The organism is Pseudomonas sp. MDT1-17 (assembly GCF_054898105.1).
This window is the reverse complement of the sequence record NZ_JBUBVM010000001.1, coordinates 1832561-1887353: the sequence shown is the minus strand read 5'-3', so window position 1 is coordinate 1887353 and position 54793 is coordinate 1832561. Positions and strand designations below refer to the sequence as shown.

Annotated in this window: 61 protein-coding genes and 4 pseudogenes (2 of these 65 cut by a window edge); 16 read left to right on the top strand and 49 right to left on the bottom strand. The window is 58.9% G+C overall.

The window, feature by feature from the left end; translation table 11 throughout:
* From ACYZTX_RS08615 to ACYZTX_RS08595, 5 genes and pseudogenes are all read left to right on the top strand, one after another.
* On the top strand, positions 1-604 hold the 3' portion of the coding sequence (locus ACYZTX_RS08615) for a hypothetical protein (protein ID WP_462033706.1). The gene continues 101 nt to the left of window position 1, outside the view; the window shows 604 of its 705 coding nt (coding positions 102-705); its start codon lies off the left edge, out of view; the stop codon is at positions 602-604.
* Entirely contained in the window at positions 605-1288 is a 684-nt protein-coding gene (locus ACYZTX_RS08610; RefSeq protein WP_462033705.1) for a protein phosphatase 2C domain-containing protein, read from the top strand.
* 75 nt (positions 1289-1363) lie between these two features.
* A pseudogene (locus ACYZTX_RS08605) lies at positions 1364-2890 on the top strand (class I SAM-dependent DNA methyltransferase); the annotation flags it as partial.
* Complete coding sequence (locus ACYZTX_RS08600) at positions 2883-4223, top strand: restriction endonuclease subunit S (protein ID WP_462033704.1); 1341 nt, start codon at positions 2883-2885, stop codon at positions 4221-4223. The pseudogene ACYZTX_RS08605 and the gene ACYZTX_RS08600, both read left to right, overlap by 8 nt.
* Positions 4220-5203, top strand: a complete 984-nt coding sequence (locus tag ACYZTX_RS08595; protein ID WP_462033703.1) for a hypothetical protein — start codon at positions 4220-4222, stop codon at positions 5201-5203. The genes ACYZTX_RS08600 and ACYZTX_RS08595 overlap by 4 nt, the downstream gene beginning before the upstream one ends.
* 417 nt (positions 5204-5620) lie before the next feature.
* Here the strand turns inward: ACYZTX_RS08595 and tnpC are convergent.
* Positions 5621-7161 (bottom strand): annotated as a pseudogene (gene tnpC / locus ACYZTX_RS08590) (IS66 family transposase).
* Between the two features lie 17 nt (positions 7162-7178).
* Positions 7179-7538 carry an IS66 family insertion sequence element accessory protein TnpB gene (gene tnpB, locus ACYZTX_RS08585; protein ID WP_225924317.1) on the bottom strand — a complete coding sequence of 120 codons (360 nt, stop codon included), beginning with the start codon at positions 7536-7538 and terminating at the stop codon, positions 7179-7181.
* A 95-nt stretch (positions 7539-7633) separates the two neighbouring features.
* On the opposite strand from tnpB, the gene ACYZTX_RS08580 reads away from it, so the two are divergent.
* Complete coding sequence (locus ACYZTX_RS08580) at positions 7634-7939, top strand: DUF3077 domain-containing protein (protein WP_462033702.1); 306 nt, start codon at positions 7634-7636, stop codon at positions 7937-7939.
* Positions 7940-8148: 209 nt separating this feature from the next.
* On the opposite strand, the gene ACYZTX_RS08575 is transcribed toward ACYZTX_RS08580, so the two are convergent.
* Complete coding sequence (locus tag ACYZTX_RS08575; protein WP_462033701.1) at positions 8149-10050, bottom strand: potassium transporter Kup; 1902 nt, start codon at positions 10048-10050, stop codon at positions 8149-8151.
* Between the two features lie 288 nt (positions 10051-10338).
* On the opposite strand from ACYZTX_RS08575, the gene rimO reads away from it, so the two are divergent.
* The 6 genes from rimO to tsaA all read left to right on the top strand — a co-directional run bounded on the left by rimO (position 10339) and on the right by tsaA (position 15374).
* Positions 10339-11676, top strand: coding sequence for a 30S ribosomal protein S12 methylthiotransferase RimO (gene rimO, locus ACYZTX_RS08570; RefSeq protein ID WP_461965687.1), 1338 nt, complete (start codon positions 10339-10341; stop codon positions 11674-11676).
* 124 nt (positions 11677-11800) lie between these two features.
* Positions 11801-12274: a GNAT family N-acetyltransferase gene (locus ACYZTX_RS08565; protein ID WP_462033700.1), complete on the top strand. Its 474-nt coding sequence runs from the start codon at positions 11801-11803 to the stop codon at positions 12272-12274.
* Positions 12275-12458: 184 nt separating this feature from the next.
* Entirely contained in the window at positions 12459-13169 is a 711-nt protein-coding gene (locus ACYZTX_RS08560; protein ID WP_401118818.1) for an rRNA pseudouridine synthase, read from the top strand.
* A gap of 75 nt (positions 13170-13244) precedes the next feature.
* Positions 13245-13715 (top strand): YehS family protein, encoded by a 471-nt coding sequence (locus ACYZTX_RS08555; protein ID WP_056739223.1) that lies wholly within the window; start codon positions 13245-13247, stop codon positions 13713-13715.
* A 136-nt stretch (positions 13716-13851) separates the two neighbouring features.
* On the top strand, positions 13852-14622 hold the full coding sequence (locus ACYZTX_RS08550) for an SDR family oxidoreductase (RefSeq protein WP_462033699.1): 771 nt from the start codon (positions 13852-13854) through the stop codon (positions 14620-14622).
* A 50-nt stretch (positions 14623-14672) separates the two neighbouring features.
* Positions 14673-15374 carry a tRNA (N6-threonylcarbamoyladenosine(37)-N6)-methyltransferase TrmO gene (tsaA, locus tag ACYZTX_RS08545; protein ID WP_462037009.1) on the top strand — a complete coding sequence of 234 codons (702 nt, stop codon included), beginning with the start codon at positions 14673-14675 and terminating at the stop codon, positions 15372-15374.
* Between the two features lie 168 nt (positions 15375-15542).
* On the opposite strand, the gene fpr is transcribed toward tsaA, so the two are convergent.
* The gene (fpr, locus tag ACYZTX_RS08540; RefSeq protein ID WP_007947184.1) at positions 15543-16322 is read right to left on the bottom strand and encodes a ferredoxin-NADP reductase; all 780 of its coding nucleotides are present in this window, start codon (positions 16320-16322) and stop codon (positions 15543-15545) included.
* A 156-nt stretch (positions 16323-16478) separates the two neighbouring features.
* Between fpr and ACYZTX_RS08535 the strand changes: the two genes are divergently transcribed.
* Positions 16479-17405 carry a LysR family transcriptional regulator gene (locus tag ACYZTX_RS08535; RefSeq protein ID WP_008153977.1) on the top strand — a complete coding sequence of 309 codons (927 nt, stop codon included), beginning with the start codon at positions 16479-16481 and terminating at the stop codon, positions 17403-17405.
* Here the strand turns inward: ACYZTX_RS08535 and ACYZTX_RS08530 are convergent.
* The 3 genes from ACYZTX_RS08530 to ACYZTX_RS08520 form a co-directional block, all read right to left on the bottom strand.
* Positions 17402-17764, bottom strand: a complete 363-nt coding sequence (locus ACYZTX_RS08530; protein ID WP_282376914.1) for a diacylglycerol kinase — start codon at positions 17762-17764, stop codon at positions 17402-17404. The two genes, ACYZTX_RS08535 and ACYZTX_RS08530, sit on opposite strands and share 4 nt — an antisense overlap.
* Positions 17765-17839: 75 nt before the next feature.
* Entirely contained in the window at positions 17840-18490 is a 651-nt protein-coding gene (erdR, locus tag ACYZTX_RS08525; RefSeq protein ID WP_045057556.1) for a response regulator transcription factor ErdR, read from the bottom strand.
* Between the two features lie 209 nt (positions 18491-18699).
* Positions 18700-19458 carry a tRNA-uridine aminocarboxypropyltransferase gene (locus tag ACYZTX_RS08520; protein ID WP_462033698.1) on the bottom strand — a complete coding sequence of 253 codons (759 nt, stop codon included), beginning with the start codon at positions 19456-19458 and terminating at the stop codon, positions 18700-18702.
* Between the two features lie 190 nt (positions 19459-19648).
* On the opposite strand from ACYZTX_RS08520, the gene ACYZTX_RS08515 reads away from it, so the two are divergent.
* Positions 19649-20074 (top strand): PA3611 family quorum-sensing-regulated virulence factor, encoded by a 426-nt coding sequence (locus ACYZTX_RS08515; RefSeq protein WP_462033697.1) that lies wholly within the window; start codon positions 19649-19651, stop codon positions 20072-20074.
* Here ACYZTX_RS08515 and ACYZTX_RS08510 read toward each other — a convergent pair whose 3' ends face one another.
* Entirely contained in the window at positions 20075-20269 is a 195-nt protein-coding gene (locus ACYZTX_RS08510) for a hypothetical protein (RefSeq protein ID WP_462033696.1), read from the bottom strand.
* 366 nt (positions 20270-20635) lie between these two features.
* Between ACYZTX_RS08510 and ACYZTX_RS08505 the strand changes: the two genes are divergently transcribed.
* Complete coding sequence (locus ACYZTX_RS08505; protein ID WP_462033695.1) at positions 20636-21754, top strand: LOG family protein; 1119 nt, start codon at positions 20636-20638, stop codon at positions 21752-21754.
* Between the two features lie 43 nt (positions 21755-21797).
* Here ACYZTX_RS08505 and recX read toward each other — a convergent pair whose 3' ends face one another.
* The 27 genes and pseudogenes from recX to ACYZTX_RS08370 form a co-directional block, all read right to left on the bottom strand.
* Positions 21798-22265, bottom strand: coding sequence for a recombination regulator RecX (gene recX / locus ACYZTX_RS08500; RefSeq protein ID WP_462033694.1), 468 nt, complete (start codon positions 22263-22265; stop codon positions 21798-21800).
* 8 nt (positions 22266-22273) lie between these two features.
* On the bottom strand, positions 22274-23326 hold the full coding sequence (gene recA, locus ACYZTX_RS08495) for a recombinase RecA (protein WP_150709927.1): 1053 nt from the start codon (positions 23324-23326) through the stop codon (positions 22274-22276).
* Between the two features lie 83 nt (positions 23327-23409).
* Complete coding sequence (locus ACYZTX_RS08490) at positions 23410-23910, bottom strand: CinA family protein (RefSeq protein WP_462033693.1); 501 nt, start codon at positions 23908-23910, stop codon at positions 23410-23412.
* A gap of 80 nt (positions 23911-23990) precedes the next feature.
* A pseudogene (locus ACYZTX_RS08485) lies at positions 23991-24284 on the bottom strand (lysis protein); the annotation flags it as partial.
* Between the two features lie 39 nt (positions 24285-24323).
* Positions 24324-25876, bottom strand: a protein-coding gene (locus tag ACYZTX_RS08480) for an IS3 family transposase (RefSeq protein ID WP_462033692.1) whose coding sequence is annotated in 2 segments (ribosomal slippage) — positions 24324-25414 and positions 25414-25876 — 1554 coding nt in all. Because the reading frame shifts where the segments join, the coding sequence is not laid out codon by codon here.
* A gap of 75 nt (positions 25877-25951) precedes the next feature.
* Positions 25952-26197, bottom strand: a pseudogene (locus ACYZTX_RS08475) (lysis protein); the annotation flags it as partial.
* Entirely contained in the window at positions 26179-26742 is a 564-nt protein-coding gene (locus ACYZTX_RS08470) for a glycoside hydrolase family 19 protein (protein WP_462033691.1), read from the bottom strand. The gene ACYZTX_RS08470 and the pseudogene ACYZTX_RS08475, both read right to left, overlap by 19 nt.
* Before the next feature lie 3 nt (positions 26743-26745).
* On the bottom strand, positions 26746-27150 hold the full coding sequence (locus tag ACYZTX_RS08465; protein ID WP_462033690.1) for a phage tail assembly chaperone: 405 nt from the start codon (positions 27148-27150) through the stop codon (positions 26746-26748).
* A 13-nt stretch (positions 27151-27163) separates the two neighbouring features.
* On the bottom strand, positions 27164-28375 hold the full coding sequence (locus ACYZTX_RS08460) for a carbohydrate-binding protein CenC (RefSeq protein ID WP_462033689.1): 1212 nt from the start codon (positions 28373-28375) through the stop codon (positions 27164-27166).
* 42 nt (positions 28376-28417) lie between these two features.
* The gene (locus tag ACYZTX_RS08455) at positions 28418-28978 is read right to left on the bottom strand and encodes a tail fiber assembly protein (RefSeq protein WP_462033688.1); all 561 of its coding nucleotides are present in this window, start codon (positions 28976-28978) and stop codon (positions 28418-28420) included.
* A gap of 7 nt (positions 28979-28985) precedes the next feature.
* The gene (locus tag ACYZTX_RS08450) at positions 28986-30080 is read right to left on the bottom strand and encodes a phage tail protein (protein ID WP_462033687.1); all 1095 of its coding nucleotides are present in this window, start codon (positions 30078-30080) and stop codon (positions 28986-28988) included.
* 80 nt (positions 30081-30160) lie between these two features.
* On the bottom strand, positions 30161-30586 hold the full coding sequence (locus ACYZTX_RS08445) for a tail fiber assembly protein (RefSeq protein WP_462033686.1): 426 nt from the start codon (positions 30584-30586) through the stop codon (positions 30161-30163).
* A gap of 1 nt (position 30587) precedes the next feature.
* Positions 30588-31319, bottom strand: a complete 732-nt coding sequence (locus tag ACYZTX_RS08440) for a gp53-like domain-containing protein (RefSeq protein ID WP_462033685.1) — start codon at positions 31317-31319, stop codon at positions 30588-30590.
* A gap of 11 nt (positions 31320-31330) precedes the next feature.
* Entirely contained in the window at positions 31331-31930 is a 600-nt protein-coding gene (locus ACYZTX_RS08435) for a YmfQ family protein (RefSeq protein ID WP_462033684.1), read from the bottom strand.
* Complete coding sequence (locus ACYZTX_RS08430; RefSeq protein ID WP_462033683.1) at positions 31921-32961, bottom strand: baseplate J/gp47 family protein; 1041 nt, start codon at positions 32959-32961, stop codon at positions 31921-31923. The genes ACYZTX_RS08435 and ACYZTX_RS08430 overlap by 10 nt, the downstream gene beginning before the upstream one ends.
* Complete coding sequence (locus ACYZTX_RS08425; protein ID WP_038979177.1) at positions 32951-33349, bottom strand: phage GP46 family protein; 399 nt, start codon at positions 33347-33349, stop codon at positions 32951-32953. Before ACYZTX_RS08425 ends, ACYZTX_RS08430 begins: the two co-directional genes overlap by 11 nt.
* Positions 33349-33858, bottom strand: a complete 510-nt coding sequence (locus ACYZTX_RS08420; RefSeq protein WP_282376937.1) for a phage baseplate assembly protein V — start codon at positions 33856-33858, stop codon at positions 33349-33351. Before ACYZTX_RS08420 ends, ACYZTX_RS08425 begins: the two co-directional genes overlap by 1 nt.
* A gap of 36 nt (positions 33859-33894) precedes the next feature.
* Positions 33895-34935 carry a phage baseplate assembly protein gene (locus ACYZTX_RS08415; protein WP_462033682.1) on the bottom strand — a complete coding sequence of 347 codons (1041 nt, stop codon included), beginning with the start codon at positions 34933-34935 and terminating at the stop codon, positions 33895-33897.
* Between the two features lie 3 nt (positions 34936-34938).
* On the bottom strand, positions 34939-36177 hold the full coding sequence (locus tag ACYZTX_RS08410; protein WP_462033681.1) for a DNA circularization protein: 1239 nt from the start codon (positions 36175-36177) through the stop codon (positions 34939-34941).
* Positions 36164-37726 (bottom strand): phage tail protein, encoded by a 1563-nt coding sequence (locus ACYZTX_RS08405; protein ID WP_462033680.1) that lies wholly within the window; start codon positions 37724-37726, stop codon positions 36164-36166. Before ACYZTX_RS08405 ends, ACYZTX_RS08410 begins: the two co-directional genes overlap by 14 nt.
* Positions 37727-37856: 130 nt before the next feature.
* Positions 37857-38153 (bottom strand): phage tail assembly protein, encoded by a 297-nt coding sequence (locus ACYZTX_RS08400; protein ID WP_123719832.1) that lies wholly within the window; start codon positions 38151-38153, stop codon positions 37857-37859.
* On the bottom strand, positions 38150-38497 hold the full coding sequence (locus tag ACYZTX_RS08395; RefSeq protein WP_282376942.1) for a phage tail tube protein: 348 nt from the start codon (positions 38495-38497) through the stop codon (positions 38150-38152). The genes ACYZTX_RS08400 and ACYZTX_RS08395 overlap by 4 nt, the downstream gene beginning before the upstream one ends.
* Positions 38498-38574: 77 nt before the next feature.
* A complete protein-coding gene (locus ACYZTX_RS08390) occupies positions 38575-40071 on the bottom strand; it encodes a phage tail sheath subtilisin-like domain-containing protein (RefSeq protein WP_462033679.1) in 1497 nt (498 codons plus the stop codon).
* Complete coding sequence (locus ACYZTX_RS08385) at positions 40071-40253, bottom strand: DUF2635 domain-containing protein (protein ID WP_003198311.1); 183 nt, start codon at positions 40251-40253, stop codon at positions 40071-40073. Before ACYZTX_RS08385 ends, ACYZTX_RS08390 begins: the two co-directional genes overlap by 1 nt.
* Positions 40250-40834, bottom strand: coding sequence for a phage tail terminator protein (locus ACYZTX_RS08380; protein WP_462033678.1), 585 nt, complete (start codon positions 40832-40834; stop codon positions 40250-40252). Before ACYZTX_RS08380 ends, ACYZTX_RS08385 begins: the two co-directional genes overlap by 4 nt.
* Positions 40835-40968: 134 nt before the next feature.
* The gene (locus ACYZTX_RS08375; RefSeq protein ID WP_282376945.1) at positions 40969-41316 is read right to left on the bottom strand and encodes a phage holin family protein; all 348 of its coding nucleotides are present in this window, start codon (positions 41314-41316) and stop codon (positions 40969-40971) included.
* A 517-nt stretch (positions 41317-41833) separates the two neighbouring features.
* Positions 41834-42568 (bottom strand): LexA family transcriptional regulator, encoded by a 735-nt coding sequence (locus ACYZTX_RS08370; RefSeq protein WP_462037008.1) that lies wholly within the window; start codon positions 42566-42568, stop codon positions 41834-41836.
* 770 nt (positions 42569-43338) lie between these two features.
* On the opposite strand from ACYZTX_RS08370, the gene ACYZTX_RS08365 reads away from it, so the two are divergent.
* Positions 43339-43668, top strand: coding sequence for a hypothetical protein (locus tag ACYZTX_RS08365; protein ID WP_462033677.1), 330 nt, complete (start codon positions 43339-43341; stop codon positions 43666-43668).
* On the opposite strand, the gene ACYZTX_RS08360 is transcribed toward ACYZTX_RS08365, so the two are convergent.
* The 14 genes from ACYZTX_RS08360 to ACYZTX_RS08295 form a co-directional block, all read right to left on the bottom strand.
* Positions 43660-44181, bottom strand: coding sequence for a lysis protein (locus ACYZTX_RS08360; protein WP_462033676.1), 522 nt, complete (start codon positions 44179-44181; stop codon positions 43660-43662). The two genes, ACYZTX_RS08365 and ACYZTX_RS08360, sit on opposite strands and share 9 nt — an antisense overlap.
* Positions 44178-44603, bottom strand: coding sequence for a cell wall hydrolase (locus ACYZTX_RS08355; RefSeq protein WP_462033675.1), 426 nt, complete (start codon positions 44601-44603; stop codon positions 44178-44180). Before ACYZTX_RS08355 ends, ACYZTX_RS08360 begins: the two co-directional genes overlap by 4 nt.
* A gap of 87 nt (positions 44604-44690) precedes the next feature.
* Positions 44691-45305, bottom strand: coding sequence for a phage tail assembly chaperone (locus ACYZTX_RS08350; protein WP_462033674.1), 615 nt, complete (start codon positions 45303-45305; stop codon positions 44691-44693).
* A gap of 113 nt (positions 45306-45418) precedes the next feature.
* Entirely contained in the window at positions 45419-46297 is an 879-nt protein-coding gene (locus ACYZTX_RS08345; RefSeq protein ID WP_462033673.1) for a gp53-like domain-containing protein, read from the bottom strand.
* 11 nt (positions 46298-46308) lie between these two features.
* Positions 46309-46908, bottom strand: coding sequence for a YmfQ family protein (locus ACYZTX_RS08340; RefSeq protein ID WP_462033672.1), 600 nt, complete (start codon positions 46906-46908; stop codon positions 46309-46311).
* On the bottom strand, positions 46899-47936 hold the full coding sequence (locus tag ACYZTX_RS08335) for a baseplate J/gp47 family protein (RefSeq protein WP_462033671.1): 1038 nt from the start codon (positions 47934-47936) through the stop codon (positions 46899-46901). Before ACYZTX_RS08335 ends, ACYZTX_RS08340 begins: the two co-directional genes overlap by 10 nt.
* Positions 47926-48321 (bottom strand): phage GP46 family protein, encoded by a 396-nt coding sequence (locus tag ACYZTX_RS08330; protein WP_462033670.1) that lies wholly within the window; start codon positions 48319-48321, stop codon positions 47926-47928. The genes ACYZTX_RS08335 and ACYZTX_RS08330 overlap by 11 nt, the downstream gene beginning before the upstream one ends.
* The gene (locus ACYZTX_RS08325; RefSeq protein WP_462033669.1) at positions 48318-48827 is read right to left on the bottom strand and encodes a phage baseplate assembly protein V; all 510 of its coding nucleotides are present in this window, start codon (positions 48825-48827) and stop codon (positions 48318-48320) included. Before ACYZTX_RS08325 ends, ACYZTX_RS08330 begins: the two co-directional genes overlap by 4 nt.
* Positions 48824-49939 (bottom strand): phage baseplate assembly protein, encoded by a 1116-nt coding sequence (locus ACYZTX_RS08320; RefSeq protein WP_462033668.1) that lies wholly within the window; start codon positions 49937-49939, stop codon positions 48824-48826. Before ACYZTX_RS08320 ends, ACYZTX_RS08325 begins: the two co-directional genes overlap by 4 nt.
* 3 nt (positions 49940-49942) lie before the next feature.
* A complete protein-coding gene (locus tag ACYZTX_RS08315; RefSeq protein ID WP_462033667.1) occupies positions 49943-51226 on the bottom strand; it encodes a DNA circularization protein in 1284 nt (427 codons plus the stop codon).
* Positions 51227-53287, bottom strand: a complete 2061-nt coding sequence (locus tag ACYZTX_RS08310; protein ID WP_462033666.1) for a phage tail tape measure protein — start codon at positions 53285-53287, stop codon at positions 51227-51229.
* A gap of 130 nt (positions 53288-53417) precedes the next feature.
* Complete coding sequence (locus ACYZTX_RS08305) at positions 53418-53714, bottom strand: phage tail assembly protein (RefSeq protein ID WP_154912983.1); 297 nt, start codon at positions 53712-53714, stop codon at positions 53418-53420.
* Positions 53711-54058 (bottom strand): phage tail tube protein, encoded by a 348-nt coding sequence (locus tag ACYZTX_RS08300; RefSeq protein ID WP_462033665.1) that lies wholly within the window; start codon positions 54056-54058, stop codon positions 53711-53713. The genes ACYZTX_RS08305 and ACYZTX_RS08300 overlap by 4 nt, the downstream gene beginning before the upstream one ends.
* A gap of 60 nt (positions 54059-54118) precedes the next feature.
* A protein-coding gene (locus tag ACYZTX_RS08295; RefSeq protein WP_462033664.1) for a phage tail sheath subtilisin-like domain-containing protein crosses the window boundary here: on the bottom strand, positions 54119-54793 show its end. 822 nt of this gene lie beyond the right edge of the window; 675 of the gene's 1497 nt are visible here — the last part of the coding sequence; its start codon lies off the right edge, out of view; it ends in the stop codon at positions 54119-54121.

The window sequence follows — 54793 nt, the reverse complement described above, 5'->3', positions numbered from 1 at the left end:
CTTGATGCTGACCGATGAATTCAGCCTGGAAGAGGTGCGCTATACCGACGATGTCGATCTGGTCGTGCACCTGACCGGCTATGCCCAGTGGCAAAAGTTGGTGGAACAGCTCAAGCAAAAAGGTTTCAAGCAATCGCAGCAGGATGAAGTCATCTGCCGCATGCGTCTCGGCGAGCTGAAAGTCGACTTCATGCCCGCAGACGCCGAAACTGCAAACCTGCTGGGCTGCAACAACCGCTGGTTTAAAGATGGCTTGGCCAGCGCGCAATGGCACGAATTACCCAGTGGTCGTCGCATTCGCCTGTTCAGCCCGCCCTACTTCCTGGGCAGCAAACTTGAAGCCTACGCTGGCCGTGGCGCCCAGAACCCACTGGGCAGCCAAGACCTGGAGGACATACTCAATCTGGTTAACGGTCGCGAAGAACTACCGAATGAAGTCGCGTCTACCGCCCCTGAGCTGCGTTCCTATCTGTCTCAAACACTGGCAGAACTGCTGGGGAATAACGATTTTGGCTACTTGGTACAGGATGCCGCTCACGGCGATAGCGAACGTGAACAGATCATCTGGGAGCGTTTGCACCAAATCGTCCAGGTCTCCGCCTGAATGGTCGCAACGATTAGATGGCTCACCCAGTCAGGCACCCACACGGAGGATAACCGTGATGTCTTCGCCCATGCGACTCAGACTTGTGCCGGTGTCTACCTGATTGCCGACGGCAGCAGCAGTCACCCTCGCAGCGGGGAGCAGGCCCAAGCTCTGCTCAATGAGCTAACCATCGGTTTTAGCCAGCTCCCAATGGCTGAACTGAACGCCGAGCAATTGGCCGACGCGCTGTTGCGCCTCATTGCCCGCAGCCATCAAATGCTACGTGATGATTTTCCCCTCGCAGCCTGCAGCTATCTGGTGCTTTGCCTGCTTCCCGATGTTGCATTCACTGTTCATGAAGGTGACTGCTGCCTCGGCGTCATTGAACAAGACGGTGAAATCAATTGGCTGAGTGCTGTACATTGCGCCCCCAACTGGCAAGGCGACCTCACTCATGCGCAGATTGCGCGGGCATCATCGCGTCATACATTGACACGCTGCTTCAGCGCCAGGCGAACGAGTAGGCCTGAAATCAATTACTGGCCTGCCCAACCAAACCAACAGTGGTTGCTGGCAAGTGATGGCTTTTGGGCCGGTTTATGCGCCCAGGAGCAACAAACATTTTTGCGTGACGGCCACCTGCCCGCCCCGCCCACCGATGATGACATCAGTTGCCTGAGCGTCATCACGCGAACGACTTGATGAGCCGAACCATTCACCTTTTTCGACTCATATTCAGATCCTTTTTAGAGTACCTCCCATGAACAACAGCGACATCGGAAGCTCTGGAACCTTTGCGACGTCCTCCGCGACGACGGCATCAACTACAGCGACTACGTCACCGAACTGGTGCTGCTGCTGTTTATCAAGATGGAATTCGAACAGGTTCAGAACAACGACAACTTCAGCCACAAGCTTCCCGAAGGTGCGCGCTGGCCGGACTTGTCCGGTAAATCAGGGCTTAACCTGCTCGACCACTACCGGCAGATGCTGCTCGATCTGGGCAAAAACACCGATCCGTTGATCGCCGCCATCTACGCCGATGCCCAGACCCGTCTGAAAGAGCCGCGTCACCTGGAACAACTGATCAAAAGCCTTGACGGTATTGACTGGTTCAGCGCCCGGCGCGATGGCCTCGGCGATCTCTATGAAGGCCTGTTGGAAAAGAACGCCAGCGAAACCAAATCCGGCGCCGGCCAGTACTTCACCCCACGCCCGCTGATCGACAGCATCATCAACTGCATCAAGCCTCAGCCCGGTGAAACCATTCAGGATCCGGCTGCTGGTACCGCTGGCTTCTTGATTGCTGCGGATGCCTATATCAAAGGTAAAACCGACGATCACTACGACCTCGATGAGAAAGCTCGAAGCTTCCAGCGCAATCGAGCCTTTGTCGGTGTTGAACTGGTACCTGGCACCCGTCGACTGGCACTGATGAACACCCTACTGCACGGTATGGAAGGTGATGAAGAAGGCGTGGTGCACTTGGGCAATGCCCTAGGCCAAACCGGGGTCAACCTCCCGAAAGTGGATGTAATTCTTTCCAACCCTCCGTTCGGTACTGCCAAGGGCGGCGGTAACCCAACCCGCGACGACCTCACTTACAAGACCAGCAACAAGCAGTTGTCCTTTCTTCAGCACATCTACCGCGGCCTCAAACCCGGTGGCCGCGCCGCAGTGGTGCTGCCGGACAACGTGCTGTTCGAAGCGGGCGTCGGCACCGACATACGGCGTGATCTGATGGACAAGTGCAACCTGCACACCATCCTGCGTCTGCCCACCGGCATTTTCTATGCGCAAGGCGTAAAGACGAACGTGCTGTTTTTCCAGAAGGGCGCCACCGACAACCCTCGTCAGGATCAAAACTGCACTCAACGCGTATGGGTGTATGACTTGCGCAGCAACATGCCTAGCTTCGGCAAACGCACCCCGTTCGGCGCAGCCCACCTCAAGCCTTTCGAAGATGCCTACGGTGAGGACGCTAATGGCAACAGCCCGCGCGCGGAGAATGTCGAAGGCATCAGCGAACTCAGCCGTTTCCGCGTATTTACCCGTGAGCAGATCGCGGAGCGCAGTGATTCGCTGGATATCAGCTGGCTGAAAGATGCAGAGAGTATGGATGCCAATGACTTGCGGGCTCCAGAAGTACTAGCAGGCGAGGCTATGGCCGAGCTGACCGAGGCTCTGCATGAGTTAGAAGAGCTTATGAGGGCGCTGGGGGCTAACGACGAAGTAGTTGCGCAGAAGCAACTGATGGCGGAGGTAATGGGATTGGCGGTGGCTCAGGAGAATGGGAATGAGTGAATTACCGAAGGGATGGGTAACCGCTTGTATTAGCGATGTTGCTGACCTGAATCCTAAGCAGAACTTCGACGATGACCTGGCAGCTGGCTTTGTGCCCATGTCCCACGCCCCGACCAATTTCAGGAACAAGCTGCGATTTGATGACCGCAACTGGGGCGACATCAAGAAGGCCTATACAAATTTCAAAGATGGCGATGTTATTTTTGCCAAGGTGACGCCCTGCTTTGAAAATGGCAAAGCAGCCTTTGTTGAAGGTCTACCCAACGGTATCGGTGCGGGAAGCAGTGAATTTTTTGTATTGCGTCCATGTAATGAAGAGATATCAGCCAAATATCTGCTGGCCTTAGTTAAAAGCCGTGGATTCATGCGTGAAGGCGCATTGAACATGACCGGAGCCGTGGGCCTACGCCGTGTACCAAAACATTTTGTTGAGAGCTACCCAATGCTGGTTCCACCAGCAGTTGAACAAGTACGCATATCCCAAAAACTTGATGAAGTCCTTGACCAAGTCGACACCCTCAAGGCCCGCATCGGCGTCATCCACGCCTTGCTCAAACGCTTTCGCCAATCTGTCCTTGTAGCAGCTGTTTCCGGGCGGCTGACCGAAGAGTGGCGAAGGACATTCTGCGAATTTGAAGAAGGTCCAGTCAGTTTAAAGTTGTCGGACGTAGCCTTAGAAATCGTTGACTGCCCTCACTCCACGCCGAAATGGCAATCCCATGGCAAAAAGTGTGTTCGGACAACTGAGTTTAGTCCTGGCTTCTTAGATGTAGATGCAGCCGGCTTTGTTTCTGAAGAAACTTTTGCTGAACGAACCAAAAGAACAAAACCTACGGAGGGCGATATTCTGTATGCGCGCGAGGGCACCGTCGGTATTGCATGCTCTATTCCCCCTAATGTTGAAATTTGCATGGGCCAACGCATGGTTCTGATTAGAGCCGGGACTCGAGTCCACCCAACATATTTACTACACACATTAAACTCAGAAATCACTCTATCCAAAGTCCGTTCACTCATCATGGGAAGCACAGCCCCTAGGGTAAATGTAAAAGACCTCAAGAACTTCGAGATACTAGTTCCATCTCTCGAGGAGCAAACCGAAATCATCCGCCGAGTAGAACAACTCTTCGCCGTCGCCGACCAACTGGAAGGCAAAGTCGTCTCGGCCAAAAGTCGTATCGATCACCTGACCCAAAGCATCCTGGCCAAAGCCTTTCGTGGGGAGCTAGTCCCTCAAGACCCGAACGATGAACCTGCCAGCGTATTGCTTGAACGTATCAAGGCCCAACGCGCCGTCGCTCCCAAAGCCAAACGTGGGCGAAAAATTGCATGAAGCGTGTGTTCATTGCCAACTTCGGACGGGAAAACTACGAATGGCCTAACTGCCTTCGTCGCTCGACGGTGGCAACCATGAACGCCGTTGAAACTCATGATCTTTGGCTGGCCAGCAACCGCGAGGAATTCATCCAGACGTCCATGAAGGTCGGGCAAACGGCGCGAGGTACGGCTCCAACACGCGGCGTCGCTTCTCGTTGGTTCAACCTGATGACGATTATCGCCGAGACTTCTGGCGACATCTGGATTCATCGAGAAAAGAACGAGCTCTGGTGGACCGAATCACTGCCGGATGCCCCCACCTTTGAACTCAGCGAAGACCCCACCGGGGAAAAACCGAAACCAGTCTATGTTTGCCATAAACCTTGCAAGCCTTGGTCCAACAAAAGCCTGAGAGGCAGCCGTTTGGAGTGGAACGGCCTTCACCCCAAGGCGCGTGACTTCCTGTCCACTGAGGCCACGCTTCAGCAGTTGTCCGCCGACTATGCCGAATACGTTTTGGCGCTGGTGCAAGGTAATGAGCTGAGTCCTTGGCACGAGCGCCAAGTGTGGAAGGACAAGCCGAGCCTATGCAAAGCGGGCCCGGTGAATACCTTTGGCGACCTCCAAAGGTCAGCGTTCAACATGGCGCGGACTGCCTGGCAGACGACGTTAGCCGCTAACGGGCAAGAAGAAACGCGCACGGTCAAAATCAAAAACTTTGGCTTCCGTGATGAAGATGAACTGCGCGCGTATCTGGAACAGCTCTTCAAAATGCAGGAAGGCATTTGCGAACTGACAGGTCTACCGCTGCAACACCTGGGCTCGGAGGACGACAAGGAATTGGTTTGCTCACTGGATCGCATAGACAGCAATGGCCACTACGAACCGGGAAACCTACAGATCGTCTGTCGTTTTGCCAATCGCTGGAAAGGTGACAGTGACAACGCCGGTTTCATCCGTTTGGTTCAACTGCTCAAGCACTCCAGCGATATGTAAAATCGGTCGCAGCGTTTAGTTTCGTTTACTTAAGGTGTCGCAATATCGGATGACGCCCGCGGACCTTGTAGGCAAACTCCGAATCGTTCTTTTTGGCACTTTGATGCCTTGTTGCGCTTTTCTTCGTCGGGATACTCTCCGGACGTCGCTGACCATTCAGCGATCGGGTGTGGTAACCCGACGAAACCAGCGCAACAGCGCCTTCATCCCGAACACAGGCATTTTTATGTCTGCGATCTCGAGTTATGGCGGCTGTGCGTGGGACGCCCTCGGGCGTGCCGGTTTCCTTGGTTCCCGGTTTACCACCCTGCGTACAGCTGCCTCCCTTTCGTGTGGTAATGAAAATGGCAGCTCCTCGAACCTAGGAGTAAAGTAAGCGATCCACGAACTACACCTACCTCCAGATGAGGCAGTCGTTTACCGTGGCATCTCTGGCGAGCAGTTCCATGGCAGCAAGGCTTCGTAGTCCCCAACCGATTGTGCCTGCGGTAGTCTTTCCAGTACGTGGCGCAGCCACGTATAAGGCTCCTGGCCGTTGACCTTGGCGGTCTCGACCAAACTGTAGATCTGCGCACTGGCGGTGGCACCCTTGGGCGTGTCGCTGAACAGCCATGCCTTGCGCCCGATTACAAACGGCTTTATCGCGCGCTCCGCCGCGTTGTTGTCGATCGGTAAAAAACCGGCCTCCACGTATCGCTCCAGACGGCTCCAGTTGTTGGCCAAATAATTCACGGCTTTACCCAACACACTTTGCGGCGTCACTTGGGGCTGTGTTTTATCCAACCAGCTTTTCAACTGCCCCAGGATCGGGAGGCTCTTCTCCTGACGACCGATAAAACGCTGTTCATCGCTAACGTCCTTGAGTTCACGCTCGATGCCGTACAGCTTATTGATCATTGTCAGCGCGATATCGGCACGCCCGGTTTTGCCCTTGGGCTGCACTTTCTGCGCGTCGACAAACTTACGACGCGCATGAGCCATGCACGCCAATCGCTCAACACCGGGCTGCAACGCCAACGCGTTGTAACCCGCGTAATCGTCGGTCATCACGTAGCCGCGATAACTTTCCAGCAGGCGTAGAGGCACTTCCTGCGCACGGCTGGTGGTGTAGTCAAATAGCACAACTTTTCGATCCGGCGGCCCGCTGGCCTGCACCCACATCCACGATTGGCTGGTTGGGTCTCGATCCGGCTCTTTCAATACCTGGACTCTTGTTTCATCGCAGTGGATGACCGGACTTTCCAGTAATCGGTCGCGCATTAAATTCAGCAAAGGCTGGAAGTGTTCGCTGCACTGGATGACCCAGCGCGCCAGTGTTTGTCTTGGAATATCCACACCGTGTCGACTCAGCACGGTTTCGAAACGATGCAACGGTAGGCCATCGACGTACTTGGTGGTTAAGAGCATGGCCAATACGCTGGGGCTGGCCATGCTCTTTTCGATCATCTGAGCGGGTTTGTCTGCGGTGACCGGCGCGGTTTCACAACCGCGGCAACCGTAAACTTTGCGTATGTGTTTGAGTACGCGAATCTGCATCGGCACGATCTCCAGCTGTTCGCTGGTTTCTTCACCGATGACGTGTTTGCGGCAACCGCAAGCGCAGGTCAGTTCGTGCTCGGGCAGTTCGTGGGTCACTTCGAAGCGTGGCAGATCAGCCGACAGTGGCTTGCGTTTGCCGCGACGTGGCGTCGAAGCAACAACTTCTTCGTCAGCGTCGCCGACTGGAAGCATCGGCTCGCTTTCGGGCTCATTGAACAACGCCAGTTGCGGCGTGTTGGGCTCGATGGTCTGCTCGGATTTTCGACCGAACAAACGGTCGCGCAGCAGCTTGATCTGTTCTTTCAAATCGACGATATGAGTCTGGTATGCCTCAGCCGTTACTTGCTGATGAGTGCCTCAAGCAACATTTGCTTGAGCAAAACAGGATCATCGGGAAGGTCTTCGGGTATCAAATTCATGCCGGGGATTATACCCGTCAGGCGACGAATCTTGGCGTTAAAACCTTATGAGGACGATTGCGCCAGAGATCAAAGCCATCCAGTAACCAGTTCAATTCCTGGACAGTCAGCACGATCGCCTCGTCGACCTCATCAGGGGAAAGTTTGAAACGTTCAGACTCCAGGCGCTTGAGCCAAAGGCAGAAGCCGTTGCGCTCCCAGTACAACACTTTGACGCGGTTGCGGTGGCGATTTAGAAAGACGAAAAGCACAGGGTCGAACACCGCAACTTTGATGTCCAGTTCGACCAATGCAGCCAGGCCGTCGATGGACTTTCGAAAATCTACAGGCTTCGGGTAGAGGTACACTTTTTCAACGCTGGCATTGGGACGCATCATGGTGATGGGCTCCTGATGGAAATCGGGAGCACAGCATCAGCCGTCAGCTATCCGCTTGGAATGTGGAGTTCATGGAGCGGATACGGAGTAAAACCATGACCAAAACAAATCCGTCAGAACCTGACGAACTGAAAACCGTCGGCCTCACCCCCTTCATCTACTGCTCAAACCAGGCGCTGTTCCGTGTCAGTCGAGACGTACCCCTCGGTGATGCGTTAGCGATGGCCTCTGATTTTCTGTTCCTTGCCAAGGAGCTGACCAGAGATGCCGCCTACACCCGAGACACCGACCGACATGCCTGGGCCGCGCATTATCTGACGGCAATGAGCAAGGCAGTGATTGATGATGCGGTGAAGGTGCTGGAGCGACCTGTTCCGACCAAGACTGAATCTAAAAAATAATGGCCTGAGCGCAACCAAAAGCGACGACACCGCAAATCCCTGTGGGAGCGGGCTTGCCCGCGATGGCGGTATGCCTGTCACATCGATGCTGGAACTGCCGCCGTCATCGCGGGCAAGCCCGCTCCCACAGGGTTCTTCGTTGGATTGGGATCAGCAGACATAAAAAAGCCCCCGCTACCTCAAAGGCAACGGGGGCTTTTTGTTGTGGCTTACATCTCTACCTGAGTCCCCAGCTCAATCACCCTGTTCAGCGGCAGATTGAAGAAGCGCAGGTTGCCGTTGGCGTTCTGCAACATGAAGGCGAACAGCGCCTCACGCCAGCGCGCCATGCCTTCGAGTTTGGAGGCGATGACCGTCTCGCGGCTGAGAAAGTAGGTGGTGCGCATCGGGCTGAAGTCCAGGTCATCGAGATGACACAGCTTCAGCGCTTGCGGCACGTCCGGCTCATCGACGAAGCCAAAGTGCAGGATCACCCGGAAGAAACCTTCGCCGTGGGATTCGACCTCGAAACGCCGTTGCGCAGGCACCCGCGGGATGTCTTCGTACACCACCGTCAGCAACACCACTTGCTCGTGCAGCACCTGGTTATGCAGCAGGTTGTGCAACAGCGCATGAGGCACGGCATCCGGCCGCGCCGTGAGGAACACGGCAGTGCCCTGGACACGATGCGGTGGTTGCACTGCGATGCTGCTGATGAAGATCGGCAGCGGCAAGCCACCCTCGTCGAGACGATCGACCAGCAGTTGCTTGCCGCGTTTCCAGGTGGTCATCAGCACAAACAGCACGATACCGGCGATCACCGGGAACGCCCCGCCCTGAATGATTTTCGGCACGTTGGCAGCGAAGTACAGACCGTCCACCACCAGGAAACCGAGCAACAGCGGAACCGCGAGCACCGGCGGCCATTTCCACAGCAGCAATATCACCGCCGACACCAGAATGGTGGTCATCAGCATGGTCCCGGTCACGGCCACGCCGTAGGCCGAGGCCAGGGCACCGGAGGACTCGAAGCCCAACACCAACAGAATTACGCCGACCATCAGCGCCCAGTTCACCGCGCCAATGTAGATCTGGCCTTGTTCGGCACTGGAGGTGTGCTGAATGTGCATGCGCGGAATGTAGCCGAGCTGGATCGCCTGACGGGTCAAGGAGAACGCACCGGAAATCACCGCCTGAGAGGCAATGACCGTGGCCAGGGTCGATAAACCCACCAATGGAATCAGCGCCCAGTTCGGCGCCAACAAATAGAACGGGTTGCGAGCGGCTTCCGGATCACCCAACAGCAAAGCGCCCTGGCCAAAATAATTCAGCATCAACGCCGGCAACACGAGGATGAACCATGCGCGCGCAATCGGCTTGCGACCGAAGTGGCCCATGTCGGCGTACAGCGCTTCGGCACCGGTCAATGCCAGCACCACCGCGCCGAGAATCGCCACGCCCATGCCCGGGTGCACGATGAAGAAGCGCACGCCCCAGACCGGGTTCATCGCTTGCAACACTTCCGGGTGTTGCAGGATGCCGTAGACACCCAGCGCCCCCAGCACCACAAACCAGGTAACCATGATCGGCCCGAACAGAATGCCAATCCGCGCGGTGCCGTGGCGCTGAATCAGGAACAGCGCCACCAGCACAACCAACGACAGCGGCACCACCCAATGGTCGATGCCATCGAATGCCAGCCCCAGGCCTTCAATGGCCGAGAGTACGGAAATCGCCGGCGTGATCATGCTGTCGCCGTAAAACAGCGCCGCACCAATCAGCCCGCAGACCACCAGAAACCCCCTCAATTTGGGATGCCCCGCCGCTGCCCGCCGAGCCAGTGCAGTCAAGGCCATGATCCCGCCTTCGCCCTGGTTGTCGGCGCGCAGTACGAACATCATGTACTTGATCGACACAACCCAGATCAGCGACCAGAAGATCAGCGCCAGAATCCCCAGCACCCCGTCATGATTGACGGGCACGCCATAGTCACCGGAAAACACTTCCTTGAGGGTGTACAGCGGGCTCGTGCCGATATCGCCATAAACCACCCCGACCGCCGCGACCAGCATGCCGATCGGCTTCGCTGCCGAATGCTCGGCACCCGCCGCCTGACTACTTGCCTGACCCATCCACCACTCCTACTACCCAATCCGGGCTTCTTTGAAAGAAGCACTATGCTTTGCCACGCAGCATGCGCTGTTTTACTTCACGTTACAGACGTTTTGTTGACAGTAAAAAATCGGTAAAGCGTAACGGCGCGAAGCATAGCGCAGCACTCGTCGTATTTCCCTGCATAAAGCTGGTCAAGTGCGACTCTCATCGCTAGAATTGCGCACTTTTTGATCAGAGGCACGCCAAGTGCCCGTTTGTCGCCTTGCCGTCTTCGGCTGGAGGCGTCACAAATACCGAGGTTAGACATGTCCACCACTCCTGCGCCGGCCAATCCAAAGGTTGGCTTCGTATCCCTGGGTTGCCCCAAAGCACTGGTCGACTCCGAGCGCATCCTTACCCAGTTGCGCATGGAAGGTTATGACGTTGTGTCCACCTACCAGGACGCCGACGTCGTGGTGGTCAACACCTGCGGCTTCATCGACTCGGCCAAGGCTGAGTCTCTGGAAGTGATCGGCGAAGCCATCAAGGAAAACGGCAAGGTCATCGTGACCGGCTGCATGGGCGTCGAAGAAGGCAACATTCGCAAGATTCACCCGAGCGTGCTGGCCGTGACCGGTCCGCAGCAGTACGAGCAAGTGGTCAACGCCGTGCACGACGCCGTGCCGCCGCGCCAGGATCACAACCCGCTGATCGACCTGGTGCCGCCGCAAGGCATCAAGCTGACCCCGCGCCACTACGCGTACCTGAAGATTTCCGAAGGCTGCAACCACAGCTGCAGCTTCTGCATAATCCCGTCGATGCGCGGCAAACTGGTCAGCCGTCCGGTCGGTGATGTACTGGACGAAGCTCAGCGCCTGGTCAAGGCTGGCGTCAAAGAGCTGTTGGTGATCTCCCAGGACACCAGCGCCTACGGCGTCGACGTGAAATACCGCACCGGTTTCTGGAACGGCGCGCCGGTGAAAACCCGCATGACCGAACTCTGCGAAGCCCTGAGCACCCTCGGCGTCTGGGTTCGCCTGCACTATGTTTACCCGTACCCGCACGTCGACGAGCTGATCCCGCTGATGGCCGCCGGCAAAATCCTGCCGTACCTGGACATCCCGTTCCAGCACGCCAGCCCGAAAGTCCTGAAAGCCATGAAACGCCCGGCTTTCGAAGACAAGACCCTCGCGCGGATCAAGAACTGGCGCGAGATCTGCCCGGACCTGATCATCCGTTCGACCTTCATCGTCGGCTTCCCCGGCGAAACCGAAGAAGACTTCCAGTACCTGCTGAACTGGCTGACCGAAGCACAGCTCGATCGCGTCGGCTGCTTCCAGTACTCGCCAGTCGAAGGCGCACCGGCCAACCTGCTGGACGCGGCCATCGTGCCGGACGACGTCAAGCAAGACCGTTGGGACCGCTTCATGGCGCACCAACAGGCCATCAGCTCGGCGCGCCTGCAACTGCGCGTCGGCCGTGAAATCGAAGTGTTGGTCGACGAAGTCGACGAGCAAGGCGCGGTCGGCCGCTGCTTCTTCGATGCCCCGGAAATCGACGGCAACGTGTTCATCGACAACGGCAGCAACCTGAAACCAGGCGACAAAGTCTGGTGCAAAGTGACCGACGCCGACGAATACGACCTGTGGGCTGAACAGATCTAACGCAAAAAATACGAAAAGCCCCGCTCCCTTGACGAGATGCGGGGCTTTTTTACGTCTATCGTTTTGTGAGGAAAGGATTCTCACATTCACAAAAACAGCGAGTAAAAAGAAGGAGTAGCCGGCCATGCGCCAACATTCGGTCATCCACACGCCGAAACAGAGCGACTACGAAGAACTCACTCAGCTCTGGGAAGCCTCGGTGCGCGCCACCCATGACTTTTTGCCAGACAGCTACATCGAACTGCTGAAGAATCTGGTGCTGACCCGCTACCTCGATGCAGTGATGCTGATCTGCACCAAAGACCCGCGCCAGCGCATTACCGGGTTCGCCGGGGTCGCGGCGGGCAAGATCGAAATGCTCTTCATCGACCCGGCTCATCGGGGCCAGGGTTTGGGAAAGCAGTTGCTACGCTATGCCATGGAACACCTGAATGCCGATGAACTGGACGTCAACGAACAGAACCCGCAAGCCTTGGGTTTCTACTTCAAACAGGGCTTCGAGGTGATCGGTCGCTCCGAGCATGACGGCATGGGCCAGCCTTATCCGCTGTTGCACATGCGTCTGCGCCAGGGGCAACAACTGGCACGCAATGGTTAACACAAGAACAGTGTGGGAGCGGGCTTGCTCGCGAATGCGGTGTGTCATTCAACAGATAATTGACTGATCTACCGCTTTCGCGAGCAAGCCCGTTCCCACAAAAAGCTTTACTGCGCAAATGGACCCGCGATTAACCGGCGCCAGGCAGGTACAATGCCCACCCCTTTTTTGTTACGGCCCTGTCATGACTGACCCGATTCGTCTCTCCAAACGCCTCATCGAACTCGTCGGCTGTTCCCGTCGGGAGGCTGAGCTGTTCATCGAGGGCGGCTGGGTCACCGTGGACGGTGAAGTCATCGACGAGCCGCAATTCAAGGTCGACACGCAAAAAGTCGAGCTTGATCCCGAAGCCAAGGCCACTGCGCCGGAGCCGGTGACTATCCTCCTGAACGTGCCTGTGGGCATGGATGCGGAAACCGCCATGGCGACGATCAGCGCCGAGACCTTGAGCGAAGAACACCGCTTCAGCAAACGCCCGCTCAAGGGCCACTTCCTGCGCCTGACCGCCAGCACCGACTTGCAGGCCAATGCCAGCGGTCTGCTGGTGTTCACCCAGGACTGGAAGATCTTGCGCAAACTCACCGCCGACTCCGCCAAGATCGAGCAAGAGTATGTGGTCGAGGTTGAGGGCGAGATGGTGGCGCACGGCCTAAATCGCCTGAACCACGGCCTGACGTACAAGGGCAAGGAACTGCCGCCGGTCAAAGCCAGCTGGCAGAACGAAAATCGCCTGCGTTTTGCGATGAAGAACCCGCAACCGGGCGTGATCGCCCTGTTCTGCCAGGCCGTAGGCCTGAAGGTCGTCGCCATCCGCCGCATCCGCATTGGCGGTGTATCCATCGGCAAAGTGCCGTTGGGGCAATGGCGCTACCTGTCCGGCAAAGAGAAGTTTTAAGACTTTTCACGCCGCCACTTTTTTCGGTGCCGCTGTGTATGCGGCGCCCACTGCTGAATATCAGGACTGCACACCATGATTCATAACGACGTACTGCGCAGCGTGCGCTACATGCTCGACATCAGCGACAAGAAAGTCATCGAGATCATCAAGCTCGGCGGCATGGACGTGACCCTGGAAGACCTGGTGACGTACCTCGACAAGAAAGAGGAAGACGAGGAAGGCTTCGTACGCTGCCCGGATGAAGTCATGGCGCATTTCCTCGACGGCCTGGTGACCTTCAAGCGCGGCAAGGACGAAAGCCGTCCGCCACAGCCGATCGAAGTGCCGGTGACCAACAACATCATCCTGAAGAAACTGCGCGTGGCCTTCGAACTGAAAGAAGACGACATGCACGCGATTCTCAAGGCGTCCGAGTTCCCGGTGTCCAAGCCTGAGCTGAGCGCGCTGTTTCGCAAGTTCGGCCACACCAACTACCGTCCGTGCGGCGACCAGTTGCTGCGCAACTTCCTCAAGGGCCTGACCCTGCGCGTGCGCCCGCAGTAAGCGTCCGCCAGCCTTGAGCTGCAAACCTGTAGCTCAAGGCCAGGCTGTATAGACCCTCATTCCTCACAAAAATAGTGGCTCCGCTTCCGGCGGCTGACGACTAGGGTGTATTGACCCTCAGCTCTCAGGATTCGCCATGCACCCGTACTTTTCCCTGCAAGGCCGCACCGCTCTGGTGACCGGCGGCACCCGTGGTATCGGCAAAATGATCGCCAAGGCTTATGTCGAGGCTGGCGCCACGGTGTACGTGTGCGCCCGGGATGCCGAGGCCTGTCAGCAAACGGCTGATGAGCTGAGTGCGCTCGGTCGCTGCCATGCCGTGGTGGCCAATCTCGCCACTGAAGAAGGTGTGCTTCAGTTGGCCACACAGTTGGGAGAACAGATCACCCAGCTGGATATTCTGGTGAACAACGCCGGCACCACGTGGGGAGCACCGCTGGAGAGCTACCCGGTCAAGGGCTGGGAAAAGGTCATGCAGCTCAACGTGACCTCGGTGTTCAACTGCATTCAACAGTTTTTGCCGCTACTGCGTAAGGCCGGTTCGCCAGCGAATCCGGCGCGAATCATTAACATCGGTTCGGTGGCCGGAATTTCGTCTTTCGGCGAACAGGCTTATGCCTACGGCCCGAGTAAAGCAGCCCTGCATCAACTGTCACGGATTCTCGCGCGGGAGCTGGTCAGCCAGCACATCAACGTCAACGTCATCGCGCCGGGGCGTTTTCCGAGCAAGATGACTCAACACATCGGCAATGATGAACAGGCGCTGGCCGACGATACGGCGTTGATTCCAATGAAACGCTGGGGGCGAGAGGAAGAGATGGCGGCGCTGGCAATCAGTCTGGCGAGTACGGCTGGGGCGTATATGACCGGGAATATTATTCCGCTGGATGGTGGGTTCAGTCTCTGATCATCGGGTGGGTTATCATGCCCGCCCCCACCCCGCGTCGACCCCAGACCATGACCTACAGCGTTTCCCCCATCGGCTTCGTGCGCTCCTGCTTCAAGGAGAAGTTCGCCATCCCGCGCCAGCCGCAACTGGCCCCGGCCGCTCGCGGCGTGCTGGAACTGGTGGCGCCGTTCGATCAGGGTGACGCCGTGCAAGGTCTGGAGCAGGTCAGCCATGTCTGGCTGCTGTTCCTGTTTCACCAGGCCCTGGAAGAAAAGCCACGACTGAAAGTGCGCCCTCCTCGCCTTGGCGGTAACAAATCCATGGGTGTGTTCGCCACCCGCGCGACGCATCGACCCAATGGCATTGGCCAGTCCGTGGTCAAACTGGACAAGGTTGAAGCCGATCGGCTGTGGATATCCGGAATCGACCTGCTGGACGGCACGCCGATTCTCGACATCAAACCCTACGTGCCTTACGCCGACATCATCGATACGGCCTCTAACAGCATCGCCAGCGCTGCACCGCAGCTGATTCCCGTGCAGTGGACGGATTCAGCGCTGCAACAGGCTCACGGCCATGCGCAGCGCCTTGAAGAACCGCTGGTGGCGTTGATCGAGCAATGCCTGGCACAAGACCCACGTCCGGCCTACCAGATTCCTACACCCGAACGGGAATACGGCGCACAGTTCTGGGATCTAGATGTGCGTTGGCACTACCCCGAAGCCGGTGTAATTCGCGTCCTCGAAGTCATTCCCGCCTCCAACCCGTAGGAGCTGTCGAGTGAAACGAGGCTGCGATCTTTTGATGTTGCTTTAAAAAACAAGATCAAAAGATCGCAGCCTCGTTTCACTCGACAGCTCCTACAAGGTTTGCGTCAGGCATAAAAAAAGCCCCCATGCCTGCACAGGCAATGGGGGCTTTTTGGTGATGCGGTGTGCTTACTTCTCGACGAACGCACGCTCGATCAGGTAGTCACCCGGCTCGCGCATCCGCGGCGAAACTTTCAGGCCGAAGCTGTTCAACACTTCGCTGGTCTCGTCGAGCATGCTCGGGCTGCCGCACAGCATGGCGCGGTCATCCTGCGGGTTGATCGGTGGCAGACCGATGTCGCTGAACAGCTTGCCGCTGCGCATCAGGTCGGTCAGGCGACCTTCATTCTCGAACGGCTCGCGGGTCACGGTCGGGTAGTAGATCAACTTGTCACGCAGGGACTCACCGAAGAACTCGTTCTGCGGCAAGTGCTCAGTGATGAACTCGCGGTAAGCGACTTCGTTGACGTAACGCACGCCGTGGCACAGGATCACTTTTTCGAAACGCTCGTAGGTTTCCGGGTCCTGGATGACGCTCATGAACGGCGCCAGACCGGTACCGGTGCTGAGCAGGTACAAATGTTTGCCAGGCTTCAAGTCATCCAGCACCAGCGTGCCGGTAGGCTTTTTGCTGATGATGATCTCGTCGCCTTCCTTCAGATGCTGCAGCTGGGAAGTCAACGGGCCATCAGGCACCTTGATGCTGAAGAACTCGAGATGCTCTTCCCAGTTCGGGCTCGCAATCGAGTAAGCGCGCATGAGCGGCCGGCCGTTGGGCTGTTGCAGGCCGATCATCACGAACTGACCGTTCTCGAAGCGCAGGCCCGGATCGCGGGTGCACTTGAAGCTGAACAGAGTGTCGTTCCAGTGATGAACACTGAGGACACGCTCGTGGTTCATGTTGCTCATGTACGTGGGACTCCTGGAGATTTTGTCTGCGCATGCTCTGCGCCTGCTCAGCGTCAGCGAAAAATGAGCTGCTGTGCGCAATTGCATCGCATTCTAATGGCAGCCACAATATCTGTTAACTGGATTATTAAGATAAGGGTTATCGGTTATATAGATATGCGATTTACTCTCCGTCAACTTCAAGTATTCGTCGCCGTCGCCCAGCAGGAAAGCGTGTCCCGTGCCGCGGGTCTGCTCAACCTCTCACAATCGGCGGCAAGCACCTCGATCACCGAGCTAGAGCGTCAGTCCAGCTGTCAGCTGTTCGACCGCGCCGGCAAACGGCTAAGCCTCAACGCCCTCGGCAAACAACTGTTGCCGCAAGCGGTGGCGCTGCTCGATCAGTCCAAGGAAATCGAAGACTTGCTCAATGGCAAGTCGGGATTCGGCTCTCTGGCGGTCGGCGCGACCCTGACTATCGGCAATTACCTGGCCACCTTGCTGATCGGCAGCTTCATGCAGCGCCATCCGGAAAGCCAGGTGAAGCTGCACGTGCAGAACACTGCCAACATTGTGCAGCAGGTTGCCCACTATGAAATTGATCTGGGTCTAATCGAAGGCGACTGCAGCCATCCGGACATCGAAGTGCAGAGCTGGGTCGAGGATGAGCTGGTGGTGTTCTGCGCGCCCCAGCATCCACTGGCCAAACGCGGCACGGCGACCATGGAAGAGCTGACCCACGAAGCCTGGATTCTGCGTGAACAGGGTTCTGGCACGCGACTGACCTTTGACCAGGCCATGCGTCACCATCGCAGCTCGCTGAATATCCGGCTGGAGCTCGAACACACCGAAGCGATCAAGCGTGCTGTGGAGTCCGGGTTGGGGATTGGTTGTATTTCTCGCCTGGCACTGCGCGATGCATTCCGCCGTGGCAGCCTGGTACCAGTGGAGACGCCCGATCTGGATCTGGCGCGGCAATTCTATTTCATCTGGCACAAACAGAAATATCAGACATCAGCGATGCGTGAATTCCTCGACCTGTGCCGCGCCTTCACCGCCGGGGTTCAGCGCAGCGACGAGATCGTGCTGCCCACCATCGCTTAAAGCAGAATCACCGCCCACACCAGCGCGATCATGCTCAACGCCACGAACTGAGCAGCGCTGCCCATGTCCTTGGCGTTCTTGGACAGCGGATGCAACTCAAGGGAAATGCGGTCGATGGCCGCTTCCACTGCCGAATTGAGCAATTCGACGATCAATGCCAGCAGACACACTGCAATCAGCAACGCCTGCTCGACGCGACTGACGTTCAGGAAGAACGACAGCGGGACCAATATGACGTTGAGCAACACCAGTTGCCGAAAGGCCGCTTCGCCGGTGAAGGCTGCGCGCAGGCCGTCCAGCGAATAACCGGAGGCGTTAAGGATGCGTTTGAGGCCGGTTTGGCCTTTGAAAGGTGACATAGAGTAGGCAACTGACCAAAAAGGAGTGAGAAAGCTAGATCAACCAAAGTCAAAAAAGCGTGAACGTGCCAACCCTTAGTGGCTCGAAATTGACTCAAGTTGTTGCAGAAGCAACGCCGCCTGAGTCCGGGTCCGCACATTCAGCTTGCGAAAAATCGCTGTCACGTGGGCCTTGATCGTCGCTTCGGAAACGCTCAGCTCGTAGGCGATCTGCTTATTCAGCAAGCCTTCACAGACCATGGTCAGGACACGAAACTGCTGAGGCGTCAGGCTGGCAAGGCCTTCACTGGCGGCCTTGGCTTCAGCGGAAACGCTCACGGCTTCGAACGCCTGAGGCGGCCAGAACACATCGCCATCGAGCACCGCTCGGACGGCTTTCTGGATGACGCTCAGATCACTGGACTTGGGGATGAAGCCGCTGGCGCCGAACTCACGGGACTTCACCATAATCGAAGCTTCTTCCTGGGCCGACACCATGACCACCGGAATCTGCGGATACTGACCGCGCAGCAGCACCAACCCGGAAAAACCGTAGGCCCCCGGCATGTTGAGGTCCAGCAGCACTAAATCCCAGTCGGATTTCTCGTCCAGACGGGTTTCCAACTCGGCAATGCTCGCCACTTCCACCAGACGGACTTCGGGGCCCAGTCCCAGAGTCAACGCTTGATGCAGGGCGCTACGAAAAAGAGGGTGGTCATCGGCAATCAGGATTTCGTATGTGGCCATTTTTCTAATGATCCTGTTTTTCAAACAACTCGAGGCGCAGCCACGGAGCTGCACCAACAGGGCACGTTCAACGCCAATCACGTGGCTATTCACGTAAAGAATACGGCGTATCAAACCTGGCCGCGCCCTAATCGGCGCCAAGCATGCCCAGCGAAGTCGGGGTGGTCAAGATGCATGGCCAGTACAGATCGTTGCAGTATGGGCGACAATCAGCACATGACAGGGGCGCCGTCTTGCACAAAAGGCATCAGCTCGACGTGTGCCGGTGTTGAAACGTTCATTTCAAGCTGGTGTTTGGCATCAAGGTAATGCTGGCTGAACACGTCGAAATAAGCGTCCAGCGCCGACGCTGCTTCGGTATCTCCCGCAAGATCGAGACATAGCGCCGCCACTTCGGCCGTGCACAAATGCTCGCTGCGGGTCGATCTGCGCAACCGGTACCGCGAGAGTTTCTCGGGCAACAGGCTCAGGATCGGAAGCCGATCAAAGTAGGGGCTTTTACGGAAAATCTTCCGGGCTTCTGTCCAGGTGGCATCCAGCAGAATAAACAGCGGACGCTTCGAACTGTCGGCATCGACGCTGTTTGTGACTCGTTCGGGTTCGACGTACTCACCCGGAAACACCAGATAAGGTTGCCATTGCGGGTCGGCCAGCAACGCCAGCAGTTGCTCATCAACCTCCGTACGCGACCAGATGAACGCATGGTTGTCGCGCACCACATCGGCGATCAGCCAACCGGTGTTGCTCGGCTTGAACACTTCCTTATTAGTCATGATCAAGCACACGCCAGAGCGCGCCTCGACCTGCGGGCGCCAGGCGCACAGGCAGTGACTCTCGATCACGCGGCAGGCTCGGCAACGCGGCGCCCTCCAGCCTCGAGCCTGAATCGGCTTGATGCCCTCTTCCTCTCGCTCATCGCGCAAGCGGGCTACTGCGTTTGCAGCAAAGCGTGGGGTTGCAGGGTTCATCGCAGGCAACGCCGGCAGGGGAAGAAAATCGACACGAAAAAACACTCGGCACGGCAGAAAGTGGCCGCAGTTTATCAGAGCAGCCGGCGCAAGCCTGTACCGTCCAGGCCTCAGCCCCTATAATTCGCCGCCACTGAACGCACAGTCATGTGACGGGTCGAACCACCAGTCACTGAACCAGGAGAGTTTCATGCTGCGCCTTATCGTTCCCACCGCTGCCATTTTGCTGGCGTCGTCCTTCAGCGCTCAAGCTGCTTCCTTGAGTGAGCAGAATCTGAACAGGGAGCTGCGAAACGTCGCCACACAAAGCAGCGCTGGCACTCCACGGGCGATCAACGAAGACATTCTTGATCAGGGCTACACCGTCGAAGGCAACACGCTGATCAATCATCTGAGCGTACAAGGCAGCCACGCCAACAAGATGCGCGCCGACCCGAAAGCCGTGTATTTCCAGCTGGGCGCCTCTGTGTGCAACAACCCATCGTTCCGCAAACTGATGGCCAAGGGCGCGGTCATGCGTTACGACTTCACTGAGGTGAAGACCAACCGCTCAGTCGGCTCCGCCAGCTATCAGGAATCGGACTGCCCGAAAGCGGCCCCGGCCAAGAAGAAGTAATCATCGGGAATTGGCGCGCCGCTGTTCATCCTCGGCGCGCAGTTCTGCCAACAGCGCCTGCAAGTAACGCGAGCGTCGGTCGGCGCCCTCCAGACGCCGGCAGCACTCCTCTTCGAGACTCAAATGATTGGTCTCGGCCGATGACTTCAGTAATCGATACAGTTGCGTATCGATCTCCAGAATGACTCTGGCCATCGCTTCCCGCCTCCTTGCACCTCGCCCTTGCTTGAGCGATAAAATCCTTGAACCGCTTGTACCGTGCGCCCTGCCTTTGACGCAAAGTTGTCGTGTCACGCCTGTCATTTAGTAAATCAGACAATCGGACACGCGGACTGCGTTCAGACGAGCGGTGAAAGCACCTTGCAAATCGCCAATAAGCGGTTGCCAGGAAAGACTTCGCGGCGCAATGATCAAGTCAGCGAAAATCGCTGCGAGGGTCTAGATTCATAGTGTTCACGTTCACTTTTCAGGGCAGGAAAGGGGCTGCCCATTGCACGTCTTGTTGTGCGAATGTTTCCTTCATCCAAGGGAAAAACAGAGCCTGTATGGAAGGAGAAGTTAATGCCTTACCAACCGAATGACCTCCTGAGCCGTCATTTTGAAGAAAGCGGCCACGACCTCATCAGCAAGGTCGAAGAGCAACTCAACCTGGTTTCACCCAACAGCCCGAACATCCCGATCTACCGCGACATGATCCTGACCGTGCTACGCATGGCCCAGGAAGATCACAACCGCTGGAATGCCAAGATCACCTTGCAAGCCCTACGCGAACTGGAACATGCCTTCCGTGCGCTGGAACAGTTCAGGGGGCGCCGCAAGGTCACCGTTTTTGGCTCGGCCCGAACACCGATTGAACATCCTTTATACGGTCTGGCCCGGGAGCTTGGCGCCGCACTGGCGCGCTCAGACCTGATGGTCATCACCGGTGCCGGTGGCGGCATCATGGCGGCAGCCCACGAAGGTGCCGGCCTGGCACACAGCCTGGGTTTCAATATCACCCTGCCCTTCGAGCAGCATGCCAATCCCACCGTGAATGGCACCACCAACCTGCTGCCCTTCCACTTCTTCTTTACCCGCAAGCTGTTCTTCGTCAAGGAAGCCGATGCGCTGGTCCTGTGCCCTGGCGGTTTCGGTACCCTGGATGAAGCGCTGGAGGTGTTGACACTGATCCAGACCGGTAAAAGTCCGCTGGTGCCGGTGGTGCTGCTGGACGCGCCGGGCGGAAAATTCTGGCAAGGCGCGCTGGACTTCATTCATCATCAACTGGAGGAAAATCGCTACATCCTGCCGACCGATATGAAGCTCGTGAGCCTGGTCTACAGCGCGGAAGAGGCTGTGGAGCAGATCAACCAGTTCTACAGCAACTACCACTCAAGCCGCTGGCTCAAGCATCAATTCGTGATTCGCATGAATCACAAACTAAGCGACCAGGCGCTCGAACACATGCAGGAGGCATTTGCCGACCTGTGCCTGAGCGATCATTTCCATCAACATGCCTACAGCGGTGAGGAACACGACGAACCGCAGTTCAGCCATCTGGCGCGACTGGCCTTCACCTTCAATGCCCGTGATCATGGTCGGCTGCGGGAACTGGTGGATTACATCAACCTGTCGGAAAACTGGGCGCAGTCCAAACCCCAGGAGCAACAGCGCACGCGGGAACCGTCCAAGGTTACGTAGGCAAAAAAAAACGGCCCGCTATGGAAATAGCGAGCCGTTTCAGTCAATCGTCCATCCCTCGGCCGCTGAACAAGCGGCTGATCATTTCCATGGAATATCCCCGATAACTCAGGAACCTGCCCTGTTTGGCACGTTCCCGGGCGTCTATCGGTAAATGCCCGGAAAACTTTCGCCGCCAAGTGTCTTCCAGTTGCTCCTGCCAACTGATACCGCTCTCGCGTAAAGCGAGTTCGATGTCGGTACGTTGCAGGCCGCGCTGACTCAACTCTTCACGAATACGCAAAGGGCCATAGCCGGAACGGGCACGGTAGGAAACAAAGCTTTCGAGATAACGGGACTCGGACAGCAGACCTTCTTCCGTCAAACGGTCGAGTGCGGTGTTGATCATTTCAGGGAGGGCGCCGCGTTGACGCAGTTTACGCGTCAACTCGACTCGACCGTGCTCGCGTCGCGCGAGCAGGTCCATTGCGGTTCGCCGCACCGCGACGAGTGTATCGAGTACGGCGGTCATCGGATCAATCAGATATCAGCGTCAGCCAGGTCATCAGCAGTCTCTTTGACTGGCGATGCTTTGACGTCCGGTGCTGGAGTCAGCAGCTTGTCGCGCAGCTGCTTCTCAAGTTTCTTGGCGATTTCCGGGTTGTCCGCCAGGAACTTGGCCGAGTTGGCCTTGCCCTGACCGATCTTGGTGCCTTCGTAGGCATACCAGGCACCGGACTTCTCAACGAAACCGTGCAGCACGCCGAGGTCGATCATTTCGCCGTTGAGGTAGATACCCTTGCCGTAAAGAATCTGGAACTCGGCCTGACGGAACGGCGAAGCGACCTTGTTCTTCACAACCTTGACGCGGGTTTCGCTACCGACGACTTCATCACCTTCTTTCACCGCGCCAGTACGGCGGATGTCCAGACGAACCGAAGCGTAGAACTTCAGCGCGTTACCACCGGTGGTGGTTTCCGGGCTGCCGAACATCACGCCGATTTTCATACGGATCTGGTTGATGAAGATAACCAGGCAGTTGGCGTTCTTGATGTTACCGGTGATTTTACGCAGCGCCTGGGACATCAGACGGGCTTGCAGGCCCACGTGCATGTCACCCATTTCGCCTTCGATTTCAGCTTTTGGAACCAGAGCGGCCACGGAGTCGACAATGATCACGTCAACCGCGTTGGAACGCACCAGCATGTCGGTGATTTCCAGGGCTTGCTCGCCGGTGTCCGGCTGCGAAACCAGCAGGTCGTCGACGTTGACGCCCAGTTTGCCGGCGTATTCAGGGTCGAGGGCGTGTTCGGCATCGACGAATGCGCAGGTCGCGCCGGCTTTTTGAGCCTGGGCGATCACCGACAGTGTCAGCGTGGTTTTACCGGAGGATTCAGGACCGTAGATTTCAACGATACGGCCTTTTGGCAGACCGCCAATGCCGAGCGCAATGTCCAGACCCAGAGAGCCAGTGGAGATAGCCGGGATCGCCTGACGGTCCTGATCGCCCATACGCATTACGGCACCCTTGCCGAATTGACGTTCGATCTGACCCAGGGCCGCAGCCAAGGCTTTCTTCTTGTTGTCGTCCATTAAAGTCCTCACGTAATCAATAAGGCCTGACGGCCAACACCTGTATAAGTAGCCAGTATTATTCCACAGCGTTTCAGGATCGCCTACCCCTGATTTGAGATTTCTCCAGCGGTATGGCGCAGCAGCCCCTCTAGCGCGGCCTTCACCGTTTGTCGGCGGACCTCGTCACGGTTACCGGGAAAGTGCTGCACCTCGCTGAACACCTGCTCGCCAACGCCCCAGGCCAGCCACACGGTGCCCACTGGCTTGCTCGGCGAACCGCCATCCGGCCCCGCCACACCGCTGACCGCCACGGCAAAACGCGCCTGGCATTTTTCCTGCGCGCCTCGGACCATGGCCTCGACCACCTCGCGACTGACCGCCCCCACGGCAGAAAACAATTCGACCGGGACATTCAATTGCTCGGCTTTCTGGCGGTTGGAGTAGGTGACATAACCGGCCTCGAACCACGCTGAGCTGCCCGGAATTCGGGTGATCGCCTCGCTAATCCCGCCGCCGGTACAGGACTCGGCGGCAGTGACGTGGGCATTGAGAACCTGCAAGCGCCTGCCAAGTTCAGCGGCCAGCTGGGTGATTTCTTTCACGGTTATCTCCTGAGCAAGCGGAATGAGAACTACCGTACACGAGCGTATCGCGCTTGCAAGGCACAGGATCGATCAAAATGTTAGCGAGCGAGGGCTCTGATATAAGCCTGACAGGCCTGCAGGGCAATCAGAGCGCTGTCACCGGCGTCGGTGATGGCGATAATTCTTTGAGCATGCGTCGGGTCAAGTCGGGCGCGCGCGGCTCCATGAACCATGCCGCCGGTGCTGGAGGTGGCTGACACTGAGCAGCCTGGGGCAGCGTCACTGGCGTCGAGGAGGACTGACAGGCGCAGATCAGCAGTGGCAAGACGATCGCGCAGGCGACCTTGATCACGTTGGGCATCGCTAAGCGCTCGGTAATGGGTTTGTTCGCTGCGGCATTTTTCAAGGTAGTTGTCGCGTCAACCGTTCAACTATGCCGCTCTTTTCTCGTCCTGCTGCTCCCGATCCGGATTCAGCATCACCGCTCCTATCGGCTCCCAGTTCCGCGTCTGGCCTGACCAACGTTCCGGGCTTTTCTTGCGCGCTCGCTGGTACAGTTCATGCCGCCGCGCCAGGATCTGGTGGTCCAGCCCTCGATGCCGCTCAGCCGGTGTCACGAAGCGGATCCGGCTATGCCGGTGCTCGTTGTTGTACCAACGCATAAAATCTCTCACCCAAGCGCGTGCGGCGTCCAAGCTGGCAAAACCCTCCTGCGGCCATTGCGGGCAATATTTCAGTGTTCTAAACAGCGACTCCGAGTACGGATTGTCGTTGCTCACTCGCGGTCGGCCACGGGACGGCGTGATGCCCAGGTCGTACATCTTGCTCAACAGCGTCAGCGATTTCATCGGCGCACCATTGTCCGAGTGCAGCACCAGCGGCTCGCGTAAACACTGCTCGCCGATCACGCTGCGTTGCAGCAGCGCAGCGGCTTTTTCGCCGCTTTCTTCTTCGTAAACTTCCCAGCCCACGGCCTTGCGGCTGTAAATATCTTCGATCAAATACAGGTAGTAGTACTTGCCGCGTATCGGCGACGGCAAATACGTGATGTCCCACGACCACACCTGATTGGGCGCTTTGGCGACATGCGTCGTCGGTGCCGCATGCCGTCTGGGTCGCTGGCTACGGCCCCGATGATGTTGCTGACCGGCTGCACGCAGGATGCGATAAAACGTCGCTTCCGACGCCAGATAACGCCCCTCGTCAGCCAGCCTCGGTACGATCTGACTCGGCGGCAAATGGGCATACGCAGGGCTGTTACACAGGGTCACGATCGCTTGTCGTTCGATCTCGCTCAACGCATTACGTGGCGTGGGCCGCACGGTGGTTGTGCGGGCATCGGCTTGAACATCCTCACTCTGCGTCCATCGCTGCAAGGTTCTGAGCGACAGCCCCACCTCCTGGCACGCTCTGATTTTTCGAGCACCGGCCACGATGGCTTCGATCAACCAAGCCACCAACAACTGCCGTTCCGGCAAAGAGGTCAGGTGTCCTCGTTGTCGATCCCCCAGTAATCGTTGAGCTTTTTTCGCAGCACCAACAACGCGGCGGTCTCGGCCAGCGCCTTGTCTTTACGCAGCAGTTCGCGCTCAAGTTGCTGAATACGTTTCTTGTCCTTGCGAGATTGTTCGCGGTCGACCTTTTGTTGGTTCTGAACACTCTGCTGCCCCGTGATACAGGCTTGGCGCCAGGCGCTGACGTGTTCGGGGTACAGACCTTTTCGTCGGCAGTACTCACCCAGTTCGAGCTGCGACAGACCGGCGGTTTCAAGGACGACAGCGAACCGGGCTTCAGCAGACCAGTTCTCGGGGAGTGGCTTGTCTTCAGGCACTGCGCTTCCTTCAGAACTGACCTTCTTGCGCCAGTTGGACAAAGACATTTCGCTAACCCCTTCACGCCGGGAAACCTCGGCCATCGTCAGGCTCAGCGGGGGAAGCAGCATCTTGAGTAATGCGGCTTTGCGTTCAGGTGAATAGTACGGCACGACCAGTCTCTTTCCGCCCCCGATATGCTTTTTCAGGAAAATTCGGAGAGGCGACAACTATCCTGACACCGGGGGGCTGGTCGAAAGACGCTGCTGCAGGGCCAGGCGTTTGTCCTGCTCGGCCTGTTTCTGGGTGGCAGCGGCCAGAGTCAGTTGATTAAGGGTCTCGGCGTGCAGCCTGGCCTGTTCCGCCAATCGCCCGCCATAACGCCAATCCTGAAAGCGCCAGACCAGCGCCGCCGAGCCACCGGCCAACACAGCCAGAAACACAACAACGCCAATGACGCGGTAGGACATCGGCATCAGACTGAAGGCTGGCATAGCACCGCTCTCGCCCGCGCCCAGAGTTGCAAGCGATCCTGCAAACCGTTCAGACCGCCGTTGATGCGGCGGGTGATGCTGTTGAACTGGTCGCGGTCGGCCAGTTCGTTGAAGCCGTTGTGCGCCCAGAACCAGGCGGCGGATTCCGCGGCCCATTGGGGTTGTTCCAACAGTTCTGGCAAAAACAGTAAACGATCATCACCGAAGAGTCCGAGACTGCACTGACGGTAATTGTCGCGACCGGTGATCTGAATCAGACCTCGGCCACGGTACTTTTGACCGTCGCCGTCCGGCTCCGGAGTGTTACCCAACCGGGCAGCGAGGGAACCGGTATCGTATTTGCCGAGGTATTGATTACTCCCCAACTCACGCACGTACTGCAACTGCCCTGACTCGTGACCCACTTGTGCGAGGAAGGCGGCGACGCGTTTCGGGGTGTTGATGTTGCGGTGGGCCATGGCGGTGTTGAGGGCGGAAATGAAAACACTCGCTTGAGGGTGGGCGTTGGGGAAAATTTGTTGCAACTGCGCTGAAGTGAGAGACATGGGTCATGTTCCATTTGCCGTTGTTTTAAACCAGACCGGCGCCAGGGGTTTGCTGAAGTCTTTTGGAAAGTTGGCTAGCGAGGGCCAGTCGCGCAGATCCTGCCGGTAATCCAGCAGTTCATGATATTGATCGCTGCTCAAAGCCAACGGAGTGCCGGCAGCTTGCTCATCGCGATCACGGTCGACCAGCCATTGGCTGGCGGCCAGTTCCTGGTTCCGCCAGGCTCGGGCAACTGTGGCTGGTTCAGGTTCTGCCTCCGGATCGTCTTCCAGCATGGCGAGCAACGGCACGCCACCACTCGCCAGCCATTGCTGGTATTCATCCCAGAAACGGTGATGCCGAGGCACGGTTGCTCCGTCAGGCAGACGAATGACAGTGGCCGGGTCTTTAGTGAGTTGATAGTGCATAGGGAAAACCTCCTTAAAGTTCGGCATCGGCGGTGGCGTGGATGTAATAAGTCTGAGTAACCAGCCCGATATCGGAGTTATCTACCCAGATGCCGCGAGTCGACACCCCAAGAGGTCGAGCATTAGCCGATGAAACTTCATCGCTCCCCGAACGCCATTGCCCAGCGACCCCCTTCGAAGTAGTGGTAAACAAACTGAGACTTGGAATAGCTCTCTTCTCAACCTTGAAGCTCCACTGAGCCAAGGGCTGTGAGGCAAAGCTCGTTTGCCCCTGTTTCACTGTGGATAACAGTGCTCCGTAGGGACCTGTCATGCTTCCAGGCGGCAGATCCTGGCTATAGGTTTTTTCGTAATAACGCTGACACATCATCAACTCATCGCCAGGGCTACGGAGCTCGAACGGCGTCGACACCCGCCCCTCTTCCAACTGGATCTGCGCCAGGTCTATAACCTGCAAAACATTCAAAGGCAGGTCAAAGGAGAGCCGCAGAAAGTCATTGCCACTACTTCCCAAGGTTTTGCCCGCCAGGGACGGTACTTGAATCGGCGAGCTGTATCGGGTCCAGGAGGTTTTGAGTTGAAAGCTGCCAACCGGCGTCACGGCATCCACACTACCGCCCGCTCCGAAATACTGCGCGACAGTCACATTGAGTTGACGCGCCGTGTCGGCCTTGGCCCAGAACGTCAGCGTCGCGGTTTTCCCCGCCAAGGTCCTGACCGACTCGATAGCCTGGGAAATTTTATGCACGCTGGCGCCAACTCCCGCAGTGATTTGCTGCCAACGCATAAAGTAACGGGGCTCATTGGGCACCTCGCCCTGACCCAGCGCAAAGCTCTGCCGGGAAATATTCACCCCGGCGTTTCCGTTCCAGTCGCAACGAAAACGGTCAGCGATATAAGCACCGGTGTAAGGCCCCAAGTTGACTGTACCGCGCTGCCAGATATCGAAGTTGCCATTAATCAGCAGGTTTTTGCGATAAACCTGCACCGGAAAACTCTGTTGGGGGTCGAGTTTCGCCAACTCTTTAATGGCCAGACTCAACTGATCATTTTGATTCTCGGAAGGCATCAGTCCCGCGGCGGTGATGGCGTTGAGAATTTCCTGGGTGACGCTATTACCCCAACTGGCTGGAATCAGGGAGCCGGGAGTTCCGGCTATCGGGTTTTCATCGGCAAATCTACCGTTGACCAGTCCTGCACTGGGGACGCTTTTTGGATAGTCCATTTGATCTACTCAAGTTGTAGGGCATAAACACAGGCAGTGCAGTTACTCGGTCGAGCCTGGAACCTGAGGCCAGTCGATCTCTGCAGGACAGGTTGCTTGCCGTTCAAGGCGATTCAACTCAACGCTGTAGAGTTTCCATTCCATCAATGCCAGTTGCTCATCGTGAGTGGCGTCGCCGATATCTTCGGCATATTGAAGCGGGGCTATACGCAGGACTGCGTCACGAAGTAGCGCGTCTCGCTTGGTGAACACCTGATTCCTAACATCCGCCAATCGCGCCTGGTCGTCCGACTCCCAGGTGTTATCACGCCAGACATAAAACTCACCCGGCCATGGAATCGTGGTAAAGGCGTCAGGCAGCTCCCCAAGTTCGCTCCAGACCTGCTGAGCCCCGCCCTCTTTGCGATACACCAGACCGCGCCGGTCGATCACTTCACGCGGGACATTATTGACCAGTGCCCATGTACGGCCCTGTTCCGGAGGCGGCAATTCAAATGAAAGTTCAACGGCATTACTGGGCAGTTGAATACCGATTCCCGGCGTCACGAAGAACTCCACGGGCCCCGACAAGGCGCCCGAGTTATCAATCAGATAATTAAACATGGACACCTCAGATAAGTTTGATGCGGCCGGGATAGGCGATGTTGCGAGGACGGGATTTGAAGAGATAGAGCAAGGTGCCGGCAGGATCCATCTGGTAGCTGGTTCCGGCCGGATAGATGGGGCCGCCATTGCTGAGCGAGCCGATATATTGTGGCTCCTCACGGGTGTCGGCACCGACGGCAGCTAGGCTGTCACTCCATCGTGACCCTACTGCACCGCCGCCATTCGCCCCCAGGGCATAGGAATGAGAAGTTCCGGGCTGGAAGGCACCCACTACACGCCCGGCATCCACGCCACGGCCTTCGTCCAGAACCCTTAAAAACTCCCCGCGATTTTCAGGTCCACGGAACGTCAGCGCACCGTCACCGCTAGTCCACTTACCTTCGTTCCCGACCCGCGCGGCCTCGGTCCCCAGCACTCCCGATTGCTGGGCGTGATCCCACAACCACGGCCACTGCGCACGGTTCATGACCGTGCCGTTGAGTGCCCCATAGCCACCGGGACTGAGCAGCGTGGTCGTTTCGAAAAACGGTCGACCCAAGGGGGTGTTGTCAAACCGCCCCACCGGCCACCAACTGCCAACGCCATCACTGCGCAGATGCCACCAGTCACCACCGCCCATCAGCACGAGAAACGTATAACCGGCTGCCGAAAGATGGGTATGAAATTTGAGTCGGTCAGTGCCGGCAGCCTGGATAACGAGGCGGTTACCGCTATTGTCTACGCGTCGAAGAATGACGTCGCGAACGCCCATGGCAACGTTGGCTGGCGGAAGAGTGATGGTGGCGGCGCCGGGGCTTGCATCAATCAACACCAGACCGAGTTCTTCCGGCGCCAGCAACTTTGATGCCGCTAGCCGGGTGACCACCGAACGCATCGGGCTCGTCACGCCAATGATCGCCTGGATGGCCTTGAGCAACTGGCCGTTGTCCGCCTCTAACGGTGCCATTCCGGCGCCGGCCACCACACTCAAAATCTCTTGCGTAACAGCATTGCCCCAAACCGCTGGTATCAACGATCCGGGCGAACCGGCCACCGGGTTTTCGTCAACAAACCGTCCATTGACCAGCCCGACACTGGGGACGCTTTTTGGATAATCCATTTTTCATTCCTTGTCTGGAATATTCATTGGAGATACCGATAGCGCGCTTGAATCAAAGCGTTCATACCAGCGGTATCCGTTCACTCGACAGTCATCCAGGCTGACTTTTTTGGACGCGAGCGTTTGGAGGGAAACTTCTTCGCCTGAGGCCACTTGCGCAGTGCCTGCAGATAAACCAGCAACGCCTGATAGTCAGTGTCGGAAAGCGTGGTGGCCTTCATCAGTTCCAACTCGTCCCGATGTCGGTCGCGAAGCCAGACCACGCGCGCAAATTCGTTGTCGCGCCATGCCTTGGCTTCCTGCAAAAGTTGTTCTTCCGAGAGCGGCGCAAGTTCAACCAACACCGGCAGGCCCTGATCGTCATGAGATCTATCTGTTCCCGCCTTCGGATTGGCAATCACCGCGCTATAGCGTTCGTCGTCAATTTCAACGGCATCTTCGGGAAGCCTGGTGTGATAACCCGTCAGGTAGGTGTTACCGGTACTGCGGCTATAAAAACGCTTCATTTCAGTTCCCCACACTCAGGACAGCGATCCAGCCAGTACCACCGGAATTGCTCATGACCTGAACCTGACTGGCGTCAAAGTAAGTGACCAGGGGTGCGGTAGTGATATCAACAAACGGAGCGTTCCCCGAGTGCGAATAACTGGCCCATGCGCCCCGGCACTGGTTTTTAAAGGCCAGTGGCCAAGGTTTGGATACGTAGCCGCCATTGACGCTGATAGAAACCTGTACCCACTGAATCATGAAGCCGCCCAGCCAGGCCGGAAACGCGATGTAGCCGTTTTCCGCAAAACTGTAGGAGACACCCAGACAGAGTTTTTTCGGTGTCACGATTGTGGTGTCGTCTGCTGCGGCATTGACTTGGGCTTGAGAAGCGATGCGTGCCCAGCCAAAGATCGACTCTGTCGCTTGCACCACTTTCTTTTCTATCGCCTGAAACACCCGTAGCGGCGTCATCAATCGACTGCTGCTTGCTCCTGACTCAGCTTCTTCCTTGCTCGCGAAAGAGTCGGCCTTGTTCTTCTCGACAATCGCCGAGATCGCCGCTCTGAGCTGACTGCTATCCGCTTCAGCAGGCACAAGACCGGCGGCGGTAATGACATTGACGATTTCATCCGTGACGCTGTTGCCCCACCTCGCCGGGATCAACGACCCCGGCGTCCCCATCAACGGGTTCTCATCCACAAACTTCCCATTCACCAACCCGGCGCTGGGCACACTGTTCGGATAGTCCATCCCTCTACTCCCTAGTCATAATTGATGTGCACCTTGGTATGCGCCGGTGCGCTGCGATGGATCTGGCATTCCAGTGCAGAACCCGGGTTCATACCGAAGCGTTCGCCCCAGTAACTGGCGCCGAAACGTCGGCCCAGCAGCAGGCGGCCACCGGTGTTCAGCGTCCACATGAAATGCGCCTGCCATGTTCCGAAATGCGTCTGGCCAAACCGGGCCCGTCCCATTCGCGGGACTTCAAGCTCGGTGATGGTGGCGTTCGGGTACCCCTGACTCTTGGCGATCTCGACGTAGTAGCTGATGGCCTGGCTGCCAACAGCGAGCAGTCGACGGCGTACGGCGAGGCGGCGGTCGTCGAACAGTGGCGTCGCGCCCAGGCGCGGGTCGGGCAGGTTCATCACCCGCTCCCAATCCGGCACCAGTTCGCTAACGCCGGCGGGGTCCATTTCGTTGAGCAGGTCGGCGGCGCGGGCGTCGAGGCGGGCCAGTTCCTGGGCGACGCCTTCAAGGACTTCTTCAAGTTCCGGGACCCGCTCGGGGTCCCACGCGGGACCGCTGGGTAGCAGGCTGCGCAGTTGGGCCTGGTATTGTGCGGCGGTTCTGATCACTGCCATACGCAACCTCCGAAGGTCAGCAACTGGTTGCTCTCGGCTTCGACGTCGGCGGTAGGTGACTTGAGATCGTGATCACTTTCGCCGGTTGCGCTGCTGATGGCTTCACGGATGTGACTTACCAGCAAAGTGTCGCCCAGGCCTCCTTCGCGGTTATGCAGATCGCGCAGTTGCGCTTCAACAGCGGCGCGTACGGCCGTGGTGTCGGGCTTCAGGTTCAGTCGGTAGGTCACCGGCACTTGTACCGGTGGCAGCACACGCAACTCGGCGGTGACCGGGCGCAGAGGTTCGATGTAGGCCTGGACTTCAGCCAGTTGCTCGGGATTGGGGACGGGTTGCGCATCGTCGTCCCGCATGATGTACAGACTGACAATGCCGGGGCCGGGATAGCTGCCGCGACACCAGGCACGGGTCACCCCCGGACATTCAAGCGCCCAGGTTTCGTAGTCTTGCGCCGAACCGCCGTGAGGAATGATCCGGTAAGAACGAATCACCCGGGACCGCAGGGATTCCAGACTTTCCCTAGCGATTCCGCCGGTCAACCCCGGCGCCAGCACCGTGAAGCTGTTGCCGATAATGCCCAGAATCGGCTGCACCGGAATCAGCGTCATGCCGGCGTCGGCATTCCCGAGGCTGCCGGCGTCGAGGGCGACGATGGTGGTGCTGTTCAAGCCATTGCTGGTGGTGCGGGCGGAAGTGACTTTGTAAATGCGACCGTCGTTCGATTGCAGCAGAGTATCGACGTCCAGCACAGCGCCAGCGCTGGCGGTAAAGCTGACGCTGCCACTGGCCGATTGTGCGGCTTTGCGCGGCTGGTTAAGACGCAGTGCGGCGATCCGTTCCAGGGTCGACTCATCGGCCTTGTCCGGAAGGATCTGTTCGGCGATCCAGTTCAGATAGCCATACAGACCATAGGCGGCGCCACCGAGGGTGCGGGCCAGCACTTGCGCATCGGACTGGCGCAGCGAATCGCTGGCCAGGTCGCTTTGGGTGCGCTTGATCAGCACCGGCAGCGAAGGGGTTTCAAACGGCATAGATCACCTGCCAACTGTTATCAGGGTTGATGTCCAGGCGCTCGCCGTCGGCCAGGGTCAGGACCGTGCGCAGGTTCAGGCGCTGAGCGTCGAGGCGTTCGCTGATGATGTCGATGGCGCTGCAGTGGCCGTCGTCGATCAGCCATTGCAAGGCTTCGCGGGCATAGAACTCGGCGTCCATCTGGGTCTGTCGGGTCAGCTTGACCCGCCGCAGCAGCCACAGGCGTGAGCCGATACGGTCGTCCGCGACCGTAGGAAAGGTGTCGCCCCACCAGCCGAAACGTTCTTCGTCATCGAGGGCATCGTCATCGGCGGCGCGGCGCCAGGTGAACAGGCTGATCAGCACTGAACGGGTCAGTGCGGCGTGGAGGTTTTGGCTGATAAACATCACTGGCCTCCCGCCGGCACGCCGGTCTGGCCGTTGCCCGCCTGCACGCCGACGTGCACGTGTTTGATCTGGCTAATGCCACCGGCAATCTGATCGCCCTGAGAGACGATCTTGCCGGTCTGGTTCAGGGTCGGTGTGTCGATATTTACGGCAGTGCTGGCGCGGATGTTCAGGGTGGTGGTTTCGATGTCGATGATCCGTCCACGCTTGAAGTGGATCTTGTCGCCTTCGTCGGTGTAGATCGCTACTTCGCCCTGGGCCAGTGCCTTGAGGCGATAGCGGCGGTCGGCGACCACCAGCACGATGGCGTGAGAACGATCGCCACCCAAAAACGTGGCGATACCTTCAGCACCGGCCAGCGGATTGCTGGTGAAACCGTAGGGTTCGAAGTGTTCCATGTCGTCGTTCACTTCACCGGCGGTGAGGCGCATTTGCAGGGATTGAAGCTTGGTAGCCGAGTTGGCGAGCACGACAGTGCCGCGCGCCAGGAGGCGTGTCAGTAGGCTCATGTGGATTACCTTGTAGGAGCGAGGCTTAGCGGGGTGTCAGGTTTTGGGAGGCACCGGGTTCGCATCGAAGGTGTAAGGCGGCGCCACTTGAAGTGTGGTGACCGAGCCCTGTTCGGACAGCGAGTAAGTCACCTTGGAGATCAGCATGTCGTGGTCAAAACCCAATACCTTGTCGATCACCCGCACCAAGGTGTTGTGCTTCCACAAATCACCGTTGGATTGCCGCCAACCTTGTACCCGATAGGTCGTGGTGCCAGCCTTGCCGACGCGAATACCGCTTTCCCAATCGGCACGTTGCTGCGCCAGTTCCGGGGTCAATTGCGCGCTTTCGTTGATCACGGTGATCCGCTTGCGCCCGATAATCGGGTCGGTGGAAACCCCGGACACTTCGCTCACGGCCGCACCGCTCTTCTCGTCGCCGCCCTTGTGCTGACCGATCACCCGGTACTCGGAGAACACCTGGCTGAAGTCCATCGGCGCGTTGGCCGACAGAATATTCTTGCCCAGCTCAAGCACATCACTGGCTCGCCCACCGCTACCCGGTCGGGCCAGTACCACCCGACCTTCGGCGTCATCGGTGGAAAACACCCGGAACAGCGTGAGCAAGCGGTCGATCGACTGAAAGACCGTTTCCCCCGGCACGATGGTGTGGCTGCCGAGCCGCGTGGTTTCCGGGATTTCGCTGACCACTTTCCCGGCATAGGCCAAGGCCAGCGCCTGAACGATGCTGAGCAAGGATTGCTGATGCCATTGGTTGGGCGTGTTGATCGCCGCACAGTCCACCAGGTCCTGAGTCTTTGAACTGCCTTCGATACTCAGGCTGATCTGCCGCCCGTCATAGCTGATCGGCGCCTTGAAGACATACCCGCTGAGCACCAGATCGCAACCGATTCGCACTTGGCAGGGCGCACCCGGACGAATGGGTCGGTCGACCGTCTGCCCCGGCCATTGCCAGGTGATATCGAGCTTGAAAGTGCGGAACTGGCGCTCTAGGTCCGCGGTGATTTCAACGCTTTTCCAGCCGCCATACTCCAGACCGTCAACGGTCAGCAACACGCTGTTGTCGAGTTCATTCATGGTCTATTCCCCCAGGACCTTTACGTCGTCCAGCGGGAGAAACCCCGGATGAATAATGCCGTTGCGCTGTAGTACTTCAGCGATTCGCGTGGCGTCTCCACTTTGCTGATAGATCACGACCAGCCCCGGAAGGCTTTGCTTGAAAGACTTGCTGACCAGTCGAACGCCGGACGACGCGACCGCTTTCAAATGCGCCCGGAGCGCCTGGCGCAAATTGCTCATCGCCAGATAGTGCACAGGATCCGCCTTGGCCTCGGGCAGCTTGAACACTTCCTCAAGTGCCACACGCAAGGCCTCTAAATCGTCGACCACCGGAACGTCCTGATGCGTGGTCGGTAGCACAGCCTGATGCCCGACCGGCAGGTTGGTGACCCGCTTGACTGCCTGCGAAGCCACCGGCATCGACGCGACCCACTGGGCCACTTGCACAATCAAAGTGTCCTGCACCAGATTGGTCAGCGCCTGGGCCGCAGCGGTGGTGTCCTTGCCGGTGGTGAGCTTCGGCGCATCGGCCTTCTTGATGGCTTCGACCTGTTGGGAGACGTTGGCAATCACGCCACGATAACCTTCACGGGCGAAGTCCTTCAGTTCGTTGATGTCGCCGATCAATCCCTTGAATTGCGCCGCCACGTCCTTGGGCAGTTCCTTGACGGCTTTGACCAGATCGCTGATCTGCTGGTACTCATCGATCAACGGCTGAAGGTGCTGCTGAATCACCTCGTAAGCCTCCTTGATGCTGTTGCGCAGGTTGGCAATGCCGATCCGCGCAGCCTTGATCAAAGTCATCGCGTCTTCGAAACGCTTCACTGCGGAGCCCAACAAGCTGTCGGCCGCCACCAGCAATAGCTTCTGCGTACTGACCGCCGCCGTCGGAAACGGCACCGGTTGATCGGGGTAAAACTTCAGGGTAAAGGTCACCAGCCCGCCGTCCTGGCGGGTGTGGGTCATGTCGCATTCGCCGACCTTGACCTGCAGACGTCCCAGCCACGGGTGAACCAGCTCACCACTGCCCTGCTCCAGCGCCTTGAGCAGTTTGTCGCGCTGCTCCAGGCAATCGGGGCCGACGATAAATGCGGTCAAATCGTGAATCTTCGCCTGCAGGCCAAGGCCCTCGAAATACGGCAGATCCCGCTGCGGGTACTCGTGCAACTGGCCCTTTTGGCCGACCGGGTTTTTCGCCTGATCGACCCAGAACTGGACGCCGCGAAACGACGCCGGCATTAAACGGTCACGCCAGCTCATTGGAACCTCCAAGGGACAGTGTGCGGTAGCCGATGCGCGAATTGAGCGCCAGCGCCGGTTGATTGGTTTGCGGCTGATCGGTGCGCATGCCGGCCGGCGCATTTTCGAAGCGCACGGTCAAACCGCCTTCGAGTTGTGTGCGGCTGTTGGCGGCGCTTTGCTGAATCAGGGCGTTGGAGTTTTGTGTCAGGGATCCAGGCTGCATCGAGGGTTTGTGCGGCAGATTACCGGGCAGCACTGACAGGCTTTGTGGTTGCTCGGTATCGGTGCCAAAAAACGCCGGCGCAAACTTACCGTTGCCTTCGGCATTGGTTTTTTCTTGAGCCTCGGTCAGGCCTTCGACCTTGCCGGTCACACTGGCGACAAGACTGCCGAAACCACCGGCAAAGAATTCCTTGATCGGCGCGACGACGCCTTGCAGCTTGTCCCACCATTGGCTGAACCATTCGGTGATCGGCTCCCAACGCTTTTTGATCTCCTCCAACGGAAACCAGTCAAACAGGCTGCGCAGCGTGCCGTACATCACCAGCGCCGGGACCTTGATGCTGTCCCAGATCCCGGAAAACAATTCGGTGGCCGCGCCCCAGCCAGTGATGATCATCTCCCGCGGCGACCAGTCGAACAGACCATGCAGAAAATCCATGACCGGCACCGACAGCGCTCTGAGCAAGTCCCAGATGGCCGAGAACAGGCCCGTCAACGGAGTCCAGTTGCTGATGATCAAACCCAGTGGTGACCAGGAAAAAAGCGTCTGAAAAAATCCGATTACCGGCGTGGCCGCCGCTTTGATGACGTCCCAGATCGCCGCGAACACGGCGGTGATCGGTCCCCAATGGCTGATGATTTGTCCCAGCGGCGTGAACGCAAACATCGTCCTGAAGAACTCGACCATGGGCATCACGACCGGAGAAATCTTTTGCCAAAGCCCGGCGAAGAACGCCGAAATGGGTTTCCAGTTGGCCACAATCAAACCGGCTGCCAAGGCGATGCCCGTGGCAATCAACACGATGGGATGGGTCTTGAGCACCATGTTCATCAGATCGAACACTTGGGTCGCGCCGGTCACGGCGGTTTGCATCGCCGAAAACGCAATGGCACCGGCCGCAAGTCCCTCGACCAGCTTCGGGTTGTCATTGAGCAGACTGCCAAAGCCAATGAGCAGCGGCTGAAGCCCTGCCGTGACGGTCGCGACGGCAGGTTGTAACGCGGTATTAGCGGCAGCCGACACCTGCTCCATCGACCGACTGAACACATTCATGGTTTGCGCGGCGCTGGTCGGTACGCTCGGCACATCGACACCTTTGGCGGCCTCATTGACCTCGGTCAATTGGCCCTTGAACGCAGCGGACGCCTTGATCCCGTCCACGAAGGGCGTGATCACGCTGCCACCCTTGAACAGACCGCTGATATCCAGCTTGCCCAGCCCGGTTTGTTCAAGATGTGTTCTGAAGCCCTCGACCTTCGCTCGAAGGCCGGCGAGCTTGGGGGTCAGTTCATCGATCCCGGTCAGCCGGACCGACTTTTCATCTTCCTTTTCTATGTCTGCCATCACTGCACCTGCTGCATCGCATTGATCCGTTGCGCGTGCTCCAGCGATTCGCGGAGCACATCCAGTGGCCTGGCCATCATCTGTTCGGGGTCAACCTTCCAGAACCAGGCCAGGTCATAGGCGACTGAAATCAGGTCGGTGATGGCTCCGACGCCGCACTCATGAAAAAACTCGCGACAGCCCAGCTCAGCGCGTTGAGGTCAGCCAGGTCCAACTGATTGACCGACGACGGCGGGATGCCGGCGCAGACCGCGATGTATTTGGCCGCGACGTCCATGTCGAGGCTGACTTCTTCGCTCTTGTCGATCTTGTACGGCAGCGCCTTGATCGCTCGAACTTCCTGCACCGTTGGACGGCGCAGGTTGAGTTCGGTCAAGGGCTCGCCGTGGGCTTCGATCGCAACTTGAAGCTTCACGGCGTTGCTCATTGCCAGGTCCCCTTGATGCCTTCGAATTTCAATTCGATGGTGGCGTCGTCGCCTTTGGAGACAGGCTCTTCAACCAGGTAGGCGCCAGCCAGTACGTAGACTTTGCCGTTGCTGAATTCGCAAGTGACGGTCATGTCAGTGCCTGCGATCAGTTGCTTGAGCGGGAAGTCCGCGGTGTGCAGCGCCGTCACTTTGAACGACGGGGAAATGTCGGTTTCCTTGTAGAAACCCGGTACGACGGTTTCCCGTTTCACAGCCATCAACGGCGCTTCGCAGCCGCCATTGATAGTCAGTTGAGCGCCGTCCACTTTGACGTAGCAGGTGCCCGCAATCAGTTGACCCATGGTGTTTCTCCCTTCAAATAAAAAGCCCACGCGAGGTGGGCCGAAATCACACAGTCCTTACAGTAAAAGCGCAGCAATCAAGCAGCGTCGTCGTACTGCAGACGGAATTGGTTAAGCAGCGCGAACACGCGTAGGCCATTGATGTAATCCGGCGGGAACAGCACGTTGACCCGGCTCGGGTCCTGCACGTCGCGCTCGACGATCAGGTGCTCGGCGAACAGTTCGGCGTTTTCTACGTGGCCTTCCAGTTCGAGCTTGGCGTACTGGGCGATCAGCTCGCCGCGAATCGTGCTCGGGGTAACGATCGGCTGGCCGGCGCCGAAACGGGTGCCGTCAGAGGCCAGTTTGTGGCGACCGTATTTGCTGGTGATCACGCTTTGCAGACGGCGCACGATGAAGGCCGACTGGTGCATGGTTTCGCTGTCCAGGTAGGAATTGTCTGCCTGGCCGTAGGCGTTCTTCTGATAGGTGGTAATCGAACGCTGAATGCGCACGTAACCGCCTTCGTAGTACGCGGTGGCGAGACCGTAATTGAGCAGCGACTGACGCTCGGTCAGGGTGAAACGCTCACTGGCCGGTGCCGGGTCGAGACCTGGCAGGCTGCCGCTTTGGGTCGGACGGCTGTCGTCGGAGGAGATGAACACCGACGTGCGCGCAGCGAGTGCAGCGGCCTGAACCCAGAACGGTTGCGGTACGCCCGGTTCCAGCGCCTGAAGGGTCATGTGCTGGTCGTTCCGCGCCTGACCGGCCGCCACCAGGGTACCGATGGTGCCGCGCTTGGCGCTGTAGACATGACCGAACAATTGCTTGGCCCAGGACCAACGACCGGTGCTGTCATCCATGACGGCTTGCCAGGTGTTGAGGGTCGACAGATCCGACCACGGCATGCAGATGAACTCGAACGGTTCATCGCCCAACGCCGCTACCGCAGCGACCTGATCCGGCACACCGGCGCCGCCGGTCATGGCGGTAATGGCCGTGGTGAGGCCGGCCGGAGTTTCTTCGCCGTTGCTCTTGCCTAGGCGATTGAATTGCAGGCTGATGTCGTTACCGCTGTCGCCAGTCCATTTGGCGCTCAGGGTCACGACGCCCTCAACCGCTGCAGCGCTGACCGGCAGATCTGCCGAGGCGTTGATTTTCAGCGCCAGCGCGGTAGCGGCCTGAGCTGCCGTAGCGCCGTTGACGATGGCCGCTTGAACACGAACGCCGCCAACGTACAGGTTAAGCACACCGCTTTGAGTGGCGGCGCCGGTCAGGGTCAACACGCCTTTGGCGATGCTGCCTTCAGTGTTGTGCAGCGGCAGGCACCAGATCTCGCCGATCGGGTCGGTCTTGCGCCAGGTTTCATACATCGAGGCGAGCATCGAGCCTTGGCCGCCAATGCTTTTGGCTAGCGCCACGCTGGACACCAACACCAGTTTGCCAACCTCGGCCGGCGCAATGTTGTCGTTGACCTGAGCGACGATCAAACGGCGCATGGCCGACGACGCGCTATTGGCGGCCGAATTGTCCATCTCGGCGTAAAACAGCGGAACACGAATGTCCGCGGGGATGTTGCTGAATCCGATCGCCATTATTTGGCTCCCTGTGGTTTTGCCGCTTTCACGGCTTTGGTGGTGATATCGCCATCGGCCAGACGTCGACGCCACCAGGCGTTGTCCGGCACTTCACGGCCCTCGAGGGGCAACAGATCGCCCGCTTCCGGGTCGGGCACGGCACGGCCTGGGGCCGGCAGCACGGTGATGCGTTTGCTCATGGGGTTACGTCTCCAGAGAAAGTCAGTTCCAGGCGTCCGTCGGGGCCTGGGCGTTTCAGATTGGGGTCCGTTGGATCAATCGCATCGACCCGCACGGTGACCCCGGTAAAGGACGACAAGCCGTCCAGTTCACGTTCGTGCCAGCTCTCCGCAGGCTGATCAGGTAGATTGCGGCCGAGCTGGAACTCGGCAAAAAAACGCAGGCGATACAGCACGCGGTTGCTGTTGATGGAAACCCGTTCGCCGCCGTCATAGGCGATGGCGTCGTAATCACTGCCGGGCTTGAAACCCACCAGCGCCCGCCACAGTTCGGCCCGCAAGTAGTGCAACAGATCCAGCGCTTTTGTAGCGTCGGTGGTGTCAAGCACCAGGGTCACTTCGAAGCGGTCGCGAATGGTCTGCCACGTAGCGTTTTGCGCCGCGTTTGCACCCGCCAGATCGGAAATCGGCACCACGTAGGCGCAAGGAGTTGAAAGCGGGGTACTGGCTTGCAGCGTTTCGAGGTCGATGCCGGCAGCCACGCGATTGGCGAGGGTTGGGCAGTGATCACGCAGTTGGGTGATCAGTGGGGTGATCTTCATGGTGTTTTCACCGGGTAATAAAAAACCCGCTTGTTGGCGGGTTTGAGTGAAAGGTACTGGCCTCGGGAAACCCGCGTCCTTGCGGGTCGGATGCCGGTCGGCACCGCCGCTCGCCATTCCATTGGGCTTTGTGTTCATTGGTCCTGGCGGGTATCTCGCGGCGGTACTTCGCAAACGCCAATCCGCTTGGCTGCCCAACGCTCATATAGACCAATGGCAACATCTGCCCCGGCCATCGCCGTAAGGCAACCGAACGCGCAAGCCGTCCAGATCGACACGCCGGCGGCATACAGCAGCATGATTGCCGAGACCCCGCAGACCATGCAGGCCCCGGATCGCAGGGCCAGGCGCCGCAGCAATGACCAGCCGCGGGCGCCCTCCTTGTCGGCGCGCCACATTTCGCCGGACACCCCGCCCACCAGGGCGAGGACGATGACGAGCCAGATCGGCATGTCCAGCAACGCTTGTTGCTCGTTTGTCATGTCACGCCTCCCGGGGGGTGATTGATGAGTGATGTGTGTGTGTCTTTCAAGCAGTGTCTCTTGAGGTGCCTGACGGTAGGTAGGCATTCCAAAAAGCCCGGCGTTGGTGTTGGCCGGGCTTTTCAGTAATGCGGCCCTTCGCGTTGATCCTTCGGCGCTACTGGCGCGGTACGGATCGATTCAAATTGTTTTTCCGACCGCGGTCCCTGCCCGCCGGATAACTGCTTGTGGTGCTTTACGCTGCACACCCGGGTCAGTTGCCAACCCTCTGAACCGTTGAGGCCGGTTCATCGCTGCCTTTGTGGTGGAACTAAAGAGCTTCGTTTCGAGCTGCTTTGTCGAGCGGCTTGAGACAAAGAATATGCATGGATGCATATACAGTCAATGCACAGATGCATTTATTTTTGCACTTGCAATGCACTGGCGCATAAAAGTCCCGCAGGCAAAGGCTCTGACGGCTTTTCGGCAGGCGAAAAAAAACCCGCACGGTGGCGGGTTTTATCTGACAGCGTTGAGGTTAACGGGCGTACATGCCCCACCAGAAGACGTGACCAAGGATGACAATCTGCTCTTCCTGAACTTCCTGGAAGGTATAGTCCTCGTCCGGATGCTCATCGCGATTGAAGCTGCGCAGGCGAATCCCTGTCGGCAGGCGATACAGCTGTTTCACCCGCAGTTGGCCGTTGTGGTTAATTGCATAAAGGTCGCCATCCACGATATCGCCAATCCCGCACTTGCCAGCATTTACGCCGACGGTGGCGCCATCGCGCAGTACCGGCAACATACTGTTGCCGCGCACCGTCACGCATTTGGCCTGGTCGAACTGAACACCGTTATGGCGCAAACTCCGCTTGCCGAAGCGCAAGCTAGAGCGCTCGCTCTCTTCGATGACAAATCTTCCTGATCCTGCGGCCAATTCAACCTCGCGAAGAAAGGGGACCGACACCTCGTCGTCGTCGACAGGCGTATCGTCGTCCCACAGGCTTATGTCCTTGAGTTCCGAATGCAATTGATCGCGCCCGGTGCTGGCTGCCGGCGCGACATCCGCACGGCCCCGCAACTGGTCGGTGCTCACGGTGAAGTACTCGGCGATCTTCGAGATGTGTTTATCCGAGGGATCGACGATCTTCCCGCTGAGGATCCGCGAGAGAGTGGATTGAGGCACGCCGGTACGACGGTGAAGCTCCGTGGGGGAGATCCCGTGCTGATCGAGCAGCGCTCTTAGTACGGTAGAAACATTGCGTTTTTGCATAAAGCGCATAGTGCTTGTTCTTTTTACGGAAGACAAATGCAAAATTGCATAAACAGCGCATAAGCCGTGCACAAACAGGAGAAATGTATCGCAGGGCTTTCATGCCTGCGTCGGGTGGACCGCCCATGTTAACCTTGCGCCCATCGCGGAAAAGCCGGGCCGATGCCCCTCCTTTGCCCTACACCTTTCAACGAATTTGCCTGATTATCCGATGAATAAAGCGCTCTCTGATCTGTCCTCCCACACGCCAATTGTGTTGGAGTACTAACGCAAAAAAGCCCTACACCCCCGAATTACATGGGGCGTAGGGCTTAATTGACAAATCAGGCTTATTGTTCATTTGGCATTAAATGGCATTGGTTGGCGTACGGTTTGCCCCATTTTTGCCCCATCAAGATTTCTTGCCCTGCCCGGGTGACCCTCCTTGCAACGGCCGGCTGGAACCATTGACCTTCTCTTTGAGCCTGGTGAACGGAGTCGATGAAGTCTGCCGCTTGGCCACCACCTTACTGCCCCGGCCGGTTCGCTTCAGAGCCTGCATCGTCACAGCCCTTCGCTCCTTAATGGCACACAATGCATCCTCGAAAGAGATCCCCTGCTCATCAACAAGAACCTGTGCTCTCTCCCTGAGTTTAGATTCCCGATACGCTGAATTTTTCCCCATCACATGTCCTCCTGGTTAAATGTGAATGCAGTTCGTCGCATCACCATCGCTGTCATTATCACTTATCGATTACTGTATATCCAAACAGTACAGATAAGGCGTTACCGTGGATCCCTACGAAATCGAAGACACCTCTGACTGGCTCGGTAGTCCGACGCAGCTCGACACCGTTAAGCATTACGCGCACATGCTCGAGGACGAAATCCGGGAGCTCAAGCTACAGCTGCGCACATCCAAGGAAAACATATCAGGACTGGTGGAGATGCACGCCGAAATTTCACGGGATCGTGATGAGGCTATGAGAAACCTTAGGGAGCAGTCTGGCACCCTAGCAGTGCTGCGCTTGAAAGAGCGTGATCTTCAGACAGTATCTCGCGGCAAGGACCGGCTCATTGAGGACTTGCGGCGCCAAGTACGCGACAAAGGCTCAGTGTGATACTTCCCGCACGTATGCCTGGCACGCGGCCAGCGCAATCAGTCCCTGATCACCGGCATCGGTGATGGCGACAATTCGTTGAGCATGCGCTGGGTCAAGTCGGGCGCGTGTTCCTCCATGAACCACGCCGCCGGCTGCGGTACCCGCTGGCACTGAGCAGCCACTGGCTGGATCCGTGGAGTCGAGAAGGACTGACAACCGCAGATCAGCAGTGGCAAGGCGATCACGCAGGCGAGCCTGGTTGTGTTGAGCATTGCTCAATTCCTTATAGTGAATTTGTTCGCTGACCGACAGGCGCTGCTCGAGCGCCAGGCGCTGGTCCTGATCGGCGCGCACCTGGGCCGCCGCCGCATTGCCGATGGCGGTCAGATCGTCCTGGTGCAGCCCGGACTGCTTCTCCAGCTGCAGGCCGTAGCGCCAGTCCTGCACCTGCCAGGTCGCGCCGGCGCTGAGCAGCACCAGGAGCAGCGCCAGGCCGAACTGCACCGCTAGCTTCAGCGCCGCCGGGCTCATGGCACGTCCTTGTAAAACAGGTGACGACCGAGCGTCAGCGTCAGCGTGGCACCCTTCACCCAGCTCGGCGGCTTGGGCATGCTGGTCGCGTAGTAGTGGGTCGCGCCGCCGGTGGGGTCCGGTACCACCCCGGCCATCACCGCCAAGGCCACCTCCAGCGCGCGCTTGTATTCACCGGCCGGAATCGGCCTGGCCCCGGTGAGGAACGGCGCGTTCGGATCGTTGGCGTTCCAGCAACTGAACTGCCAAGCCTGCTGGCACACGCCGGCGTAGCCCTCGCCCCACCAGGACTTGGCGCGGCCGTCGAACACTCGATTGCGGATGGTCCAGGCGCACGCCTGCAGGCCGGCCAGGCTCTCGCCGCGGGCCTCGCCCCACAAGGTGCGCGCAAAAATATCGCGGTCTTTTTCGGTCGGACTCATGCGTTTTCTCCAGGCAACAAAAAGCCCGCACACGGAGGGCTTAAAGGGGACAGTCAGAAAAGAAAACGCCCCGTCAGTGCGGGGCGCTTATTGGACCTGGCCAGCCAGCCAACCAGGCGTCGGCGGCCGGCGCTCAATCAATGGAAACTCTCCCGTTTCTGGCCAGTTCCGCAGGGCGCGGCGATACGCCTGAAGCTCGGCGTACTGCGTGGGAGTCAATGTCGTTTCTGGGCCCTCTTCCAACTCGTCGCGATGGCGCGCCACTACATTATCCGTTTCAGCCAGGCGCTGATCACGCCAAACCCGCTCGACAGCCGCCAGCTCTTCAGCACTGGGCGGCGGTGGATCAGACAGTACTGGAAAACCATCACCACCCCAGGTAATCACCTGGCCTGCCGACTGCCCCGCCAGCAGCTCGGCATGGTAGGCCGCAGTGATTTCGACCGCATCCTCAGGAATCAAGCAGGCCTGGTTGGCCACCTCCAGCGTGTCCGGGATGGCGCTCATATCGGGGACATCGTGGAGCGTCATCGGCTCGTCCCCGGCGTTCGTCACCAGCTCGTCGCCAACCCACGAAGACTCACCCGGTTGGACGACGATATCCGTCTTTGGGCGGACCCATGCGGGGTCTTGGATAGTGGTCAGGCGACACCCATGAATCTCGGTATCGTAGAAGCAGCGCCTAGATTTTGAAGCGAACATAGATCTTCTCCACAGTAACTAAGATCATCCTGGCGACACATCGACCAGGATTAGAAAGTGCGCTTAGCTGGATCACTAAGCGGGTGGCGGCATCACGCCGCTATAGCGATGATTTACCAACCGACAGCGATGTAGCCAGCGCCGAGCGTGCCAGAATTGATGAATAGCGTGGCCCCGGTTGGGGATGAGGCGCCTACGGACACCATGCCCGTGGTCGTAGCACCTTGACCAAGGGATAGCGCGATTGAGCCGCAAGCGTTTGGAAATGCAATTGGAAAGGTAAATGGGGTGCCAGTGGATGCCACAGATACAAAACCCCACTGGATAATCATCCCGCTGGGCAATTTCAGGTAGCCGTTGGGTAACTTGGATGAGCCAAAGGCAGCCGCATATTTAAGCTGGACAGATCCACCCACGGCGTACCAATTAGCCCCATCCGACTCAACGGTCAGGCTATCGCCGAGTCCCAGCGTGATAGTGGATAGCGGCGTACCACCATTGACATAAATCGACTGAGCCAATTGCGTAACGAAGAAGCACGGCTGGCTGGCAAACATCACAATTGGCAGCTTTGTCCCAGGCACCACGGCGGCGGCGGATGGCAGCGTGACCGTATAGTTGCCACCCGCACCGGCATAGATGATCTTTCCGGCATGGCTCGCATTGAGCGTGGTCACCCCGACCAGGTTCGCAAAGCCGGAATCATTCCCGAGCGCCCGCTGTACAAACGCCGTCGTCGCCACCCCCTGCGTGGCATCGAATTGAGGCTGAGTGACAAACAGCGTTTTCCCACGAATCGCGGTTAACAGTTGATCGTTCACGACCTCCGAGGGAGCAATACCCGCCGCACTCAGAATATTCAGAATTTCTTGCGTGACCGCATTACCCCACTGCGCCGGGATCAAGGATCCCGGCGTGCCCAGCAACGGGTTCTCATCGACAAACTTGCCAGCTACCAACCCAACGCTGGGCACACTGATCGGATAATCCACGGCTTTACTCCTTAGTCATAATTGATGTGCACAACGGTGTGCGCCGGCGCCGGCCGACGAATCAGGCATTCGAGCGCGTTGCCCGGATTGGCGCCGAAACGCTCGCCCCAGTAGCTGACGCCAAAGCGCCGGCCCTTCCGGTGGCGCCCACCGGTGTTTAAGGTCCAGAGGAACTGCGCCCTCCAGGTGCCAAAGTGCGCCACACCGAAACGCGAACGCCCCATACGGGGCGCTCGGTGTTCGGTGATGGTCGCGTTCGGGTAACCCTGGCTGACGGCGATCTCAATGAAATAGGCCGGGCTCTGCCCGCCGACCTCGAACAGCCGCCGGCGCACTGACAGCCGCCGATCTTCAAACGCCGGGTTCGGCCCCAAGCACGCATCCGGCAAGCCCATGATGGCCTCCCAGTCCGGCACCAGTTCGCTGACACCCGCCGGGTCCATTTCATTCAGCAGGTCCAAGGCCCGCGCCTCGAGGCGTGAGAATTCGACCGCGACCCCCGCCAACACCAGCTCGATCTCCGGGACCAGCTCGGGATCCCAGGCCGGCCCCGACGGCAGCAGCCCGCGCAGCTGCAGGCGGTATTGCTCGGGCGTGCGCGCTACAGCCATGTGATCCCCCCAAACGTCAGCAGGTGATTGGTGGCCGGAACCACGTTGGCCACCGGCGCCGTCAGTTGATGGTCGGTTTCGCCCGTGGAGCCACTGACGGCTTCACGGATGTGAGTGATCAGCAAGGTGTCGCCGAGCCCGGCCTCGCGCTGATGCAGATCGCGCAGCTGCAGCTCGATGGCTGCGCGCACGGCCGAGGTATCCGGCACCGCGTGGATGCTGTACAGCACCGGCACCTCCACCGGCGGCAACACGTACAGCTCCGCCGTTACCGGGCGCAGCGACTCGATGTAGGCTTTCACCTCGGCCAACTGCGCCGGATTCGGCACCGGCACGACATCGTTGTCGCGCATCACAAACAGCCCGACGGTGCCCGGCCCCAGGTAATTACGCCGGCACCAGGCGCGGGTGACGCCTGGCACTTCCAGCGCCCATGTCTCGTAATCCTCTGCCGAACCGCCCTGGGCAATCACCCGATAGGAGCGGATCACCCGCGCACGCAGCGATTCGATACTCTCCTGGGCCACCCCACCGGCCAGACCAGGGGCCAACACGGTAAAGGTGCTGGCCACCCCCGCCACCGGCTGGACCAAGGTCAGCACCAGACCGGCCTCGGCATTGCCCAGGCCGCCCGCGTCGACCGCCTCCAGCGTGGTGCTGTTCAGGCCTGCCACCGTGGTGACGCCGGCGGTGACCTTGTAGGTGCGGCCATCAGCGGCCTGCAGCACGGTATCGACATCGAGCACGCCGCCGGCCGCGGCCATGAAACTGGCCGGACCGCTGGCAGACTGGGCCGGCTTACGCGGCTCGTTCAAGCGCAGCGCGGCCATGCGCACCAGGGTTTCCTCATCCGCCGAGTCCGGTAGGATTTGATCGGCCATCCAGTTCAGGTAGCCGTACAGCCCATAGGCCACACCGGCGTGCGCACGGGCCAGCACCTGCGCATCGGAGCGGCGCAAGGCATCGCCCGCCAAGTCGGCTTGGGCGCGACTGACCAATACCGGCAGCGTGGGAGTTTCATACGGCATAGATCACCTGCCAGGCAGAAGAAGGGTTGATGTTCAGCCGCGCCCCACTGGGGACCGTCAGCGTGGTGAGCAGGTTTAAGCGATTGAGGTCGACCTGCTCACTGCTGACCTCAAGGCCGATCACCTGGCCATCGTCGAGCAGCCACTGCAGCGCCTCGCGCGCGTAGAACTCGGCATCGCGCTGGGTTTGCGCGGTCAGCTTGACCCGGCGCAACAGCCACAAGCGCGAGCCGATCCGGTCATCGGCGATGGCCGGGTAGCTGTCGCCCCACCAGCCGAACAACTCCTCGTCGTCGACCGGGTCATCGGTGGCGGCGCGGCGCCAGGTGTAAAGGCTGATGATCACCGCCCGCGTCAGGTCGGCGTGCAGCGCATCCACGGTCATCCCGCACCTCCCACGGGCGGCCCGCTCTGGCCACTGCCGGCCTGCACGCCGCTGTGCGGGTGCTCGATCTGACTGATACCGCCGGCGACCTGGTCGCCCTGCGATTCAATCCGCCCGGTCTGGGTGATGGTCGGGGTGTCGAAGTGCACACCGCTGGTGGCCTTGATGTTCAAGGTGGCGGTTTCGATGTCGATGATCCGCCCGCGCTTGAAATGGATCTTGTCGCCTTCGTCGGTGTAGATCGCCACCTCGCCCGGCTTCAGCTCCTTGATCCGGTACCGGCGATCCGAGGCCACCAGCACCACAGCGTGGGAGCGGTCGCCACCGAGGAACGCGGTCAGCACTTCGGCCCCGGCCAGCGGATGGCTGGTAAGGCCATACGGCTCGAAGTGCTCGGCGCCGTCCTTGATTTCCCCGGCGGTGAGACGCACCTGCAGGGTTTGGAGTTTGCGTGCGGCATCGGCCATGATCACCGTGCCGCGGACCAGCATGCTTTTCAGGCTCATTTTTTGCTCTCGTAGTCAGCAGGAATCAGGTACTCGAAGTTGTCGGCCTTGCCGCCCTTCTTCGCCTTGCGCGCCTTGTGCGGATCCTTCGGCTCCGGTTCGAAACTGTCCGGCGGCGCCACTTCCAGCTTGGTCAACATGCCGGCGTCGCTCAGCGAATAGGTGATGCGCGAAATCAGCAGGTCGCGGTCAAAGCCGATGATCGGATCGATCACCCGCACCAGGGTGTTGTGCCGCCACAGCTGGCCATTGGACTGGCGCCAGCCATACACCGTGTAGGTGGTGGCCAGGGCTTTCCCCATGCGCGAGCCGCGCTCCCAGTTGGCCCGCGCCTGGGCCAGCTCGTTGGTCATCTGCCCGGACTCCTGAATGATCTGCACCCGCCGGCGCTTGACCCGGTCATCACTCAGGGTGGCGGACACCTCGGACGCCTTCGCGCCATATTCGTCATCGGTGCCGCTCTTCTGCCCCAGCACCTGGTACTCGGAAAACACCCCAGAGAAATCCAGCGCGGCCTCGGCGGACTTGATGTTTTTGCCGACCTCGAGCGCATCGAAGGCGCGCCCGCCGCTGCCAGGGCTGGCCAACACCGCCATGCCCCGCGCATCGTCGGTGGAGAACACCCGGAACAAGGTCAGCAGCCGGTCAATCGAGGCGAACGCCGTCTCGCCCGGCTCGATGGTGTGGTCAGAGAGCTTGCTGCCTTCGGGGATTTCACTGTTGACATTGATGCTGTACGGCGCCGCCAGCGCCTTAACGATGGCCAGCACGCTCTGGTTGCTCCACTGCCCCGGCTTGTTCACCGCCGCGCAGTCGACCAGGTCCGCAGTCAAGGACCGCCCGCTGATGGACGTGGTGATCTGCTTGTCGTCGTAGCCAATCGGCGTGGCAAATGCCCAGCCGGTCAGCACCAGGTCAGCGCCGATGCGCACCTGACACTTGGCGCCCTCACTAATGGGCCGCCGCTCGAGCTGCCCCGGCCATTGCCAGGTGAGGCTGAGATTAAACGAGCGCGCCTGATCTTCCAGGCCGGCGGTGATCTCCACCGTTTTCCAGCCGAAGTAATCCAGACCGTCGACCGTGAGGCTGACGGCGTTTTGTTCATCGGGCATGGGTTACCTCTGGGCGATTTTGATCGGCAGCGCCGGCACAAAACCGGGATGGCGGATGCGGTTGCGTTGCACCAGCTCGGACTCGCGGGTGGCGTCACCGAAGCGCCGATAGGCCAGCACCAGGACCGACAGCGTTTCCGGCGGGGTCACGTCGACCAGGCGCACCCCCGAGGCGGCCACCGCCGTCAGGTGCTTGACCAGCGCCAGGCGGTGGTTATTAAGCGCCTGGTAGTGCACCGGGTCCGCCTTGAGCGAGGCCGTATGGATCGCTTCGTTGAGGCTGTCGCGCAGCTCCAGGACATCGTCCGCCACCGGCACCTCCGGCCGCACCTGCGGCTGCAGGGCCTGCTGGTCCACCGATGGGGTCGAGCCCGGCGACACTGGCTGTTGGGTCACCGGCATGTCACTGACGATCAACCCGATCTGCACCAGCAGCGAATCCTGCACCAGGTTGGCGGTCGCTTGCGAGGCGGTCACCGTGTCGGCGCCGCCCAGCGGGCTGACCGTATCAATTGCGCTGACCGCCTGGCTTTGCTGCGTCGTTTCGGCCACCGCCGCCCGATAGCCACCGGTGGAGCCGCCACTCGAACCACCGCCGGAACTGGAGCCGCCGAAAAAGTTGCTGCCCGGAAAACTGCTGAAGTAGCTGGTGAACAGCGACGACAGCGTGCCGGGCGAATTCATCAGCGATTCAGCAAACCCGGTGAGCGTCGAGAAGGTGCCCTGGAACGGGGCGAACTGCTGCTGGATCACCCCGTAGACCCCCGACAGGCTGTTGCGCAGTTGCAGCAGCCCGAGCCGGGCCTTATTGACCGTGGCCATCGACGACTGGTAACGGCCCAGTGAGGCGTCCAGCAGGCTGTTGGAGGACTTCACCAGTTGCTGCTGGGTGTTGACCTTGGCCGACGGTGACTTCAGCGGCAGGTCGGGATAGAAGGTCAGCTCAAACGTCACCATTCCGCCTTGGGTGCGTTCGTGGCCCATCTCGCACTCGCCGACCTTGACCTGCAGGCGCCCCAACCAGGGGTGCACCAGCTCGCCGGCGCCAGGGGTTTGCAGCGCCTCGATCAGCTTGTCGCGCCGCTCAAAGCAGTCATCGCCCACCACCCACGCGGTCATTTTATGCACCTGGGCCTGCTTGCCCATCTGCTCAAAAAACGGCGTGTCGCGCTGCGGAAATTCATGCAGCGGACCTTTCATGCCCACCGGTACCGACGTCTGTGGAATCAAGAAACTGACCCCGCGAAACGACGCCGGCAGCACTGCAGCGCGCCAAGTCTTATCCATTTACTGAGGCCTCATCACGCCAATGGTTCGAGTGCCAACGCTGGGCTTGATGCTCAGCCCGCTCTGGTTGGTTTTGCCTTGTTCAACGGTGGTACCGGCCGGCGCCCCGTTGATGTTGACGTTGATCTCACCGTCAACTTTCTGCGCCTGATTGGCCGCCGTCTGCTGCAGTAAGTTGCCCGACTGCGCCGCCAGGTTCGGGCGACTCAACAACGTGCCGGTGCTGGGCACGCCCGTCGCGTTGTTCATCATGCGTTGGTAACGCTGAGCCCCCTCGGCGGCGCCCGGCTCAAGCAACGAGCCATCGCCGCCACCTGCGCCGGCATTGCGCACCCGCTGCTCTTCGGCAAAGGCGTTGGCCTTGTTGGTGGCGGTTTTGATGACGCCTTCCCCGCCCTCACCACCGCCGAAGTAACTCATCAACGGTTCAATGATCGGCCTCAGTTTCTCCCACAGGCTCTGGAACCATGCGGTGATTGGCTCCCAGTTCCGAGTGATCAGGCCCAGCGGCGACCAGTCAAACAGCTTCCCCATAAATTCCATCGCCGGAGTCGAGACCGCGACCAACACCCCCCACAAGGCGGAGAACAGTTCGGTCAGCGGCCCCCAGTTTTCCATGATCATAGGGATCGGTGTGTAGGCAAACGCCTGCTTGAACCACCCCCACAGGACCATGGCCGGGCCTTGGATCTTTTCCCAGATCGCCTGGAAGTAAGGCGCCACCGTTGACCAGTTCGCGATGAGCAGACCAGCGGCAAGCGCAATGCCACGAACAATGATCCCGATCGGTGACATGGCCGTAACTGCACTCATGATTTTGGTCACAACAATGGCGCCCATCACAGCGACCCGCAGTACACCAAAGGCAAACGCTGCTCCCAGAACCCCCCTGATCACTCCCGGATGCGCCCTTGCCAGCTCGGACATTTGCGTGACTGCTGGGCCAATTTGCTCCATGAAGGCATTAAACGGCGGCAGAAGCGCTCCGCCAACTTCAACACCCAGACGGGTGACCTTGTTGGTGAGCAGCTGCATGGCGTTGGCAGTGGTGGCAGATCGTGCCGTGTACTCACTTTCCATCGACCCGACAAACTTCCCTTCCTTCCCTACAGCCGTGAAGCTGGATTTCAGAAGGTCCAGGTTCGTGAGCAGCGGCGCGATGGCAGAGACCGACTCAGTACCAAAAAGCTGGGTCAGTAGCCCGGCCTGCTTCGCTGGGTCAACCTTGGCAATGCGCTCGAGCACATCTTCGATAGTGCCCTGCGCATCTTTTTGCATGCTCTTTGAAACTTGTTTCACATCCAGCCGCAGCGACTTGAACGCTTCCGACTGTTGTTTGGTGGCCGCGCTTCCTTTTGTCAGCGACAACATGAAGTTCTTCATGCCCGTCGCGGCGACCTCACTCGGGACCCCCACACCTGCAAGCGTTGCACCCATTGCTGCAACCTGCCCTGCGGACAGACCAGCAATTCCACCCAACGATCCGATACGGGTCACGATGTCAGAAATTTGTGCGGCCGACGATGGACCGATGTTGCTTAGGTAGTTGATCTTGTCAGCCAGCGTCACCACTTCCGGCTGGGTCATTTTGAATGAGGTCCGCCACTTGGCCATCATGTCACCGGACTGATCGGCGGTCTGGTCGAAGGCGATACCCATCTTCACTGCGTCCTCGGCGAACTGTTTCAGCTCCCCGCGGGCAAAACCGGCCTGCCCACCGGCGGCGACGATGGCAGCAATGCCACTGGCAGCCATCGGCATTTTCTCCGACATATCAAGCACGTCCTGCCCCATCTGCTTGAACTGTTCGGGCGTGTCGAAGGTGACCACCTTCTTCACGTCTGCCATGGACGTTTCAAATTCCATGGCCGCGCGGGCGCCCGCGATAAACGGCGCAGCGAAAGCGCCACCCTGCAACATATCCTTGAACCCGATGTTGCCTAGGCCGCTGCTGTTCATCTGCTTGCGGAAACCTGCAACGTTCTTACGGATCCCGGTCAGTGTCGGCGACAACTTGTCGACGCCCGTGATCAACGCCTTGAGCTGAAACTTGTCCGCCATCACTGCACCTGCTGGAGTTCGTTAATGCGTTGGGCGTGCTCCAGGCTTTCCGTGAGCAAGTCCAATGGCCTGGCCATCATCTGTTCGGGGTCAACCTTCCAGAACCAGGCCAGGTCGTAGGCGACTGAAATCAGGTCGTTGATGGAGCCGACGCCGCACTCATGAAAAAACCGGCGACCGCCCAACTCAGCGCGTTGAGGTCAGCCAGGTCCAGTTGGTTGACCGACGACGGCGGGATACCTGCACAGACCGCGATGTATTTCGCCGCCACATCCATGTCGAGCCCGACCTCTTCGTTTTTGTCGATCCGATACGGCAGCGCCTTGATGGCGCGCACTTCCTGTACGGTCGGCCGACGCAACGTCAGCTCAGTCAGTGGCTCGCCGTGGGCCTCGATGGCCACCTGAAGTTTTACTGCGCCCGTCATTGCCACACCCCTTTGATGCCGTCGAATTGCAGTTCAATGGTGCCGTCATCGCCTTTCGATGTCGGCTCATCGACCAGGTACGCCCCCGAGAGCACGTAGACCTTGCCGTTGTTGAATTCACAGGTGACCGTCATGTCGGTGCCTTCGGTCAGCGTCTTGATCGATAGCGCCGGGTCATGGATGGCGGTCATTTTCAGATAGGGCGCCAGCTCCTCCTCCTTGTAGTAGCCCGGATAAACCGTCTCCCGTTTTTTATCCATCAACGGCGCCTCGGCGCCACCGGTGACGGTCAGCTGCATCCCGTCCACCTTGATGTAGGCCGTGCCCGCTACTTTTTTGCCCATGGGTTGTATCTCCAGAATGAAAAAGCCCGCTCGGGGCGGGCTTGGTGATCGCGATCAGCGTTACGCGGCGGCGTCGTACTGGAGGCGGAACTGGTTGAGCAGCGCAAAAATGCGCAGGCCGTTGATGTAGTCCGGCGGGAACAACACGTTCACCCGGCTCGGGTCATTGCTGTCGCGCTCCACCACCAGGTGCTCGGCGAACAGGTCAGCGTTTTCCACATGACCTTCTTGCTCGAGCTTGGCGTATTGCGCGATCAGCTCGCCACGAATGGTGCTCGGCGTGACGATCGGCTGGCCGGCACCGAAGCGCGTACCGTCGCTGGCCAGCTTGTGGCGACCGTACTTGCTGGTAATCACGCTCTGCATACGCCGGATGATGAACGCCGACTGGTGCATGGTCTCGCTGTCCAGGTACGAGTTGTCCGCCTGGCCATACGCGTTCTTCTGGTAGGTGGTGATCGAGCGCTGGATGCGCACATAGCCACCTTCGTAGTAGGCCGTGGCCAGACCGTAGGTCAACAGCGACTGGCGCTCCGTGAGCGTGAACCGCTCGCTGGCCGGTGCCGGATCCAGCCCGGGCAGAGATCCGCTTTGGGTTGGCCGGCTGGCATCTGCCGAGATAAACACCGAAGTGCGCGCCGCCAGTGCCGCTGCCTGCACCCAGACCGGCTGGGGCACGCTCGGTTCCAATGCCTGGATTGTCATGTGCTGATCATTGCGGGCCTGACCGGCCGC

What these genes read in the sequence shown, in the direction of transcription:
- ACYZTX_RS08610 (WP_462033705.1), top strand. Translation starts at nt 605, where the DNA reads ATGGTCGCAACGATTAGATGGCTCACCCAGTCAGGCACCCACACGGAG.
- ACYZTX_RS08600 (WP_462033704.1), top strand. Translation starts at nt 2,883, where the DNA reads ATGAGTGAATTACCGAAGGGATGGGTAACCGCTTGTATTAGCGATGTT.
- ACYZTX_RS08595 (WP_462033703.1), top strand. Translation starts at nt 4,220, where the DNA reads ATGAAGCGTGTGTTCATTGCCAACTTCGGACGGGAAAACTACGAATGG.
- tnpB (WP_225924317.1), bottom strand. Translation starts at nt 7,538, where the DNA reads ATGATGCGTCCCAATGCCAGCGTTGAAAAAGTGTACCTCTACCCGAAG.
- ACYZTX_RS08580 (WP_462033702.1), top strand. Translation starts at nt 7,634, where the DNA reads ATGACCAAAACAAATCCGTCAGAACCTGACGAACTGAAAACCGTCGGC.
- ACYZTX_RS08575 (WP_462033701.1), bottom strand. Translation starts at nt 10,050, where the DNA reads ATGGGTCAGGCAAGTAGTCAGGCGGCGGGTGCCGAGCATTCGGCAGCG.
- rimO (WP_461965687.1), top strand. Translation starts at nt 10,339, where the DNA reads ATGTCCACCACTCCTGCGCCGGCCAATCCAAAGGTTGGCTTCGTATCC.
- ACYZTX_RS08565 (WP_462033700.1), top strand. Translation starts at nt 11,801, where the DNA reads ATGCGCCAACATTCGGTCATCCACACGCCGAAACAGAGCGACTACGAA.
- ACYZTX_RS08560 (WP_401118818.1), top strand. Translation starts at nt 12,459, where the DNA reads ATGACTGACCCGATTCGTCTCTCCAAACGCCTCATCGAACTCGTCGGC.
- ACYZTX_RS08555 (WP_056739223.1), top strand. Translation starts at nt 13,245, where the DNA reads ATGATTCATAACGACGTACTGCGCAGCGTGCGCTACATGCTCGACATC.
- ACYZTX_RS08550 (WP_462033699.1), top strand. Translation starts at nt 13,852, where the DNA reads ATGCACCCGTACTTTTCCCTGCAAGGCCGCACCGCTCTGGTGACCGGC.
- tsaA (WP_462037009.1), top strand. Translation starts at nt 14,673, where the DNA reads ATGACCTACAGCGTTTCCCCCATCGGCTTCGTGCGCTCCTGCTTCAAG.
- fpr (WP_007947184.1), bottom strand. Translation starts at nt 16,322, where the DNA reads ATGAGCAACATGAACCACGAGCGTGTCCTCAGTGTTCATCACTGGAAC.
- ACYZTX_RS08535 (WP_008153977.1), top strand. Translation starts at nt 16,479, where the DNA reads ATGCGATTTACTCTCCGTCAACTTCAAGTATTCGTCGCCGTCGCCCAG.
- ACYZTX_RS08530 (WP_282376914.1), bottom strand. Translation starts at nt 17,764, where the DNA reads ATGTCACCTTTCAAAGGCCAAACCGGCCTCAAACGCATCCTTAACGCC.
- erdR (WP_045057556.1), bottom strand. Translation starts at nt 18,490, where the DNA reads ATGGCCACATACGAAATCCTGATTGCCGATGACCACCCTCTTTTTCGT.
- ACYZTX_RS08520 (WP_462033698.1), bottom strand. Translation starts at nt 19,458, where the DNA reads ATGAACCCTGCAACCCCACGCTTTGCTGCAAACGCAGTAGCCCGCTTG.
- ACYZTX_RS08515 (WP_462033697.1), top strand. Translation starts at nt 19,649, where the DNA reads ATGCTGCGCCTTATCGTTCCCACCGCTGCCATTTTGCTGGCGTCGTCC.
- ACYZTX_RS08510 (WP_462033696.1), bottom strand. Translation starts at nt 20,269, where the DNA reads ATGGCCAGAGTCATTCTGGAGATCGATACGCAACTGTATCGATTACTG.
- ACYZTX_RS08505 (WP_462033695.1), top strand. Translation starts at nt 20,636, where the DNA reads ATGCCTTACCAACCGAATGACCTCCTGAGCCGTCATTTTGAAGAAAGC.
- recX (WP_462033694.1), bottom strand. Translation starts at nt 22,265, where the DNA reads ATGACCGCCGTACTCGATACACTCGTCGCGGTGCGGCGAACCGCAATG.
- recA (WP_150709927.1), bottom strand. Translation starts at nt 23,326, where the DNA reads ATGGACGACAACAAGAAGAAAGCCTTGGCTGCGGCCCTGGGTCAGATC.
- ACYZTX_RS08470 (WP_462033691.1), bottom strand. Translation starts at nt 26,742, where the DNA reads ATGTCTCTCACTTCAGCGCAGTTGCAACAAATTTTCCCCAACGCCCAC.
- ACYZTX_RS08465 (WP_462033690.1), bottom strand. Translation starts at nt 27,150, where the DNA reads ATGCACTATCAACTCACTAAAGACCCGGCCACTGTCATTCGTCTGCCT.
- ACYZTX_RS08460 (WP_462033689.1), bottom strand. Translation starts at nt 28,375, where the DNA reads ATGGACTATCCAAAAAGCGTCCCCAGTGCAGGACTGGTCAACGGTAGA.
- ACYZTX_RS08455 (WP_462033688.1), bottom strand. Translation starts at nt 28,978, where the DNA reads ATGTTTAATTATCTGATTGATAACTCGGGCGCCTTGTCGGGGCCCGTG.
- ACYZTX_RS08450 (WP_462033687.1), bottom strand. Translation starts at nt 30,080, where the DNA reads ATGGATTATCCAAAAAGCGTCCCCAGTGTCGGGCTGGTCAATGGACGG.
- ACYZTX_RS08445 (WP_462033686.1), bottom strand. Translation starts at nt 30,586, where the DNA reads ATGAAGCGTTTTTATAGCCGCAGTACCGGTAACACCTACCTGACGGGT.
- ACYZTX_RS08440 (WP_462033685.1), bottom strand. Translation starts at nt 31,319, where the DNA reads ATGGACTATCCGAACAGTGTGCCCAGCGCCGGGTTGGTGAATGGGAAG.
- ACYZTX_RS08435 (WP_462033684.1), bottom strand. Translation starts at nt 31,930, where the DNA reads ATGGCAGTGATCAGAACCGCCGCACAATACCAGGCCCAACTGCGCAGC.
- ACYZTX_RS08430 (WP_462033683.1), bottom strand. Translation starts at nt 32,961, where the DNA reads ATGCCGTTTGAAACCCCTTCGCTGCCGGTGCTGATCAAGCGCACCCAA.
- ACYZTX_RS08425 (WP_038979177.1), bottom strand. Translation starts at nt 33,349, where the DNA reads ATGTTTATCAGCCAAAACCTCCACGCCGCACTGACCCGTTCAGTGCTG.
- ACYZTX_RS08420 (WP_282376937.1), bottom strand. Translation starts at nt 33,858, where the DNA reads ATGAGCCTACTGACACGCCTCCTGGCGCGCGGCACTGTCGTGCTCGCC.
- ACYZTX_RS08415 (WP_462033682.1), bottom strand. Translation starts at nt 34,935, where the DNA reads ATGAATGAACTCGACAACAGCGTGTTGCTGACCGTTGACGGTCTGGAG.
- ACYZTX_RS08410 (WP_462033681.1), bottom strand. Translation starts at nt 36,177, where the DNA reads ATGAGCTGGCGTGACCGTTTAATGCCGGCGTCGTTTCGCGGCGTCCAG.
- ACYZTX_RS08405 (WP_462033680.1), bottom strand. Translation starts at nt 37,726, where the DNA reads ATGGCAGACATAGAAAAGGAAGATGAAAAGTCGGTCCGGCTGACCGGG.
- ACYZTX_RS08400 (WP_123719832.1), bottom strand. Translation starts at nt 38,153, where the DNA reads ATGAGCAACGCCGTGAAGCTTCAAGTTGCGATCGAAGCCCACGGCGAG.
- ACYZTX_RS08395 (WP_282376942.1), bottom strand. Translation starts at nt 38,497, where the DNA reads ATGGGTCAACTGATTGCGGGCACCTGCTACGTCAAAGTGGACGGCGCT.
- ACYZTX_RS08390 (WP_462033679.1), bottom strand. Translation starts at nt 40,071, where the DNA reads ATGGCGATCGGATTCAGCAACATCCCCGCGGACATTCGTGTTCCGCTG.
- ACYZTX_RS08385 (WP_003198311.1), bottom strand. Translation starts at nt 40,253, where the DNA reads ATGAGCAAACGCATCACCGTGCTGCCGGCCCCAGGCCGTGCCGTGCCC.
- ACYZTX_RS08380 (WP_462033678.1), bottom strand. Translation starts at nt 40,834, where the DNA reads ATGAAGATCACCCCACTGATCACCCAACTGCGTGATCACTGCCCAACC.
- ACYZTX_RS08375 (WP_282376945.1), bottom strand. Translation starts at nt 41,316, where the DNA reads ATGACAAACGAGCAACAAGCGTTGCTGGACATGCCGATCTGGCTCGTC.
- ACYZTX_RS08370 (WP_462037008.1), bottom strand. Translation starts at nt 42,568, where the DNA reads ATGCAAAAACGCAATGTTTCTACCGTACTAAGAGCGCTGCTCGATCAG.
- ACYZTX_RS08360 (WP_462033676.1), bottom strand. Translation starts at nt 44,181, where the DNA reads ATGAGCCCGGCGGCGCTGAAGCTAGCGGTGCAGTTCGGCCTGGCGCTG.
- ACYZTX_RS08355 (WP_462033675.1), bottom strand. Translation starts at nt 44,603, where the DNA reads ATGAGTCCGACCGAAAAAGACCGCGATATTTTTGCGCGCACCTTGTGG.
- ACYZTX_RS08350 (WP_462033674.1), bottom strand. Translation starts at nt 45,305, where the DNA reads ATGTTCGCTTCAAAATCTAGGCGCTGCTTCTACGATACCGAGATTCAT.
- ACYZTX_RS08340 (WP_462033672.1), bottom strand. Translation starts at nt 46,908, where the DNA reads ATGGCTGTAGCGCGCACGCCCGAGCAATACCGCCTGCAGCTGCGCGGG.
- ACYZTX_RS08335 (WP_462033671.1), bottom strand. Translation starts at nt 47,936, where the DNA reads ATGCCGTATGAAACTCCCACGCTGCCGGTATTGGTCAGTCGCGCCCAA.
- ACYZTX_RS08330 (WP_462033670.1), bottom strand. Translation starts at nt 48,321, where the DNA reads ATGACCGTGGATGCGCTGCACGCCGACCTGACGCGGGCGGTGATCATC.
- ACYZTX_RS08325 (WP_462033669.1), bottom strand. Translation starts at nt 48,827, where the DNA reads ATGAGCCTGAAAAGCATGCTGGTCCGCGGCACGGTGATCATGGCCGAT.
- ACYZTX_RS08320 (WP_462033668.1), bottom strand. Translation starts at nt 49,939, where the DNA reads ATGCCCGATGAACAAAACGCCGTCAGCCTCACGGTCGACGGTCTGGAT.
- ACYZTX_RS08315 (WP_462033667.1), bottom strand. Translation starts at nt 51,226, where the DNA reads ATGGATAAGACTTGGCGCGCTGCAGTGCTGCCGGCGTCGTTTCGCGGG.
- ACYZTX_RS08310 (WP_462033666.1), bottom strand. Translation starts at nt 53,287, where the DNA reads ATGGCGGACAAGTTTCAGCTCAAGGCGTTGATCACGGGCGTCGACAAG.
- ACYZTX_RS08305 (WP_154912983.1), bottom strand. Translation starts at nt 53,714, where the DNA reads ATGACGGGCGCAGTAAAACTTCAGGTGGCCATCGAGGCCCACGGCGAG.
- ACYZTX_RS08300 (WP_462033665.1), bottom strand. Translation starts at nt 54,058, where the DNA reads ATGGGCAAAAAAGTAGCGGGCACGGCCTACATCAAGGTGGACGGGATG.